The organism is Tamilnaduibacter salinus, assembly GCF_003096655.1.
GTDB lineage: Bacteria > Pseudomonadota > Gammaproteobacteria > Pseudomonadales > Oleiphilaceae > Tamilnaduibacter > Tamilnaduibacter salinus.
In genome coordinates this window covers 277,038-334,708 of record NZ_QEKQ01000003.1, presented here as the reverse complement: position 1 = coordinate 334,708, position 57,671 = coordinate 277,038, and the positions used below count along the sequence as shown (strand labels likewise).

The 57,671-nt window shown below is 61.3% G+C and carries 49 protein-coding genes and 2 pseudogenes (1 of these 51 only partly in view); 31 read left to right on the top strand and 20 right to left on the bottom strand.

What is annotated here, in order from left to right; translation table 11 throughout:
• The 6 genes from C8D92_RS06570 to znuB form a co-directional block, all read left to right on the top strand.
• Positions 1 to 3,776: the 3' portion of an Hpt domain-containing protein gene (locus C8D92_RS06570; protein ID WP_116918801.1), read on the top strand. 3,484 nt of this gene lie to the left of the window's left edge; the window shows 3,776 of its 7,260 coding nt (coding positions 3,485-7,260); the start codon falls outside the window, past its left edge; its stop codon occupies positions 3,774 to 3,776.
• Entirely contained in the window at positions 3,773 to 4,825 is a 1,053-nt protein-coding gene (locus C8D92_RS06565; protein ID WP_116918800.1) for a chemotaxis protein CheB, read from the top strand. The genes C8D92_RS06570 and C8D92_RS06565 overlap by 4 nt, the downstream gene beginning before the upstream one ends.
• An 11-nt stretch (positions 4,826 to 4,836) precedes the next feature.
• The gene (locus C8D92_RS06560; RefSeq protein ID WP_095611625.1) at positions 4,837 to 5,301 is read left to right on the top strand and encodes a chemotaxis protein CheW; all 465 of its coding nucleotides are present in this window, start codon (positions 4,837 to 4,839) and stop codon (positions 5,299 to 5,301) included.
• 81 nt (positions 5,302 to 5,382) lie between these two features.
• Positions 5,383 to 5,874, top strand: a complete 492-nt coding sequence (locus C8D92_RS06555) for a Fur family transcriptional regulator (protein WP_116918851.1) — start codon at positions 5,383 to 5,385, stop codon at positions 5,872 to 5,874.
• Positions 5,864 to 6,619 (top strand): zinc ABC transporter ATP-binding protein ZnuC, encoded by a 756-nt coding sequence (gene znuC, locus C8D92_RS06550; protein ID WP_095611623.1) that lies wholly within the window; start codon positions 5,864 to 5,866, stop codon positions 6,617 to 6,619. The genes C8D92_RS06555 and znuC overlap by 11 nt, the downstream gene beginning before the upstream one ends.
• Entirely contained in the window at positions 6,609 to 7,421 is an 813-nt protein-coding gene (gene znuB / locus C8D92_RS06545) for a zinc ABC transporter permease subunit ZnuB (RefSeq protein WP_207775130.1), read from the top strand. The genes znuC and znuB overlap by 11 nt, the downstream gene beginning before the upstream one ends.
• Here the strand turns inward: znuB and C8D92_RS06540 are convergent, their stop codons facing one another.
• On the bottom strand, positions 7,422 to 7,673 hold the full coding sequence (locus C8D92_RS06540) for a CDGSH iron-sulfur domain-containing protein (RefSeq protein ID WP_095611622.1): 252 nt from the start codon (positions 7,671 to 7,673) through the stop codon (positions 7,422 to 7,424).
• A 129-nt stretch (positions 7,674 to 7,802) separates the two neighbouring features.
• Between C8D92_RS06540 and C8D92_RS06535 the strand changes: the two genes are divergently transcribed.
• The 4 genes from C8D92_RS06535 (at position 7,803) to arsJ (ending at position 12,106) form a co-directional block, all read left to right on the top strand.
• Positions 7,803 to 8,564, top strand: a complete 762-nt coding sequence (locus C8D92_RS06535; protein ID WP_116918799.1) for a metalloregulator ArsR/SmtB family transcription factor — start codon at positions 7,803 to 7,805, stop codon at positions 8,562 to 8,564.
• A gap of 1 nt (position 8,565) precedes the next feature.
• The gene (arsB, locus tag C8D92_RS06530) at positions 8,566 to 9,627 is read left to right on the top strand and encodes an ACR3 family arsenite efflux transporter (RefSeq protein ID WP_116918798.1); all 1,062 of its coding nucleotides are present in this window, start codon (positions 8,566 to 8,568) and stop codon (positions 9,625 to 9,627) included.
• A 64-nt stretch (positions 9,628 to 9,691) separates the two neighbouring features.
• A complete protein-coding gene (locus C8D92_RS06525; protein ID WP_116918797.1) occupies positions 9,692 to 10,699 on the top strand; it encodes an ArsJ-associated glyceraldehyde-3-phosphate dehydrogenase in 1,008 nt (335 codons plus the stop codon).
• 156 nt (positions 10,700 to 10,855) lie between these two features.
• Positions 10,856 to 12,106: an organoarsenical effux MFS transporter ArsJ gene (gene arsJ / locus C8D92_RS06520; RefSeq protein ID WP_116918796.1), complete on the top strand. Its 1,251-nt coding sequence runs from the start codon at positions 10,856 to 10,858 to the stop codon at positions 12,104 to 12,106.
• Positions 12,107 to 12,256: 150 nt separating this feature from the next.
• Here the strand turns inward: arsJ and C8D92_RS06515 are convergent, their stop codons facing one another.
• On the bottom strand, positions 12,257 to 13,315 hold the full coding sequence (locus tag C8D92_RS06515; RefSeq protein WP_095609920.1) for a patatin-like phospholipase domain-containing protein: 1,059 nt from the start codon (positions 13,313 to 13,315) through the stop codon (positions 12,257 to 12,259).
• 102 nt (positions 13,316 to 13,417) lie between these two features.
• Here C8D92_RS06515 and C8D92_RS06510 point away from each other — a divergent pair, with 102 nt between their 5' ends.
• The 4 genes from C8D92_RS06510 to C8D92_RS06495 all read left to right on the top strand — a co-directional run bounded on the left by C8D92_RS06510 (position 13,418) and on the right by C8D92_RS06495 (position 16,692).
• On the top strand, positions 13,418 to 14,056 hold the full coding sequence (locus C8D92_RS06510) for a TetR/AcrR family transcriptional regulator (RefSeq protein WP_116918795.1): 639 nt from the start codon (positions 13,418 to 13,420) through the stop codon (positions 14,054 to 14,056).
• An 81-nt stretch (positions 14,057 to 14,137) separates the two neighbouring features.
• Positions 14,138 to 15,196 (top strand): GGDEF domain-containing protein, encoded by a 1,059-nt coding sequence (locus tag C8D92_RS06505; protein WP_116918794.1) that lies wholly within the window; start codon positions 14,138 to 14,140, stop codon positions 15,194 to 15,196.
• Between the two features lie 184 nt (positions 15,197 to 15,380).
• Positions 15,381 to 15,950 carry a GTP cyclohydrolase I FolE gene (folE, locus tag C8D92_RS06500; protein ID WP_116918793.1) on the top strand — a complete coding sequence of 190 codons (570 nt, stop codon included), beginning with the start codon at positions 15,381 to 15,383 and terminating at the stop codon, positions 15,948 to 15,950.
• Between the two features lie 19 nt (positions 15,951 to 15,969).
• Entirely contained in the window at positions 15,970 to 16,692 is a 723-nt protein-coding gene (locus C8D92_RS06495; RefSeq protein WP_095609924.1) for an SDR family NAD(P)-dependent oxidoreductase, read from the top strand.
• On the opposite strand, the gene C8D92_RS06490 is transcribed toward C8D92_RS06495, so the two are convergent.
• Complete coding sequence (locus tag C8D92_RS06490; RefSeq protein ID WP_116918792.1) at positions 16,576 to 17,100, bottom strand: 2-amino-4-hydroxy-6-hydroxymethyldihydropteridine diphosphokinase; 525 nt, start codon at positions 17,098 to 17,100, stop codon at positions 16,576 to 16,578. The two genes, C8D92_RS06495 and C8D92_RS06490, sit on opposite strands and share 117 nt — an antisense overlap.
• Positions 17,101 to 17,156: 56 nt before the next feature.
• Positions 17,157 to 17,945, bottom strand: coding sequence for an MBL fold metallo-hydrolase (locus C8D92_RS06485; RefSeq protein ID WP_116918791.1), 789 nt, complete (start codon positions 17,943 to 17,945; stop codon positions 17,157 to 17,159).
• Between the two features lie 92 nt (positions 17,946 to 18,037).
• On the opposite strand from C8D92_RS06485, the gene C8D92_RS06480 reads away from it, so the two are divergent.
• The 10 genes from C8D92_RS06480 to C8D92_RS06440 all read left to right on the top strand — a co-directional run bounded on the left by C8D92_RS06480 (position 18,038) and on the right by C8D92_RS06440 (position 28,341).
• Complete coding sequence (locus tag C8D92_RS06480; protein WP_116918790.1) at positions 18,038 to 18,475, top strand: CoA-binding protein; 438 nt, start codon at positions 18,038 to 18,040, stop codon at positions 18,473 to 18,475.
• A 2-nt stretch (positions 18,476 to 18,477) separates the two neighbouring features.
• The gene (locus tag C8D92_RS06475) at positions 18,478 to 19,410 is read left to right on the top strand and encodes an AEC family transporter (protein ID WP_207775129.1); all 933 of its coding nucleotides are present in this window, start codon (positions 18,478 to 18,480) and stop codon (positions 19,408 to 19,410) included.
• A 122-nt stretch (positions 19,411 to 19,532) separates the two neighbouring features.
• Positions 19,533 to 21,812, top strand: coding sequence for a putative bifunctional diguanylate cyclase/phosphodiesterase (locus tag C8D92_RS06470; RefSeq protein ID WP_165819243.1), 2,280 nt, complete (start codon positions 19,533 to 19,535; stop codon positions 21,810 to 21,812).
• 67 nt (positions 21,813 to 21,879) lie between these two features.
• A complete protein-coding gene (locus tag C8D92_RS06465; protein ID WP_095609929.1) occupies positions 21,880 to 22,206 on the top strand; it encodes a hypothetical protein in 327 nt (108 codons plus the stop codon).
• Positions 22,207 to 22,291: 85 nt separating this feature from the next.
• A complete protein-coding gene (locus tag C8D92_RS06460; RefSeq protein ID WP_116918788.1) occupies positions 22,292 to 22,714 on the top strand; it encodes a MerR family transcriptional regulator in 423 nt (140 codons plus the stop codon).
• Positions 22,711 to 25,431, top strand: a complete 2,721-nt coding sequence (locus C8D92_RS06455; RefSeq protein WP_243402378.1) for a heavy metal translocating P-type ATPase — start codon at positions 22,711 to 22,713, stop codon at positions 25,429 to 25,431. The genes C8D92_RS06460 and C8D92_RS06455 overlap by 4 nt, the downstream gene beginning before the upstream one ends.
• Positions 25,428 to 25,550 (top strand): hypothetical protein, encoded by a 123-nt coding sequence (locus C8D92_RS15930; protein WP_265734390.1) that lies wholly within the window; start codon positions 25,428 to 25,430, stop codon positions 25,548 to 25,550. The genes C8D92_RS06455 and C8D92_RS15930 overlap by 4 nt, the downstream gene beginning before the upstream one ends.
• 9 nt (positions 25,551 to 25,559) lie before the next feature.
• Positions 25,560 to 25,997 carry a DUF411 domain-containing protein gene (locus C8D92_RS06450; RefSeq protein ID WP_207775128.1) on the top strand — a complete coding sequence of 146 codons (438 nt, stop codon included), beginning with the start codon at positions 25,560 to 25,562 and terminating at the stop codon, positions 25,995 to 25,997.
• Positions 25,998 to 26,093: 96 nt separating this feature from the next.
• The gene (locus C8D92_RS06445) at positions 26,094 to 28,076 is read left to right on the top strand and encodes a ribonuclease R family protein (RefSeq protein ID WP_116918787.1); all 1,983 of its coding nucleotides are present in this window, start codon (positions 26,094 to 26,096) and stop codon (positions 28,074 to 28,076) included.
• Between the two features lie 70 nt (positions 28,077 to 28,146).
• A complete protein-coding gene (locus tag C8D92_RS06440; protein WP_095609932.1) occupies positions 28,147 to 28,341 on the top strand; it encodes a hypothetical protein in 195 nt (64 codons plus the stop codon).
• Positions 28,342 to 28,513: 172 nt separating this feature from the next.
• Here C8D92_RS06440 and C8D92_RS06435 read toward each other — a convergent pair.
• The 6 genes and pseudogenes from C8D92_RS06435 to C8D92_RS06410 all read right to left on the bottom strand — a co-directional run bounded on the left by C8D92_RS06435 (position 28,514) and on the right by C8D92_RS06410 (position 34,055).
• Positions 28,514 to 28,831: pseudogene (locus C8D92_RS06435) on the bottom strand (CcdB family protein).
• A complete protein-coding gene (locus tag C8D92_RS06430) occupies positions 28,831 to 29,076 on the bottom strand; it encodes a type II toxin-antitoxin system CcdA family antitoxin (RefSeq protein WP_095609934.1) in 246 nt (81 codons plus the stop codon). Before C8D92_RS06430 ends, C8D92_RS06435 begins: the two are co-directional and overlap by 1 nt.
• A gap of 75 nt (positions 29,077 to 29,151) precedes the next feature.
• Positions 29,152 to 30,312, bottom strand: a complete 1,161-nt coding sequence (locus C8D92_RS06425) for a WD40 repeat domain-containing protein (RefSeq protein WP_116918786.1) — start codon at positions 30,310 to 30,312, stop codon at positions 29,152 to 29,154.
• Position 30,313: 1 nt separating this feature from the next.
• Entirely contained in the window at positions 30,314 to 32,221 is a 1,908-nt protein-coding gene (locus C8D92_RS06420) for an alpha/beta hydrolase (protein ID WP_165819242.1), read from the bottom strand.
• Positions 32,218 to 33,054 (bottom strand): DUF4123 domain-containing protein, encoded by an 837-nt coding sequence (locus C8D92_RS06415; protein ID WP_165819241.1) that lies wholly within the window; start codon positions 33,052 to 33,054, stop codon positions 32,218 to 32,220. Before C8D92_RS06415 ends, C8D92_RS06420 begins: the two co-directional genes overlap by 4 nt.
• Before the next feature lie 92 nt (positions 33,055 to 33,146).
• Complete coding sequence (locus C8D92_RS06410) at positions 33,147 to 34,055, bottom strand: acyltransferase (RefSeq protein ID WP_116918783.1); 909 nt, start codon at positions 34,053 to 34,055, stop codon at positions 33,147 to 33,149.
• Positions 34,056 to 34,383: 328 nt separating this feature from the next.
• Between C8D92_RS06410 and C8D92_RS06405 the strand changes: the two genes are divergently transcribed.
• Entirely contained in the window at positions 34,384 to 35,538 is a 1,155-nt protein-coding gene (locus C8D92_RS06405; RefSeq protein WP_243402377.1) for an alpha/beta fold hydrolase, read from the top strand.
• Between the two features lie 233 nt (positions 35,539 to 35,771).
• Complete coding sequence (locus C8D92_RS06400; RefSeq protein WP_116918782.1) at positions 35,772 to 36,011, top strand: ATP-binding domain-containing protein; 240 nt, start codon at positions 35,772 to 35,774, stop codon at positions 36,009 to 36,011.
• 224 nt (positions 36,012 to 36,235) lie between these two features.
• On the opposite strand, the gene C8D92_RS06395 is transcribed toward C8D92_RS06400, so the two are convergent.
• The 7 genes from C8D92_RS06395 to C8D92_RS06365 form a co-directional block, all read right to left on the bottom strand.
• On the bottom strand, positions 36,236 to 37,849 hold the full coding sequence (locus tag C8D92_RS06395) for a TIGR02391 family protein (RefSeq protein ID WP_116918781.1): 1,614 nt from the start codon (positions 37,847 to 37,849) through the stop codon (positions 36,236 to 36,238).
• Between the two features lie 8 nt (positions 37,850 to 37,857).
• Positions 37,858 to 38,898, bottom strand: a complete 1,041-nt coding sequence (locus C8D92_RS06390) for a DNA cytosine methyltransferase (RefSeq protein ID WP_116918780.1) — start codon at positions 38,896 to 38,898, stop codon at positions 37,858 to 37,860.
• 300 nt (positions 38,899 to 39,198) lie between these two features.
• Positions 39,199 to 39,993, bottom strand: a complete 795-nt coding sequence (locus tag C8D92_RS06385; RefSeq protein ID WP_116918779.1) for an endonuclease — start codon at positions 39,991 to 39,993, stop codon at positions 39,199 to 39,201.
• 3 nt (positions 39,994 to 39,996) lie between these two features.
• Positions 39,997 to 41,340: a DNA cytosine methyltransferase gene (locus tag C8D92_RS06380; protein ID WP_116918778.1), complete on the bottom strand. Its 1,344-nt coding sequence runs from the start codon at positions 41,338 to 41,340 to the stop codon at positions 39,997 to 39,999.
• A gap of 18 nt (positions 41,341 to 41,358) precedes the next feature.
• Complete coding sequence (locus tag C8D92_RS06375) at positions 41,359 to 41,775, bottom strand: very short patch repair endonuclease (protein WP_116918777.1); 417 nt, start codon at positions 41,773 to 41,775, stop codon at positions 41,359 to 41,361.
• A 355-nt stretch (positions 41,776 to 42,130) separates the two neighbouring features.
• Positions 42,131 to 42,469, bottom strand: a complete 339-nt coding sequence (locus tag C8D92_RS06370) for a DUF2834 domain-containing protein (RefSeq protein ID WP_116918776.1) — start codon at positions 42,467 to 42,469, stop codon at positions 42,131 to 42,133.
• Positions 42,470 to 42,537: 68 nt separating this feature from the next.
• On the bottom strand, positions 42,538 to 43,137 hold the full coding sequence (locus C8D92_RS06365; protein ID WP_116918775.1) for a class I SAM-dependent methyltransferase: 600 nt from the start codon (positions 43,135 to 43,137) through the stop codon (positions 42,538 to 42,540).
• 227 nt (positions 43,138 to 43,364) lie between these two features.
• Here C8D92_RS06365 and C8D92_RS06360 point away from each other — a divergent pair, with 227 nt between their 5' ends.
• From C8D92_RS06360 to C8D92_RS06345, 4 genes and pseudogenes are all read left to right on the top strand, one after another.
• The gene (locus C8D92_RS06360; RefSeq protein ID WP_133243112.1) at positions 43,365 to 44,939 is read left to right on the top strand and encodes a hypothetical protein; all 1,575 of its coding nucleotides are present in this window, start codon (positions 43,365 to 43,367) and stop codon (positions 44,937 to 44,939) included.
• A 247-nt stretch (positions 44,940 to 45,186) separates the two neighbouring features.
• Positions 45,187 to 46,008, top strand: a complete 822-nt coding sequence (locus C8D92_RS06355; protein WP_207775126.1) for an enoyl-CoA hydratase — start codon at positions 45,187 to 45,189, stop codon at positions 46,006 to 46,008.
• 13 nt (positions 46,009 to 46,021) lie between these two features.
• Positions 46,022 to 47,647: pseudogene (locus tag C8D92_RS06350) on the top strand (acyl-CoA synthetase).
• A gap of 672 nt (positions 47,648 to 48,319) precedes the next feature.
• The gene (locus C8D92_RS06345; protein WP_116918773.1) at positions 48,320 to 49,120 is read left to right on the top strand and encodes a substrate-binding periplasmic protein; all 801 of its coding nucleotides are present in this window, start codon (positions 48,320 to 48,322) and stop codon (positions 49,118 to 49,120) included.
• A 148-nt stretch (positions 49,121 to 49,268) separates the two neighbouring features.
• Here C8D92_RS06345 and C8D92_RS06340 read toward each other — a convergent pair whose 3' ends face one another.
• Complete coding sequence (locus tag C8D92_RS06340) at positions 49,269 to 50,117, bottom strand: substrate-binding periplasmic protein (protein WP_095609947.1); 849 nt, start codon at positions 50,115 to 50,117, stop codon at positions 49,269 to 49,271.
• Between the two features lie 324 nt (positions 50,118 to 50,441).
• On the opposite strand from C8D92_RS06340, the gene C8D92_RS06335 reads away from it, so the two are divergent.
• Positions 50,442 to 53,285, top strand: coding sequence for an ImpA family metalloprotease (locus C8D92_RS06335; protein WP_116918772.1), 2,844 nt, complete (start codon positions 50,442 to 50,444; stop codon positions 53,283 to 53,285).
• A 66-nt stretch (positions 53,286 to 53,351) separates the two neighbouring features.
• Here the strand turns inward: C8D92_RS06335 and mrtJ are convergent, their stop codons facing one another.
• Entirely contained in the window at positions 53,352 to 53,741 is a 390-nt protein-coding gene (gene mrtJ / locus C8D92_RS06330; protein WP_165819240.1) for a JDVT-CTERM system glutamic-type intramembrane protease MrtJ, read from the bottom strand.
• 32 nt (positions 53,742 to 53,773) lie between these two features.
• On the bottom strand, positions 53,774 to 57,671 hold a 3,898-nt coding region (locus tag C8D92_RS06325), incomplete at its 5' end, for a PKD domain-containing protein (protein ID WP_243402376.1).

Here is a 57,671-nt window from a genome sequence, read left to right as displayed (position 1 = left end):
CCGCCATCCAGTCCAGTGACATCACGCCTGACGATGATTTCTTTGACGTCGCCAGGGCCGGCCATGAATCCCTGATCAACATCATGGATCAGGTCGCCGCCGGTCTGGCCCCCCGACCGGACACAGAGCTGCTTGATCGGCTGAAAGACTCGCTGGACGGCCTCCACCAGAATGCCGACGCGGCCTTCTCGGCCGACCTCGCCGCCATCGACAGCAGTTTCGAGGACGACTTGCCGCCGGTTCCGGAAACCGACGAGACCGATGGTGAAGCGGACGACACGACAACAGACGCGGATGCCAGCGAAGCAGGACACACCGGCGACACCACCACCGATAAGGACGAACACATCCCTGAGCCGCCGCGGGTCGACGATGACCAGGCCGTTGAAGAATCCGCCGCCGCGACCGAAACGCCCTCAGCGGAGCCGGAAGCCGGAACCACCAGCGAAGGGGCGCTGACGGACCTCGACCCCGAGCTGGTGGAAATCTTCCTGGAAGAAGCCTACGACCTGATCAACAGCACCGGCAGCGCACTGCACAGCTGGAGCGAGAACCCGGACGACCGTGCCATTGCGGCCGAGTTACAGCGCGATGTCCACACGCTCAAGGGCGGCGCCCGTATGGCCGGCGTGGATGCCATCAGCGATCTGTCCCATGTGCTGGAAGACCTGTTTGAAAAAGTCTCCGAAGGCAGCCTCTCCGGCGACGATCGCCTGCACGATCTGCTGTTCGCCTGCCATGACCGGCTCGCGGAAATGGTCGATCAGGTCGCCGCCTCCCAAAACTGCCCACCAGCCCATGAGTTGGTGACACAGGTGCAGTCGTGGATGACGGGCGAATCCCCGGCCACCGAAGCACCAGCGCCAGAACCAGAGCCCATGGCGGAACCCGACGAGAGCGACAGCCCGCCGGAACCGACCGATGACACGGCGACGGAGCCGTCACCGACCGACACGGGCGAGCCCGAACCCGCGGATCGCGACGAAGACCTGATCGGCATCTTCCTCGACGAGGCGGTGGAGATCCGCGACGCCATCCGTGAATGCCTCGACCAGTGGCGGGAGGATGCCGAGGGGCTGACCGGCGTCACCGACCTTCAGCAGGAACTGCACACACTCAAGGGCGGCGCCCGACTGGCCGACATGGACGCCGTCGCCGATCTGGCGGAAGTCTGGCATGACCGCCTCGAGGACCTGGTCGCCGGCCAGGCCGACGGTCCGACAATGCTGTCGCTCAGCGATCAGGCACTGTCGCACTTCAACCAGATGATCACCGCCCTGGAAGACGGCGGCACGCCCGATCCGGTCCCCGAGCTGCTGGCCGCCTTTGGTGGTGAGGAGCCCCCCGCAGGGGCTACAGACGACGCATCGGCCGGCGCCACCGACGAGGGTACCGTGGATCAGCCCGAGACGGTTGATGCCGAAGTGCTGGAGATCTTCCTTGAGGAAGCCGGGGAGATTCTCGACGACCTGGAGAACCGGCTGGCCGAGTGGCGCCAGAACCCGAAAAACAGTCAGCTGAACCAGGACATTCAGCGGTCGCTGCACACGCTCAAAGGCGGCGCGCGATTGGCCCAGCTGACCGAACTGGGTGACCGCTCCCACGCGTTCGAGACCCGCCTGATTGATCTGGGCGGCAACGAGCCGGACGCCGAGGCCTGGAAGGCGATCACGGCCGACCACGACGCCATTACCGGCATGGTGGAGACGATCCGCCAGCGTTACGAAGCCGCGGGCGACGGTCCGGTGACCGTGCCACACGCCCCGGATTCGGCGGAAGCGGAAGCGCCATCAGAGCCGGCCTCGGCGCCGGAGAAAGCCAGCGAACCGCCGGCCACGGACCAGGCACCGGAGGCCGCACCGCAACAGGAAGCCGCCAAACCCACAGCGAAAGATCAGCAGAAAGCGCCGGCGAACCGTCGTCAGGAGGCGGGCCGGTCGCAGGAAACGGTCCGCGTCTCCGCGCCACTGCTGGACGATCTGGTGAACCTGGCCGGCGAAACCAGTATTACCCGGAGTCGTCTCGAGCAGCAGTCCAGCGATTTCGGGCACACGCTGGACGAAATGGCCGCCACCATCGAACGTCTTCGCGAGCAGCTGCGCCGGATGGACATTGAGACCGAGGCGCAGATCCTGTTCCGCGCCGAGCAGGAACATGGCCCGGACTACACCGAGGACTTCGACCCGCTGGAGATGGACCGCTACTCCTCCATCCAGCAGCTGTCCCGGGCACTGAGCGAGTCCACCTCGGACCTGGCGGACCTGCGCGAAACCCTGTCCGACCGGGTACGGGACAGCGAGACGCTGCTGGTCCAGCAGTCGCGGATCAACACCGAGTTGCAGGAAGGGCTGATGAAGACACGGATGATTCCGTTCTCATCCATGATGCCCCGCCTGCGCCGGATCGTTCGTCAGATCTCCGGCGAACTGGACAAACAGGTCACCTTCGACGTCCGCAACGCCGAAGGCGAGATGGACCGCAGCATTCTCGAGCGCATGATCGCGCCGCTGGAACACATGCTGCGCAACGCCGTCGACCACGGCATTGAGGAACCGGACGAACGCCGCACCGCCGGCAAGCCCGAAACCGGTGAGATCACCCTGTCGCTGACCCGCGAGGGCGGCGAGGTGGTCCTGCGCCTGATTGACGACGGCGGCGGTATAGACAGCCGCAAGGTCCGCGAAAAAGCAGTCCGGCAGGGCCTGATGGAGGATCACGAAGACCTCTCGGACCGGGAAATCCTCCAGTTCATCCTGCAGCCCGGCTTCTCGACCGCCGCCAAGGTGACGCAGATTTCCGGCCGTGGCGTCGGCATGGACGTGGTCGCCAGCGAGATCAAACAGCTCGGCGGCAGTCTCGACATCGATTCGGCACTCGGCAAGGGCACCACCTTCACCGTTCGGCTGCCATTCACGGTATCGGTCAACCGGGCGCTGATGGTCTCCACCGGCGAGGACTACTACGCCATCCCGCTCAACACCATCGAAGGCATTGTGCGGGTCAGCACCTACGAGCTGGAGGAGTATTACAAGCCCAACGCGCCCCTGTACGAGTACGCCGGTCAGGAATACCGGCTCCAGTACCTGGGCAGCCTGCTACACAGTGATCACCATCCCAAGCTCCAGGGCCAGGCATTGCCTCTGCCGGTGATTCTGGTGCGTGGCGCCGAGCAGCCGATGGCACTCCAGGTCGACAGCATCATGGGCAGTCGCGAAATCGTGGTGAAATCCCTCGGGCCGCAGTTTACCTCGGTCCGGGGCGTGTCCGGCGCGACCCTGCTGGGTGACGGCAACGTGGTCGTGATTCTTGATCTACCGGCCATGATCCGTTCCGACATTCTGTCAGAGCGCCAGCGCGCTGCCGCCGTCCCCGATACGCTCGAGAGTCATTCCCGCGAAGACCAGCCGACACTGGTCATGGTGGTGGACGACTCGGTTACGGTCCGGAAGGTCACGGGGCGTCTGCTGGAGCGTAACGGCATGGATGTCATGACGGCGAAAGACGGTCTGGATGCGGTTGCCCAGCTCCAGGATCATCGCCCGGACATCGTGCTGCTGGACATCGAAATGCCACGTATGGATGGCTTCGAAGTGGCGAGCTTCATCCGCCACGACGAGGCGCTGAGCGACACGCCCATCTGCATGATCACCTCCCGGACCGGTCAGAAACACCGGGAGCGGGCCGAGGGCATCGGGGTCAACGAGTACCTCGGCAAACCGTTCCAGGAAACGGAGCTGCTCAACACCATCGAGCGGCTGACCGGACCCGGAGAATGACCGGCAAAGACCGCCAGGGAGTGGCAATCCTCTCAGACTGCCCGCTGCAACGCGGGCGGTTGCAGGAGGCCACGGGGAAGTTCGGTCTGACGACCACCTTCATCGGGGACAGCGAGCGGCTCATGGGCTGGCCCACCATGCCCGAGCCGGCTCTCTGGCTGCTGAGCCTGAAGGACGAAGCCGACCATCCGGCGCTGTTCGACTACCTGCTGGAGCGGACCGACGCGCCCATCCTGTTTGGTCTCGACCCGGCTCCGGACTCCGGTTCCACCGAGTACTTCCGCTGGGAGCGCCGCCTACTGGCCAAACTCGAAAAACAGCTCGGCCCACTGGAACAGCTGGACGACTCCGGCAGCCTCGAGGCATTGGATGAGCCGGAGGGAAGTGCCGCGCCACAGCGCCTGCAGCGCCCCCACTGGATACCGTCTGTGGATCGCAGCCAGCCGGCGGAGGAAGTCTGGATGCTGGGCGCCTCTCTGGGGGGACCGGCTGCCATCAAGGCGTTTCTCGACCAGCTCCCGGAGGATCTCCCGGTGGGCTTTGTCTACGCCCAGCACATCGACGATCACTTCACCGATGTACTGGGACGGGTCTTGGGGCGTCATGCCCACTACTCGCTGAAGTCACCGGAGCCGGGTGACCGGATCTATCCGGGGGATGTGGTCCTGATGCCGGTGGAGAATGAGTGGATGGTCGACCGCGAGGGCCGGCTACAGCCGAAGGACAATGACTGGCCAGGTCCTTACGGCCCGTCCATCGATCAGGTACTGTTGAATATGGCCGACTACTACGGCGCCCGCTGCCACGCTATCCTGTTTTCCGGGATGGGCAATGACGGCGCCATCGCCGCACCCCTGCTCCGCGCCTTTGGCAGCCGGATCTGGGTGCAGGAAAGCGCCAGCTGCGGCAACAGTTCCATGCCGGACTCGGTGGCGGCTACCGGCTGCGCGTCGTTTGCCGGCACCCCTGGGGAGCTGGCACGACAGCTGGTTCAGACCATCGAGGAATCCTGCCTGCTGCGGGGCAGGCCACCGCAAACGTCTGCGTGAGGTAAGGCACCATGGCCGAAGAAGCAAACCTGCTGGGTTGCGTCCTGATTCCCGTTCATGACCGGGAGCTGCTGCTGCCCAACGTCTCGATCGCCGAGATCGTCGACTATGCGCAGCCGGAAGCCGCCGATGCCGGCCCCGAATGGCTGAGCGGCTATCTGGACTGGCGCGGGCTCAAACTCCCGATCATCTCCTATGACGCCGCCAACGGAGGTCCGGCGGTGCCGCCCGGCAGCGGCCGTGGCCGCATCGCCGTGCTCAACACCATCGGCCCGCATCACAGTGAACGCCCCTTCCTGGCCATGGTGACCCAGGGTATTCCGAGCCAGACCCGGCTGAGCGAGGACCAGATCCAGCGTCTCGATCTCGAACCCGGCCCGGCGGATCTCATGGCCGTCGACGTGGAAGGCCAGACCGCTATGATCCCCAATCTGGAGCATCTGGAAGAACTCGCCCGACAGGCGCCACTCGCCTGACGGGACGACCTTCCACATAGGGCCCATTGTCGAATTGCGATGTTATACTGTCGCAAATTCGACGATGTGACCGGTGCTGCCATGTCTGCCAGAGCACTCCCTTACCGCCCCCACAACCACGATGCCTGCGTCGCCCGGGCCCTGAATGATGCCCGGGAACGTTGCCAGGAACATGGCGCCCGTCTGACGCCAATCCGGGAACGGGTGCTGGAGCTGATCTGGCAGTCCCACCGGCCACTGGGTGCCTACGAGCTGCTTGGCGCGCTCACCACGGACGGCCACAGCGCCGCACCACCGACCGTGTACCGGGCCCTCGACTTTCTCCAGCAGCATGGACTCGTCCACCGCATCGCGTCACTGAACGCATTCATCGGCTGCAGCCACCCGGGCGACCGGCACACGGGCTGCTTCCTGATCTGCCAGACCTGCCGGAACGTGCTGGAGCTGTCGGAACCGGCCATTGACGAGGCGATCGGTGGCGCTGCGCAGGCCCAGGGGTTTGCCATGCGCGAGAGCACACTGGAAATTGCCGGCCTTTGCCCAGCCTGCCAGGAGGCGCCGGATGGCGGATGAACTGGTCCGGCTCGACGATGCCAGCATCCACCTGGGCGGGCAGGCGATCGTTGATCGCGTGAACCTGACCATCCGCCGGGGCGATGTGATCACCATCATCGGCCCCAACGGCGCCGGCAAAACCACGCTGATCAAGGCCATACTGGGCATCCATCGGCTGACCGCCGGCACCATCACGCGGGAACCCGGGCTGACGACCGGCTACGTCCCCCAGCACACCCATTTCCAGCCCACGCTCCCGCTCACCGTCAAGCGCTTCATGGCTCTGACCGGCGCCTCGGAAGCCGACTGCCGTCGGGCGCTGGAGCAGACGTCAGTGGGGCATCTCTACCACAGTACCGTGCACCACCTGTCCGGCGGTGAAACCCAGCGCCTGCTGATCGCCCGGGCCCTGGTGCGCGAGCCGGACCTGCTGGTGCTGGACGAACCTGCCCAGGGTGTCGACGTCAATGGCCAGGCCGCGCTTTACGAGCTGATCCGCGAGCTTCGCGACCGGCTCCACTGCGGCGTCATCATGATTTCCCACGATCTCCATCTGGTCATGTCGGCCACCGACCGGGTCATCTGTCTGAACCAGCACATATGCTGCAGCGGCTATCCCGAGCAGGTGTCCCACGACCCAGCGTTTGTCGAGTTGTTCGGCCAGCACGTTGCCCGCTCTGTTGCGGTCTATCACCACCACCACAACCACGATCACGACCTCCATGGCGACGTGGTGCCACCAACGGATTCCCATGCTGTTTGATGCCATTCTGAATGACTTCTTCTGGCGGGCGCTGCTCGGCGGCCTTGGGGTCGTGCTGGTGGCAGGACCTCTGGGCTGCTTTATGGTCTGGCGCCGGATGGCCTATTTCGGGGCCACGCTCTCCCATTCCGCTCTGCTGGGCGTGGCCCTTGGAACGCTGTTCCAGATCCAGCTCAACCTCAGCATTGCCGTTGTGTCGATTCTTATCTCCATTGTGCTCATGGGGCTGACTCGTATCCAGTCGCTGGCCACCGATACGCTCCTGGGCATCCTCGCCCACAGCGCGTTGGCGATCGGCCTGATCACACTGGCCTTCATGCCCGATGTGCGTGTCGACCTGACCGCCTACCTGTTCGGCGACCTGCTGGCAATGACCCGTGAGGACCTGCTCTGGATATACGGCGGTGCCGCCATTGTTCTGGCGCTACTGGCCTGGCTCTGGCGTGGCCTGCTGATGAGCACGGTGCATGAGGAACTGGCAAGGGTGGAAGGGCTGCCGGTCGAACGCCTGCGACTCGCCCTGATGCTGATGTTCTCGCTGGTCATTGCCGTGGCGATGAAAATCGTCGGCGTCCTGCTGATCACCGCCCTGCTGATCATTCCCGCGGCGACGGCCCGGCGGCTGGCCAAAACGCCGGAACAGATGGTGGGTCTGGCCGTGGTGGCGGGCATGCTGTCCGTCGGCGGCGGTCTGTCCATGTCCTGGAATCTGGACTCCCCGGCCGGCCCATCCATTGTCGTGGCCGCGTTCCTGCTCTTCCTGCTGACCTACGGGCTGGCCATTCCCCGTCGTCAGAACTGATCAAAGCGTCTTATGGGTCCCGTCGCACAGCGGCGGATCGCCCGTGCGCTTGCAGCCGCAGAACCAGATCCATTCGGTCCGTTCCGCCTGGAACGGCACCGGTGCGAAGGACGTGCCCTTATGGGACCCGTCGCAGAATGGCTGGGATTCGCTGCGACCACACGCACACCAGACATAGCGCTGACCGGCCTCGACAGCGACCGCACAGGGTGTCTTACGTGGCATCTCCGGCTGAACCTCTTCGGTCGTCATCCTGAACCTCCCGCAATCAACATCCGTCATGGTCAGTGTAGATGACAGCAAATCCTTTGTTTGAATATTGCTTTTTTGGCATATATCATAAACTGCATATCATGACTCATAGATGCACCGGAGATCGCCATGAAACGCGTTCTGTTTCTGTGTACCGCAAACAGCGCCCGGTCCCTGATGGCAGAGGCCGTGCTCAGGGACATGGCCGGCGATCGTTTCGAGGTCGCCAGTGCCGGGACCCAACCCACAGAGCCTCATCCCATGGCACTGCGGGCCCTGGAAGAAGCCGGACTGTCGACGCAAGAGCTGAGCAGCCAGCCCGTGGAGGCAGCACTGGAGCAGCCCTGGGACTACGTCATCACGCTGTGCGATCGGGCCTCCCGGGAGTGCAAGTCGCTGCCGGTCAACGCCCAGCACATCGCATGGGACTTCCCTGATCCCGTCGAAACCGGCCGTCAGGCGAGTTTCAACCTCACGCTGACAGAACTCCGCGAACGAATCGAGCTGTTTGTGCAGGTCCACAATCGGCCCAGCCATTCGGTCTCCGAACCCACCCCGGAGCGTCTCTTTAAAGCCCTCGGCGAGTCGACCCGTCTCGACATCTTGCTGCTGCTGACGCGCACCGAAGAACTCTGCGTCTGCGAATTCACCCACGCGCTTGAACTGTCACAGCCCCGTATCAGCCGCCAGCTCGGCCAGCTCCGGGAACAGGGCCTGCTGATCGATGAACGTCGGGGGCAGTGGGTGTACTATCGGCTCCACCCGATGATTCCCGGCTGGCTCCGGTCGGTGCTGAAAATCACCGCCGACGCGCACGGGAAGCACCTCGACGAACGCGAACAGCGGCTCGCGACCATGCCCGGTCGCCCGACCGGCGAGGTATGCCGCTGATATGGGACGGTTCGAGCGTTATCTCAGTGTCTGGGTCGCCCTCGCCATGGCCGGCGGCCTGCTGGTCGGGCAGGCCCTCCCCGGACTGGTCGAATGGACCGCCTCCGCCACCGTCGCGCACGTGAATCTGGTGGTGGCAGTCTTCATCTGGGCCATGATTTACCCGGTGATGGTGCAGGTCGATTTCACCGCCATCCGTCACGTTGGCCAGCGCCCCCGGGGCCTCGTCCTGACCCTGATCATCAACTGGCTGGTAAAGCCATTCACCATGGCGGCGCTGGGCTGGCTCTTCTTCCGGGTGGTGTTTGCCGAGCTCGTCGATCCGGCCACCGCTCACGAATACATTGCCGGCATGATCCTGCTGGGCGTCGCCCCCTGCACCGCCATGGTGTTCGTATGGAGCCGGCTGACAGAGGGGAATGCGGCCTACACCCTCGTCCAGGTGTCCATCAACGATGTGATCATGATCGTGGCCTTCGCCCCGCTCGCCGCCTTCCTGCTGGGCCTTTCCGACATCACCGTGCCCTGGGAGACACTACTGCTCTCCGTTGTGCTCTACGTGATCCTGCCGCTGGTTGCCGGTGTCCTCACCCGCCGGCACCTCCTGCGACAGGGCCGGGCACGACTCGATCAATGGCTGGCCCACAGCAAGCCGGGCACGATCATCGGCCTGCTCTGCACAGTGGCACTGTTGTTCGGCCTGCAGGCGGATCGCATTCTGGCCCAACCTCAGGCCATCGCGCTGATCGCCATTCCGCTGTTAATACAGAGCTACGGCATTTTCGTGATCGCCTATCTGGCCGCCCGACGACTGCGCTTGCCGCACAACATTGCCGCGCCCGCCAGCCTGATCGGCACCTCCAATTTCTTCGAGCTGGCCGTCGCGGTGGCCATCAGCCTCTTCGGCCTGACCTCGGGTGCCGCCTTGGCCACGGTGGTCGGGGTTCTGGTGGAAGTGCCGGTGATGCTCTCGCTGGTGGCAATTGCGAACCGGACCCGACACTGGTTCGGCGCCGAGCCGTCGCTGCCCCACGCACAAGCGGGCGTTTCCGGTCCACAATAATGGGAAGAGGGCCTGAACGGGAGACACATTCGTTGTGGGCCCCATCCACAAGGGAGGTTCTGTCATGAGCACCAAGCACATTGGCATCAATGGTTTTGGACGAATCGGACGGCTGGCATTGCGCGTGGGCTTCGATCAGCCGGACCTGGCGTTCGCGGCAATCAACGACCCCGGCGCTGATGTGCAGACAATGGCGCATCTGCTGCAGTTCGACAGCGTTCATGGCACCTGGGACCGCGCGATCGGCGTGGACGGCGACGCGCTGGTCATCGACGGCCATCGCATTCCGGTGACACACAACCAGGCAATCGGCGAGACCGACTGGTCCGGCTGCGATGTGGTCATCGAGGCCAGTGGCGCCATGACCCGCAGTGATGTGCTTCAGGCCTATCTCGATCAGGGTGTGGGGCATGTCGTCGTGACCGCACCGGTGAAGGATGGCGGGGCCAAAAATATCGTCATGGGCGTCAACGATCACGAACTGGATCCGCAGCGCGACCGGATCGTCACGGCCGCCTCCTGCACCACCAACTGCCTGGCGCCGGTTGTGAAGGTCCTGCACGAATCGCTGGGGCTGAAACACGGGTCGATCACCACCGTACACAGCCTGACCAACACACAGACCATTGTGGACGCACCCCACAAGGACCTGCGCCGCGCCCGCTCCTGCGGCAGTTCGCTGATCCCCACGACCACCGGGTCGGCGACCGCGATCGTGGAGATTTTCCCCGAGTTGAAGGGCCGGATCGACGGCCATGCCATCCGCGTGCCGCTCACCAATGCGTCCCTGACCGACTGCGTGTTCGAGGTGGAAACGCCCACTGACCGGGACACTGTCAACCGGCTGCTCCGGGAGGCGGCGGAGGGGCCTCTGGCCGGGATTCTCGGCTACGAGGAACGCCCGCTGGTCTCCATCGACTACCGCACCGACCCGCGCTCGTCGATCGTCGATGCGCTGTCGACGCTGGTGGTGAATGGCACCCAGGTGAAGGTCTATGCCTGGTATGACAATGAATGGGGCTACGCGAACCGGACCGTCGATCTGACCCGGTTGATTGCCTCTGCTCCGTAAGAAGACGGTCAATGCCGTGCCAGTCGTCGATCCGGGGTGTCATCCCGAGACTCGCTGTACATACGTCCCTGTACGCTGCACCGCAGCATCCCTGCTGCGGAGCGTCTCGGGATGACACCCCGGACCAACGACGTTAAGGATTGAGGAAAACGCGGAATGTCGTCGTTCCTGAAACAGTATTTCATCATCACCGGCAACTACTGGGCCTTCACGCTCACCGATGGCGCCCTGCGGATGCTGGTGGTGCTGCACTTCCACCAGCTCGGTTACTCGCCGCTGGCCATTGCCATGCTGTTCCTGTTCTACGAGTTTTTCGGCGTGGTGACCAATCTCGTGGGCGGCTGGCTCGGCGCCCGTATGGGGCTGAACCGCACCATGAACGTCGGGCTCTTTCTCCAGATCATCGCCCTCGGCATGCTGGCCGTGCCCGCGGTGTGGTTGACCGTGCCCTGGGTGATGGCGGCCCAGGCGCTCTCGGGCATTGCCAAAGACCTGAACAAGATGAGCGCCAAGAGCGGCATCAAGCTGTTGGTTCCCGACGGCGAGCAGGGCCGTCTCTATCGCTGGGTGGCGATCCTCACCGGCTCGAAGAACACCCTCAAGGGCGTGGGTTTCTTCCTGGGCGGGGCCCTGCTGATGCTGGCTGGCTTCCGGGGCGCCGTGCTGGGCATGGGCATGGCGCTGCTGCTGGTGTGGTTGTCCAGCCTGATGCTACTGAAAGCCGAACTGGGCCGCAGCCAGTCCAAACCCAAGTTCCGCGACATCCTCTCCAAGAGCCCGGCCATCAACCGCCTCTCCGCGGCCAGACTGTTTCTGTTCGCCGCCCGCGACGTCTGGTTCGTGGTGGCCCTGCCGGTCTTCCTTTATACGGAACTCAACTGGTCGTTCTGGCAGGTGGGCGGGTTCATGGCCATCTGGGTGATTGGCTACGGGTTCGTCCAGACCATCGCGCCCCGGCTGACCGGGCAGGGGGCTGACGGGCTGCCGGCCCGATCCCGGGTGCTGGGCTGGGCCGTCACCCTGGCCTTCCTACCGGCGCTCATCGCGCTGGGACTCGGCACAGCGGTTCCCGCGACGCTGGTGATCGTGGGCGGCCTGCTGCTCTTCGGGGTGCTGTTCGCCGTCAATTCCTCGCTCCACAGCTACCTGATCGTCCGTTTTGCGCGCGGCGATGGCGTGTCACTGGACGTGGGTTTCTACTACATGTCCAACGCCGCCGGTCGACTGCTGGGCACGGTGCTGTCCGGCTGGGTCTTCCAGGTCTGGGGGCTGACGGCCTGCCTGTGGGTGTCGGCGGCCATGGTGCTCATGGCGGCGCTGTTAGCGGGGACGATTGATGAATTGGCCACGGAAGAACACGGACGAACACGGAAAGCGCCCTGCCGGCGCGAAAAAACAACACATTGATTGGGCTGACGAAGGAAGCCCAACACAGCAACCGATGCCCGGCCCGGCGTGATTTGTTGGGCTTCCTTCGTCAGCCCAACCTACACGTCGTCTTTATCGCGCCCGCAGGGCGCTTTCCGTGCTTTCTGTGTTTTTCCGTGGCGCCAACAATCACAACGGCTGGACCACGTCCCGGATACGCCCGGAATCCACCAGGTCCAGGAACTCATCCCCCAGCTTGCGGCTCTCGGCCGTGGCCTCGCGCCAGTGTGCCTGTCGTGTCTCGTCGTCACCCATGTAGCGCTTGAAGTCCTTCCGGTCCGGGATCTTCCGGTCCGGCAGTGCGTCGATGTATTCCTCCGACGGTGCCACCAGCACCACATCCTGCATATGCTCGGGGTTGGGTTTACGCCAGGACAGCGCCTTGTCGAACCAGCCGGGTACCACCCGGTCCGTGAAATGCGGGTAAAGCACGATCCCCGGCTGGCGCCAGGGCAGGTCCAGGTGGTAGTCCAGCAGGCCGCCGTCGCGGTAAAGCCCCTCCGGCGCGCCGGGAATACCCGAGACGCCAGACATGACCATGGGAATGGAGGCGGAGGCCAGCAACGAGGGCAGCAGGTTCTCCTCGGTCAGTGGAATGTGATGGGTCCGGAAATCGGTCAGTTCCTCAGTCGGCGGTGCCAGGCGCTCATCCTGCACAATGCCGCGTTCCATCAACGGGCGCAGGAACCGCCGGCCGGCGAGGTTGGCGCCCACCGTGGTCATCAGACCCAGTGACAGCCCACGGGGTGTGTCCCGCTCAAGCAGCCCCAGACTGCGGACAATCAGGATGTTGAGCCGGTAGTCCGGATGGTTCAGCACGTCCCGCGCGCCCTCACCCAACAGGGTCTCCAGAAACCGGATGGACTTCTCGGTCACCTCGGCCGCCGTCTCGTTCGGGCCGAAACTCTGGACCGTGTAGAGTTCCGCCAGTCGCTCCAGCTGACGCACCGGATCGCCCGACATCAAGGCCGCAAACCGCCAGCTCCCGATGGACGAGCCGATCAGCGAGCGCACCTGCGGGGCACGTGGCAGCCACTCCCCGAAGATGGCCTGATCCAGTCCGGTGATGCCCAGCGCCTTGGGACCACCGGCGGCTCCGGGAATCACGTGCACATCGGACGGGGACAGCCCCCGTTCGCGAATCCGATCCAGCGCCCGTTGCCCCGCCCGGATAGTGAGTGCCGCCATACTGCGCTCCTGAGCTCTGACAATGAGCGGGCGAGTTTATCATTGCCCGGGGCCGCACTGAACGGCACTATACTCACACCGGACGGTTTCCACGGACTGGCTATGGCACGCGCGCATCAGGGTGAAACCACCCGACAGAAAATCCTCCTGACCGCCCTCGAGCTCTATGCCGAACAAGGGCTTGAAGGCGTCTCCCTGCGCGCCATCAGCGCGGCCTCGGGGACCCGTAATTCCGCAGCCGCCCACTATCACTTTGGCAATCGCCTGGGTGTCCTGGAGTCGGTCATCGGACTGATCACGGACACGACCCGGCCGCGTTTCGAGAGCGCTTTCCAGGCACTGGAGTCCGGGCCGCCACCGAGCCTGCGGGACGTGGTCCGGGCGGTCTCGACCCCCTATCTGATGCTCACCCGCACTCCGGAATGGGGCCCGTCCGCACTGCGATTCATGGCACACCTGCATGCCGACAACACGCCGGAGATCGTGCAGCTGCTCAATCGCCATTTCCGCACCGATATCGAACGGATCGAAAATCAACTTCACCGCGCCCTGCCCGGGCTGGAACGGGAGACGCTGCGGGTCCGGCTGGCGTTTACTCTGGTCAACCTGATCCACGGCGCCGCTGAGGTGGACCTGTTGTCGAACACGCCGTTCGGGGACATCCGGCCAGACGACGACACCCTCTTCGAGCACTTTCTCGACTTCATTGAGGGTGGTCTGGGATTTCCCCCGCAGCACTGATCCAACGCCCTTTCCAGACCGCCGGATCATGCTACACTCTGGCTTTGGTACAGGGGAGTTCCAGCCTGGCAGGAGCGCAGTGTGGTCAATCAGTCGGGTCGTGGTGTTCTGACCGCTAACCCCACCGAGACGGTGAGTGGGTACCAGCGTCGCATCGTATTCCATATCCATTTCTGGGCACTGATTGCGGTGGCCCCGCTCATCCCCATCCAGTGGGATCAGGACCACGCGATGCTAAGCCTGCTGCTGGGCGTTTTCTGCCTTGGTATGGTGCTGGTCCTGCTGTTTCTCCGGCTGCGTGATTATTATCTCTTCAACGGCTGGCTGTTTGCCGTCTTCGCCATCGCCTCCGTGCTCTACTCCACACTGATCAACGGCTACATCGGCCTGTTCTGGGCCTATCCGGCCATCGCCGCCATTTTCTTCCTGATGGCGTTGCGCCGTGCGATCGGTATCAACGCGGTGTTCGTGGTCGCGGTCGCCACCGTCTCCTATTACCGTTTTCCGGAAGCCGAGTTCTGGCGAATCACCTTTTCCCTCGCGCTCAGTGTGGTGTTTGTGACGATTTTCGCCTGGTTGGTGGGACGCATGCAGGCGGAACTGACCAAGCTGGCGACCACCGATCCGCTGACCGGCTGCCTGAACCGATCCCAACTGGCCGATGTCCTCAACCGTCACATCCAGCTGCGCGAGCGCTATGAGCGGGTGGCCAGTCTGGTGCTGATTGACCTGGATCACTTCAAGTCGATCAACGACCGTTGGGGGCACACCACCGGCGACCGGGTCCTGCAGGAAGCCGCCCGGCGTCTGGACCGGCGCTTGCGCGAGTGCGATCAGCTATTCCGCGTCGGCGGCGAGGAGTTCATGGTCATTCTCCCGGAAACCCGCCAGAAAACCGCTGAGGATCTGGCGCGGGAACTGCTGATCACCCTCAGCTCCGCGCCCTTCCTCGAGGATGTCCCCATTACCGCCAGCGCCGGTGTCACCGAGGTGGTGCGTGGGGAAACCTGGTCCACCTGGCTCAATCGCGCCGATCAGGCGCTTTACACTGCCAAACACACCGGCCGCGGCCGGGTCATCGGCGTTCGCGGACAGGACGCGGCCATGCCCGCCGCCGGCGACACCCGGATCGCCGGCTGATCATAGCCATAGCGCATCCATGCGATGACACCTCGAAATTTGCGACGCCTTCTTTTACGCTTGTGCGCAATCCAGCGGGTCGTCCGGGCGATCTGCCTGGTCCGGGCGCCCATCGCTCACGTATAACACGCCTGAACGGTCGCCATCAGGGCGGCTTCCATCACGACAGTTTAGAGACGGCTCGATGAAGGACTCCACTGACGAGATTGCCAGCCACTACGACAGCATCATCACCCAACTGGGCGAAGACACCGACCGAGAGGGGCTGCGGGAAACGCCGAGACGGGCCGCCCGTGCCATGCAGTTCCTGACCCAGGGCTATCACCAGAGCCTTGAGGAGCTGGTCAACGGGGCGGTGTTCCAGTCCGATATGGACGAGATGGTGCTGGTGCAGGACATCGAACTCTACAGCCTCTGTGAGCATCACATGCTGCCGTTTATCGGCAAGTGCCATATTGCCTACATTCCGGACGGCAACGTGCTGGGCCTGTCCAAGTTCGCCCGCATTGTCGACATGTACGCCCGTCGCCTTCAAATCCAGGAAAGCCTGACCCGCAATATTGCAGAAGCTGTGCAGCAGGTCACCGGTGCGAAGGGTGTGGGCGTCGTCGTCGAAGCGCAGCACATGTGCATGATGATGCGCGGCGTTGAAAAGCAGAACTCCCACATGACCAGCTCGGTGATGCTTGGTCAGTTCCGCAAATCCCAGGCCACGCGGACCGAGTTCCTTCAGCTGATATCCGGGCGGAAGTAAACCGACAGGAGCGCCAACGATGGCAACACAGCAGGTTGCGGTAGTCACTGGCGGGGGCCGACGCCTCGGCCACGACACATCACAGGCTCTGATCGACCGGGGCTATCACGTGATCGTTGTCTACCGGACGCGAACCGCTGAACTGGAGCAGCTCGAAGCCCAGGGCGCGCGGAGCTTTCAGGCCGATCTCGCCAACCCCGCCGACGTGGACGCCCTGATCGGCACGCTGTCCCGGGAGGAGCGGATCGACCTGCTGGTGAACAACGCGTCGGAGTTCACGCCCGATCCGGAGGGACACGAGGCGCTGGCCGAGGCGACCATGCGCCTCTACCAGATCAATGCGGCCGCCCCGATCCTCTTGATGGCCGGGCTGTCGGACGCACTGCTGCGAGCCGGCACCGACCTGGCGCCCTCGCTGATCGTCAATATCACGGACATCTTCACGGAAAAACCCAACCCGCGCTTTGCCAGCTACTGCGCCAGCAAGGCGGCTCTGAGCAACGCCACGCTGAGCTACGCCCGGAGCCTCGCCCCGCGCGTTCGCGTCAACGCCATCATGCCGGGGCCGATCCGCTTTCTGCCGGACCATACCGACGAACAGCGCGACTCGGTAATCAGCGAAACCCTACTGGCCCGGGAAGGCGGCTTTGAAGCCGTAGTCACCCAGCTTCTGGCGATGGTGGATAACCACTTCATGACCGGCGCCCTGGTCCCGGTGGATGGTGGCCGGCGCCTCGCCTAGCACCTGGCGGTCCAGATGAAGGGGCGTCGCGCCGACCGGATTATCGCTGAGCAGCGGCTGGAAGTAGGGTTCGTCGATGCCATTGCCGGTGAAGCGCCCACTCTGGCGGTGTTCCAGGATGTCCACATCCAATGGCCGGTCCTTGACGCTGCTCAGCGGATCCGACCGGTCCCGGCCGAGCGACTCCTCCAGCGAGTTGAGCCACTCCTTGAGCGCCTGCGGCGATTCATCGGATTCGAAGGTCACGAGCGCGTTGAGAAAGTGCCGGGGCGTGGCGATGCCATCCGGCCGGGTGCGGATCACACAGGAGACATGCAGGGTTCCAAAACGGTCCGCCATGGCGCCAAACGCGGCGGGAATATTGTCTTCCGGCCGGATATTGCTGCCCACACCGCACAGATAGCGCATTCATCACCTCACTGATCGTCGCACCCTTCGCCCTATCATACGGACTTCGGCCCGGATCAGGTCACGAGCTCGTGCCGTTGTGCCTCCGACCCACCGGCGGATCGGGACGCGGCAGGCCTCAGCATAAACGCCTGACCCTGCCTGGCAAACCCGGCAAACCGGGACTCGACGACCGGTCGCACGGTCTCAAAATGATCCTCGTAACTCATCAGGTACATGCGCCGGCGCAGGTCGGACGAATACGCGGTCTCCAGCTCGCCCAGTGAGGCGTGCACCGGATTCCAGTCCGCCAGCGTGCAGTCGTGCAGGATCACCGAGGGGTTCAGCGGCCCGATGATGTCCGGAATGGCCCGCGTATCACCGCTGAACAGAAGATGGTCATTGATAAACAGACCGTAGGAGGGTTTGGCGGGGGTATGCCGGTTCTGGAAACAGCGCAGATCCACGCCTTCGAACGTGAACCGGTCGCCCCGGAGAATCTCCACGTCGAAAAAATCGTCCAGCGTCGCAGGCCCCTCCCCCACCTGACCCATCACGCCCCGCAGCGTCTGATGCCACAGCTCCTCGTAGACGCCCGGCGGCAGGATCAGACGTGGCTTGAAGCCGTACCGGAACCGGCATTCGTAGGCCATCCGCTCGAGTCCGAAGCAGTGGTCCGCATGGGTATGGGTGATAAACACCGCATCAATGTCTGCCAGCGTCAGGCCCTGATCATTCAACGCATACTTGATGGTATAGCCGGCATCAATGAGAAGATGGCGACCGTTCGACGTGATCATGGCATTATTGTTCCAGTGGGCCATCGCTTCGGAATGCCCCACGCCCAGCATGGTCAGTCGGGCCATGGTCTGACTCCTCTCACGGTCAAAAAAGCGCCAGACTAAGGTAACCAGCGCCCGTGTCAATCGGATAACAGCCGCAAGACGGATTCCCCTTTATGCCCACGACAGATGCCGCCACCATTCGTGACCTCCTTTGCCGCGTCCGGACCATCGCCCTGGTGGGCGCCAGCGACAAGCCGAACCGCCCCAGCCATGACGTCATGGCCTACCTGCAGGGCCGTGGTTACCGGGTGATCCCCGTCAGCCCCCGCCTGGCCGGTGGCGAACTGCTCGGCGAACGCGTCTATCGGTCCCTGGCGGACATCCCGGAAGCGGTCGACATGGCCGATCTGTTTCTCGCACCGGGCCGGGTCCCGCCCGTCGTCGGGGAGGCCATCGAGCGGCACATTCCGGTGGTGTGGATGCAGATCGGCGTTATCCATCCCGACGCCGCAGAGCAGGCGGAACAGGCGGGCCTCACCGTGGTGATGGACCGCTGCCCCAGACAGGAGATTCCCCGCCTGGGCGTGCCGCCGGTACAGACAGGAAATTGATCGTGCCCCATCTGACGTTTGCCCTGTCGGCCATCCTGCCGATCTTTCTGGTGCTCGTCGTGGGCTGGTGGCTGCGCCGGATTGGCTGGCTGGACGACCAGTTCACCGAAACCGGCTCCCGGCTGGTGTTCAACCTCGCCCTGCCGGCACTCATCTTCACCAACCTCATTGACCTGGAGCTGTCGCACCTGATCAACCTGACTCAGGTTGGTTTCGCGCTCGGGGCCACCGTCGTCGCATTTCTTGTCCTGTGGGCCGGGAGCCGTTTCTGGCCAGGTCCGGGAGCGGACCGGGGTGTGTTCGTTCAGGGCGCGTTCCGGGGGAATCTCGGTATCATCGGCATCGCCGTGTGCGCCAGCCTCTACGGGCAACAGGGGCTGGCGCTGGGTTCGGTCCTGCTGGCAATGCTGACCCTGCTCTACAACTTCCTGTCCGTGTTCGCGCTGACTGCCGGCGGCGCCAGCCGGTGGCGGGATGTGCTGCTGACCATTGCCCGGAATCCGCTGATACTGAGCATTTTCGCGGGCCTGTTAGTCGCGGCACTGGATCTGCCCATCCCGGCGTTGTTCGTGACCAGCGCCGAGTACTTCGCCCGGATGACGCTACCACTGGCGCTGTTGTGCGTGGGCGCCGGTCTGTCACTAGACGATCTGCGCCACGGCTCGCCGGTGGCCTTCGCCGCCGTCGCACTCAAGCTCGTCGTATTACCTGTGATGCTGATGCTCGCGGCGCTGCCCCTGGAACTGGCACCGGTCGCGCTTGGCACATTGTTCGCCATGTTCGCCGCTCCCACCGCCACGGTCAGTTACGTCATGGTAAGGAGTCTGGGCGGCAATCACCGGCTGGCCGCCAGCATCGTGGCCCTCTCCACGCTGCTCGCGCCGTTCAGCCTGGCGGCAGGGCTGTCCCTTCTGCGGGGTCAGGGAATGATTTGACCGGCAAACTGGGACAAACGTCATAATTCCATCGGGGAACTCCCAGGTCGCCAGTCGCATCAGCGCCCTATTCGCGGTACGCTTGAATCACTCTACTTTTTCCAAAGCATCCTAAGCCCATCATGCAGAAGGCCGACCAACGCCGATCAATGTCGCGTTTCTCCCGGATTCTCCTCCATCCGGCATTGCCCGCTTTGATGCTTCTGGCCTTCGTGGTTCTGGCCGGCTTTCTGTGGCACGGTATCCAGTCCCAGAGCCGCGAACAGGTTCGCCTGTTGCTCGATTCGGAAGTCTCTTCCCTGTTGCGCGAGCTTGAAGGGGACCTCGTTCAGAATCTGGACGCGCTCCGGCGGATGGCGGAACGGCGCGAGACCACCCCCAGTCTCTCACGGGAGACCTGGCGAGCGGACGCCCGCCAGTACATCGAAGACTTCAACCACTACCGGGCCATCGAGTGGATCGACACCGATTACGCGATCCGCTGGGTTGAGCCCCGCGAAGGGAATTATTCGGTGATCGGCTGGAACGTGGCGTTCAACGACCAACGCGCACGGGCGCTCAGCGAGTCGGCCCGGACGGGCCAGACGGATTTCTCGGGCATCATTGAACTGGAACAGGGCGGCCGCGGCCTGGTGGCCTACGTACCAATCGGGGCCGGTGACAGCCATCTCGGTTTCATTGCCGGTGTGTTCGAGCTGGAAGGATTGGTGGAGGCCCTGATCGCCTCCCGACTGAAGGGCAACTTCCGCGTCAACATTCTCGAACACGGCCAAACCGAGTTCAGTGTCCCCTCGGACTCAGCAACCGACGAAAAGCTCACGCGAACCGCCGATGTCAACATCCCCGGTCTCGACTGGCAGCTGCAGGTCACCCCGTCCCAACGCTGGGTGAGCGCCAAGCAGGGCCTCTGGCCAATGATCACCCTGCTCAGCCTGACGGGCCTGGGCCTGCTGATCAGCGCCCTGGCCTGGTCCACCCAACTGCTGCTGCATCGCAACCGCAGCCTGCTGAAGACCCGCGCCGCGCTGGAAGAGGAAACCCGTGAACGTGAATCCATCCAGCAGGATCTGGTTCGCCTGGCCTCCACCGACACCCTCACCGGCCTGGCGAATCGGCGTTTCTTCATGGAAGACCTGAGCCACACGCTGTCGATTGCCGACCGGCAGCTGCATCAGGTCGCACTGATCACGATCGATCTGGACCGCTTCCAGATTCTCAACGACACGCTCGGCCACCAGTTCGGTGACGAACTGCTGATCCGCGTCGCCGAACGTCTCAACGACATCAACGACGAACGGGTCCTGACCGCCTACTCCAGCGGCGACGAATTCCTTGTCTGCCAGCAGCACGTCGAAGACATCGACGAGGTCATCCACCTGCTCGGCCAGATCCGCCAGTGCTTCCGTCAGCCGTTCACCGTGCATGGCGAAGACTACGCGGTCACCGCCACCATGGGCGTTGCAGTCTACCCGCAGAGCGGCCTGGACGCGGACACCCTGATGCGCAATGCCGATGTGGCACTGTACCGCGCCAAGGAAAAAGGGCGGGATCTCTACCAGTTCTACACCGAAGGCATGCAAGACCGGGAGGTCCACCGCCTGGAGCTCGACCGGGATCTGGATCAGGCCCTCGCCGGGGACCAGCTTGCGCTCCATTTCCAGCCCCAGCTGGACCTGGCCACCGGGCAGGTCGGCAGCGTCGAGGCACTGATTCGCTGGCATCACCCGACCCGCGGACTGGTCTCACCCGGCGAATTCATTCCTCTGGCCGAAGAAAGTGGACGGATCGCAGACATCGGCCGCTGGGTTGCCATTGCCGCCTGCCGCCAGCTTGCGAAATGGTCTGACGGCCCTCTGTCGCACCTGCGCATTGCCATCAACCTGTCCGGGCGCGAGCTGGAAACCGGCACACTGGCCGGTCAGATCCGGGACTGCCTGACCCGCTGGGATGTGGACCCGTCGCGCCTGGAACTGGAGCTGACCGAAGAAGTCTTCATCGCCAGTCGGCCCGAGAACCTGGAACAGCTGCGCGAACTGCACGACGTTGGCGTGCACCTGGCCATCGACGATTTCGGTGTGGGCTACTCCTCCCTGGCGTACCTGCGCGACTTCCCGGTCAACCTGCTCAAGATTGACCGGTCGTTTATCACCCGCGTGACGGACCGCCATGACGACGCGGTGATCACCGGCGCGGTCATCCAGCTCTCCCACAGCCTGGGCATTCAGGTCGCCGCCGAAGGCGTGGAAACCGAGGCCCAGCTCAGCTTCCTGCGCAATCACCACTGCGACCTGGCCCAGGGGTTCCTCATCAGTCACCCGGTCCCCGCTGACCAGCTCGAACGGGAAATCCGGCAGGGTCACTTTGAAACCGGGTCACTCAGGCTCTCTCCACTCAATCCATAGGAGACCCGAAAACCCAAGCCGGGGTTGTTGACGTATAATCCCCCGCGAATCTGGGAGGAGAATGGCGATGAGCCACGACACGCGCTATCTGACACCGGAACAGGACCAACAGGTCCGGCGCTGGGAGCGCTGGAACTTCCGTTATTTTCTGTTTGCCTTCGCGGCCCTGCTGACGCTACTGGTCTTCAGCAGCATGCTGGGCCTGTCGAGCGGCCGGGAGTGGGGGCCACTGGGGCTGCTGCTGGCTCTGGTCATTGTGCCCATCATCATCCTCCAGTACCGGCTGGTCTGCCCGGCCTGCGAGCAGCGGATCGGCTGGCAGGCCAAGCTGATGGCGCCCCAGCAGTGCCGCCAGTGCGGCGTTTTCCTGCGAGCCAAAGCCCACTCGAAATGACCGCTTGACCTGTGAGCCACTCACAGGTTTTACGCTATCCTCATCGTGCAAAACGCCCATCGCGTTTCCGCTGGAGGATGGCACCATGAAAGTCAGCGAACTCGCCAGACAGGCGGATGTCCACCCGGACACCGTCCGCTACTACACCCGCGAAGGGCTCCTGTGCCCGGACCGCGACCCGGACAACGGCTACCACCACTACAACGACGAGGACCTGCGCCGCCTGCGGTTTGCCCGCAAGGCACGACAGCTTGGTTTCTCCCTGTCGCAGATCGGCGCGATTCTCGGCGAGGCGGACGAACATCAGTCGCCCTGCCCGCTCGTACGGGAGCTGTTCGAGCAGCGCCTGGCCGCCGTTGAACAGGAACTGGCCGAGCTGACCCGGCTGCGCGAACGCATGCGCCAGGCCCTGTCCGCGTGGCAGTCCATGCCCGACGGCTCACCGGACGGGCACACCATCTGCCGGCTGATTGAACACTGGGACGATGCCCAGGGAGGTGCCGCGTGAGTGATCCCGTTGTACTGACCATTGCCGGCGCCACCTGCGAGGGCTGCGCCCGCAAAATCCGCAATGCGGTGGCCGATCTGACCGGCGACCCGGAGTTCGCCCGGGTCGACCTCGCCGCTCAGACCGTCACCCTGCCCGCCGGAGTCGACGCCGACCAGGCGGCCCGCCTCATCACGGACGCGGGCTACCCGGCAGAACCGGCATCGGATTCGGTGGTGCTGACCATCGAAGGCGCCACCTGTCAGGGCTGTGCCCGCAAGATCCGGGCGGCCGTGGCGGAGGAGGTGGACGATTTCGATGTGACGGTGGATCTGGACGCCCAGACGGTCACCCTGCCCGCTCATGTGGACGGAAACGACGCCGCCCGCCGGATCACAGAGGCAGGCTATCCCGCTCAGATCCGGGGCGTCGACGCATCGGTCTCACCTGCCAGGGCCCCGGAACCGACAGACACCGGGGACCCTGACACCGCCCTCCAGGCCAACGGATCGGACGTCGTGCTGTCGGTCTCCGGCGCTACCTGCGCCTCCTGCGTGGCCACCATCGAGAAAGCGCTGATGGGCGTGGACGGCGTCACCTCCGCCCACATGAACCTCGCCGACAACACTGCCACGGCGTTCGGTAACGCCGATGCCAGAGCGCTGGCCGAGGCCGTGCAGAGCGCCGGCTATGGCGCAGAACCGCTGGCCGACCCGGACGCCGCCGACGAGGAAAAAGAGCAGACGGACCGGCGCGCCTACCGGGTTCTGCTCGCCAAGATGGCCGTCAGCCTCGGGCTGGGCGCCGGTTTGATGGGATGGGGGCTGTTCTTCGGGTCCATGAACGTCACCGACGCCAACCAGGGGCAATGGCAGATTCTGGGTCTGATCACGCTGGTCGTGATGCTGGGTACCGGCGGGCATTTCTACACCGGGGCCTGGAAGGCCTTCCGCCACCACAACGCCAACATGGACACCCTGATCGCCCTCGGCACCGGCACCGCCTGGCTCTACTCCATGGCCGTATCGCTGATGCCCGGCGCCTTGCCGGAAATGGCCCGGCACGTCTACTTCGAGGCCTCGGCCATGATCATCGGCCTGATCAATCTGGGTCAGGCGCTGGAAATGCGCGCCAAGGGCAAAACCTCCGAAGCGGTGCGCCGGCTGCTGGACCTGAAGGCGAAAACCGCCCGGGTCATCCGCGATGGTCAGGAGCAGGACCTGCCCGTGGAAGACGTTCAGGTGGGGGACCGACTCCGCGTGCGCCCCGGCGAGAAGATCCCTGTCGACGGCACGGTGACCGAGGGCGAAACCCGCGTCGATGAAAGCATGCTCACCGGCGAACCCATGCCCGTGCAGCGGTCGGTCGGCGACGCGCTGTCGGCCGGCACCGTCAACGGCCAGGGGTCGGTGATCTATGAGGCCACGCGCGTCGGCAAGGACACCGCGTTGGCCCAGATCATCCGGCTCGTCAAAAAAGCCCAGGGTGCCAAACCCGCCATTGGCCGCCTGGCCGACCGCATCTCGGCGGTGTTCGTGCCCAGCGTGATGCTGGTCGCCGTGCTGACCGCGCTGGTGTGGTTCAACGTCGGACCGCAACCGGCGGCCGTGCACATGATGGTGGCCGCCACCACCGTCCTGATCATCGCCTGCCCCTGCGCCCTGGGGCTGGCCACGCCCATGTCCGTGATGGTCGGCGTCGGTAAGGCCGCCGAGTACGGCATCCTGATCCGTCAGGGCGATGCGCTGCAGCAGGCCGGCCGACTGGACCGGGTGATCCTGGACAAGACCGGCACCATCACCGAGGGCCGACCGACGGTCACGCACGTCGAGGGTGACGACCACCTGCTGGCGCTCGCGGCGGGGCTCGAACAGCACTCCGAGCACCCGCTGGCGGAAGCCATCGTGGCCCATGCCCGGGATCAGGGCGTCGCGCTGGCCGACGTCACCGGGTTTGAAGCGCTCAATGGCAAGGGCGTTCAGGGCCAGCACGAGGGCCAGACACTGCGGCTGGGCAACCGGCGCTGGCTCGAATCCGAAGGCCTCGATCCATCGCCGCTGGAGAACGCCGCAACCGCCATTACCGACAACGCCGGAACGCCGCTGTTCCTGGCGCGGGACAACCAACTGCTGGGCGTGATCGGCGTCGCCGACGCCATCAAGCCGGACTCAGAGGCGGCCATCCGGCGTCTGCACGAAGCGGGCCTCCGCGTCACCATGGTGACTGGCGACATCGAATCCACGGCGCAGGCCATCGCCCGGGCGACGGGCATCGATGAGGTGCGCGCGCAGGTGCTGCCCGAGGACAAGGCCCGCATCGTGCGGGAATACCATGACGCTGACGAACAGGTCGCCATGGTGGGCGACGGCATCAACGATGCGCCTGCTCTGGCCTCCGCCGACGTCGGCTTCGCCATCGGCACCGGCACGGACGTGGCCATCGAAAGCGCCGCCATCACGCTGATGCGGGGGTCGCTGCACGGTGTAGCGGACGCCATCGAAATCTCACGGGCCACCGTCCGGAACATCCACCAGAACCTGTTCGGCGCGTTCGTTTACAACACGCTGGGCATTCCCGTCGCCGCCGGTGTGCTCTACCCGCTCTGGGGCGTACTGCTGAGCCCGATCATCGCGGGCGGGGCCATGTCCCTGTCGTCCGTGACCGTGGTCTCCAACGCCAACCGGCTGCGGCTGCTGCGCACCACCCGGCCCGATACCAACGAGGAGGTGAACCAATGACGGCCATACTGGTCAATGTGGCAGGTATCGCGCTCATGGGCGCCATCGTCTGGTGGTTCTGGCTGGCCCCGTCGGACAGCGACGGATCAGCCGACGACCATTCCCATCACCATCACTGAGGACACGCCATGACACACACCCTGAAAGCCCTCAGCCTCGGCATCGGGCTGATGACCGCCCTGCCCGCCGCCGCCAGTGGCATCACGGTGCACAAATCCCCGACCTGCGGCTGCTGCACCGAATGGGTGGAACACCTGCGGGAGAACGGCTTCGAGGTCACCGTCAACGACACGCGCAACCTCAACGCCGTCAAGATTGAGGCCGGACTGACGCGCGCACTGGCCAGTTGCCACACGGCATTCGTCGGCGATTATGTTATTGAAGGCCATGTGCCGGCCGCCGACATCCGACGACTGCTGGACGAGGCCCCCGAGGCGCACGGGCTTGCCGTACCCGGTATGCCGATTGGCTCCCCGGGCATGGAAGTGGGCGACCGGCAGGACGCCTATGCGGTCCTGCTGTTCAACGAATCCGGGCAAAGCCGCGTCTTCACTCAGTATCCCTAAAAGGCATCCCAAACCACCGGTCCGCCCTGTAGTCAGGCGGGCCGGTCCGGTATACTGGGCCCTTTCAAATTTTCTTCCCCCGCTGGATGCCCTTGCATGCTCAACTCTGACGCTCTCTCGCAGTTGCGCCAACTCAAATCCGACATCCACTCAGAACGCCTCCTGCACACCGGCACCGTCAAGGCCACTGGCGGCAAGTTCGGTTTTGTCGCGCTCGACAGCGGCAAGGACCTGTTCCTGCCACCGGATCAGATGCAGCGTGTTCTGCCGGGTGACCGGATCGAAGTCGAGGAGCTGGAGGGCGATAAGGGCAAGACCCAGGGTCAGGTGGAGCGGCTGCTCGAATCGCCGCTCAGCACGTTCGTCGGGCGCTATGTGGTGCGCGGCAAAGGGCATTTCGTGGCGCCGGAAACCCCGGGCCTCAACCACTGGCTGTTCATTCCGCCCAAGGCCCGGGCGGACGCCGAAGCGGGCGATTTCATCTACTGCCGCATCAGCCGTCATCCGGTGAAGGATGGCAAGGGCCAGGCCGAGATCCTCAAGGTACTGGGCAAACCGGACCAGCCGGGCATTGAGCGGGCGTTCACCCTGGCGCAGTTCGACCTGCACGAGGAATGGCCGGCCGCCGCCGAGCAGGAGCTTGAGGCGCTGAACGAGGACCGCGTGCAGGCACTGGCCGGCGAACGGGACGATCGCACCGCCGATCCGTTCGTGACCATCGACAGCCCCTCGACTCAGGACATGGACGACGCCCTGTGCGCCGTACCCAATGCCACCGGCTGGACACTGTCCGTGGCCATCGCCGACCCGAGCGCCCTGCTGGCCGTGGATGGCGCCATGGAACAGGAAGCCCGCCGCCGGGCTACCGCGATCTACTTCCCGGGCGAGCCGCGCCCAATGCTGCCCGAAGCGCTGAGCACGCAGCTCTGTTCGCTGGTGGCGGACAAACCGCGTCTGGCCATGGTCTGCGACCTGCAGGTGAACAACGACGGCAGTCTGGGCGAGTTCAAGCTTAGCGAGGCGGTCATCCAGTCCCACGGCAAGCTCAGCTATGAGCTGGTGGACGGCGTGATCGAGGGCCGGACCGATGCCGACATCCAGGCCCTGCCGGATGCGGTCACCACTAGCCTCGACCAGCTACACCAGGTCGCTCAGGTGCTGCGGCGCTGGCGTGAGAGCAATGCGCTGCTGAGCCCGGACCGGGCGGATTTCCGGCTGCGGCTGGACGAGAATCGCCGCATCCGCCAGATCGATCCGGCCACCTCACACGAATCCCACCGCGTGGTGGAAGAGTGCATGGTCGCCGCCAACCGCTGCGCGGCGGAGGCGCTGGCGACCAGCCAGAGTCAGGGGCTGTTCATCACCCACAGCGGCGTTCGGGACGACCGCGCGGACAACATCCGCGAGCTGCTGAACCAGTACGGCGGCGACCTGTCCGGCGTCGACCCGGAGACGCCGGACGGCTTCCGCCAGCTCATGCGCGAAGCCGGTGACCTGGAGGCGGAGGTGCCGGTCAAAGCCATCATCTCCCGCCAACTGGCTCGGGCCGAGCTGTCATTCAGCAGCGCACCGCACCAGGGCATGGGGCTGGGTGCCTACACTACCTTCACCTCACCGCTGCGCAAGTACACGGACTTCTTCGTGCATCGCCTGCTGCGCGCTGCGCTCTGGAACGGCCCGGCGCCGGCCATGACCGACGATCAGCTCGCCGAACTCCAGCAGGCCCAGTTCGCCGCTCGCCAGGCCGCGAACACCCTGGAGCAGTGGCTCAAGAGCCAATACGCGCCGCAGCTGGGCGCCGAGCCGAAAACCGGCCACATCAGCCGAACCACGCCCGCCGGCTTCTATGTCCGGCTGGACGACAACGGGCTGGAAGGCTTCGTCAGCACCCGCGAGATGGAAGGCAAGTTCCGGTTCGACCCGATCACGCTGCGGCTGGTGGGCAACGAGCGCACCTTCCAGCTGGAGGAACCGGTCACCGTCGTTTTCGACGGGGTCGATGAGGAGCGTCGCCAGATCAAATTCAAACTGGTCCCCGCCGCCAGCGATCCAGTGAGCGACAACAAACAAACTGGTTGAAAATCGTTCAGCGCGATTCCATCGTAAGCATTAGAGACATGGGAAAAGCCGCTCAATCAGGAGGTGGCTTATGCGCGCTGACGAGTTCATGAAGAAGTACGGCTTCGACAAAGCCGAGGAAGAACGGGACCACACACTCCGGGAAAACGCCCTGGAGCACGCGATGCACCTGAAACGCCCCAACGCCGGCACCCCGCACGACTGGGAAGACTGGGAACGCTTCAAGCGCGAGCATCCGGATCAGGTGGAGGACGACGGGGAGTGAGGGCGTCCCCCCTGCTCAGCCTGTCACCCGTAGGTTGGGCTGACGCAGGAAGCCCAACAACCGGCGAGGCCGTGAACACCTGGGAATGGACGGCTCGGTTAACCCGCCAGAATGATTGATGACGGCAGACCGTGGGGTGTTGGGCTTCCTCTGTCAGCCCAACCGACGGTTCTCAGATACCGGTTATCGCGAAATCAAACGCATTGAGGATCTGGTCTCTACAGTGAACCAAGGTGCCAACCGGGGTCTTCAGCATGCTGGTCGGAACCGAAGCGATTTGCGGTGTCATCAACAGAAGTTCCTGATCTTCAAAGGTAATCACGGGGGTGAGGCCCTATAACAGGTGACTGCCTATGACGGAACGGTCGCTGAGGGGCACCACAATGCGCGTCGACAGTTCCGTCAAAACCTCACTTTGAATATCAACAAGATAGGGGTAGGCACCGCGACTCTTTTTGCTGGGATTCGCATACACATCAAATTGCGCCATCAAAAATCCCGGAACTCATCACTAAAGCATCCATGCTGCTCAACAAACTCGTTGTAACGTCGGATCGCCGGCCGGTTTTCGTCTGCCCATCTTTCTGCTTCCCGTTTCGCCAGTTCACGTTCAAGCGCTTTCTCAAACGTTGCAGAAAGGTTGATATTCAGAGCCCGGGTTTTCGATAGCAGGTCGCTGTTGATCGAGAGGTTGGCGGCTTTCTTCGGGGCCGTTTGGTCGTATAGCGCATTCATTGGAACCTCCAACAAGGTTCGTGAGACATAGCAACAGATTATGCGCACGTACATGCGCATGCAAATGCGCCCTGACTACTCCACCACCCAGGTCCGCTCCAACGTCTGCTGGTCCGCATCGTACTGATACACGCTGATCCCACCGCCCTCATCATGTCCCATCACCAGCACACCGGCCTCCGGCGAGGTGGCAATGGCGGTGTTGCGGGAGTAGTGGGAGCCGTAGGTGACCAGACGCGGGTCGGTGCCCAGATCGAAGTACTTCTGGGGCCAGGGGTTGCCGGCTTTGTATAGGGCGGCGATGTGGCTCTGGTTGCCGAAGCGCAGGAAGTAGTCGCTGTTGTCGATGAAGGCGTTTGCAAGTGTCCGGCCAGAGGCGCCTTTGGGGGGATCGATAAGCTGACTTTTGTCCCAATTCCTTGGATCCTCTGCTTCGTATCGATCATCATCCAGATAAAGACCACTGAAGTAGCTTGCTAAGTAGTTCCGAGAATCGGGCTTCTCAGTATTCCAAAAAAGCCCTCCGTAGCTTTCGTCACCGCTAACAACCCAACGACCATCCGGACTAAGTATTGCGTGAGTTTTTGCCGAGTTGCCTTTCAAGCGGGCAATTGGCTTTTTTGTCTGTAGATTCCAAAGCGTAACGCCACCGTATCGGGAAAACCGGCGATTCCGATCGACAGGCGGATACTCTTCTATTGTTCCCACATCGGATCCAACACCTGCCGTGAGGAAAAACCCTTTCTTCTCAGACAGTGAGATATTGAGTAGTTTGTGACTGCCTTTAAAACTGGGGCTAATACCGTCTTTCAGAACAGGCGCCCGACTCGCACCAGATCCAGAGTAAACATTCCATTCAGCGTCAACAGAAAGATAGGTTTTAAGACCTGCGGTCATTATGTGGCCATAGGTTGGAAAATGCTCGAAAGAACGCAGCTCTTTCCCCGACACAGTCTCAACGTGGACGACATTCTCCAAGTCCTGCCACAAGAAGGCGGATCGCCCTTGGAGAAACCTTGCGCTGTAGATATTGGCATTCTCGGCAAGAACGTGGCTCTCGCGATCTTGCAGGTCCCAGAGAACAAGTGCGTTGTCGCGGTGGGAACTAATCGCGTAATCACCGCTACTGGCGACGCTGACCGCCATTACCGGGCCATGAGTCAGTGGCAGCACACTGCAGCCCGCTGCCATTACCTGAGCGGTGATGATCAACGTGGCAAATAGAGTTCTTACCATTTTATGTGTAGCTCCCAAAGCCAGTTCCCTCTACCTGAATTCGTCGCATGACCCCATCACGATAAGATCTTTCAAAAATTTCCGAATTTGGAATTCTCATACCGGAGTGACTGAACAGCCAGTCACTTTGGTCGAACATTGATAGGTAATCACCTTTAAACTGTCTTTCGAGGAATTGATCCCGGTTTTCACCCGCTTTTTGACCGATCAAAGCATCAACCCCGTCATACCCCAACGCCGGCCGCGGCGCCTGCCGAGGATACCAGTTGCGCTCGGCCAGGGCGCGGAGGTCGTCCGCGTATTGCTCGGCCCGTGCCTTGGTGACGATGGGCAGATGGTTCAGGGGGGACAGCAGGTCGTAGCGGGGCAGCGGTTTGCTGTTCTGCAGGCAGTCCTTGCAGGCGTCGAAGCGGTTCCGGGCTTCGGCGATGATGTCCGCTTTCAGGCGTTCCCAGTTGGCGTTGACCGTTTCCGGGTCGGGGCCCTCACGCCAGGACTGCCCGCGGCGAGTCACCATGCGACCGGGCTGAAGCGGCATGTAATCCGCATACAGGCGCTCCAGCGGTGCGCCCAACCCATTGTCGAGAAAGCTCGGGAAGGTCCACCACTTCTTGGTGTAGACACCGCCAAACGTCCCGAGCAGATCGTCCATGAAGCGGCCGGTCATCACGCTTTCGGCGGCATCGGCGATCCAGCCGGCGGGCGTGACGGAAATCAGCTCTTCCCACATCGACTGCTCTTCCTCATCGTCCGTCGGCCCCAGCACGCCATCGCCCCGGGAGTGCAGCACCACGATGCGCCGCGCGGCCTTGTGGGCGTTCACGAACACACCCATGCCGAGCGGGTGGACGTCCCGGGCGGTGTCGTTGGTGAGGGCGTTGTCCGCCACCGCCGGTTCCCAGAGGAACAGATGGTCGATGGCCGCTTGTGAGCGGATGGCCCCGAGGATGTTGAGGGCGGTCAGCCCGACCCGGGCGCCCAGCGAATGGGTGATGATGTTGATCCCGACACCGGCATCGGCCAGTTGTTCCAGCAACCGCACCAGGCGCCGTCCGGCGGCGTTGGCGTTGAATTCGGACTGCATGAAGTCGGTCTGGCCGGTATCGCCGGGCCAGGAGACGGTGATGATGCGGCTGTAGGGCATCCAGTCGTCGTCGCTGAACCCGGCGGCGCGGTTGAGCTGGTATTCCATCGACACGGCCCAGTTGTGGGCCCCTTCGTTGTTCAGATCGGTCTCGGCCAGATCCAGGCCGTGTTCGTCGTTGATCGTGTCGGCATCGCGGTAGACCGTCAGCGGTTCGTCCGTCCACTTGGGCGCTTTGCCGTTCCAGTGGTCCGCCACGCCCTCCAGCACCTTGCCCCATTCGCCGTGGCCCACGTTGTAGCCGTGGATGAAAAGGAGCGCGTTATTGCCGTTGCGCTGGAAGTACGCCAGCTGCTCGGACGTGAGCCGGTCGCTGTCGATGTCCTCGTCCCGCAGGCTGATGAGCACGGGCGGCGGCAGATGGGTTGCAGTGACGTCACGCCCCTCCGGCGGGGCATTGATGACCGGCGCCTCCGCCAGCGCCTCGCCGGGTCGATAATCGCGTTTCTCCGGCCCCGCTTCCAGCGCGATCAGGTGGGCCCCGGCCGGTTGCGGACGCCAGCGCCATTCGTGGTCGCCCGGGGGCAGCTCCGTATAGAGCGCCACATCCGGCTGTTCGCCCGTCTCCGGGGTGGCCGAATGGGCGCGGGTGCGGTGCGCCATGCGGCCCGAGTCTTGCGGCGCCAGCGGGTGGCCGGTGTTGTCCACCCGCCTCAGGCGGATGGTGGCGGTCGGTTCCTGGCATTGCGGTGTGGTGCCGTCGTCATCCAGCGGCGTGACACTGGGTTCAAACGGCAGTCCTTCCTTGGACTGGTTCGGTGTCATGCGGTTTCCCTCGCTCCCTGAGGCCATTCATTCAGTGCGGCGAGCCGGGCGGACCAGTCCCGGCCCTGTCCGGCGATCCGGTCGAGCTGATCCGGGGTCAGCGGCCCGTCGAGTCCCTGACGGGCGAGCGCGCGGCTGCCCTCCACCAGTGCCTGCTCGTGGGGTGCCCCTAGCGCATGGCACTGATCAAACCACGTACTCACCGTCATCTGCGGCAGTTCGTAGTGCCGGGCCAGCGAATCGGCCAGCCGCTGACGACGCACATGCGCGACGTGCCGCAGGTTGTTCTCGGTGAGCGTAAACGGCTCGTCGGTCTCAGGCTCATGGGGCGCCGGCTGATGACACTGCCAGGCCTGCCCGTCCAGCGTGCCGGTGAGTGCGGTCAGCGGACCCAGCAACTGTCGGCACTGGGTGTGGGTGAAGGACTCGCCCATGCTGCCCAGCACATCCGGCGCCGCAAACCGGAACAGCACCGGGCCTTCCGGCGCATCCACTTCCGCCAGTTGCCGGAAATGGGCATCGGCATCGTCCAGCGTCAGGGACGGACCGGCGGCCGCCACGGCCCAGCCTTCCTGCAGGCCCTCGCGGAACAGCGTCTGGGCATCGGCAGAGACCGGCTCCACCAGCAACGGCCCCGCCTCCCGGGCGCCTTCGTGGGGCGTGCCGTTGTAGATCAGGCGGCAACGGGGGTTCGGGTCCTGCTCGTAGAGCCGGCGCAGGGCGTCCGGCCGGGCGGCCAGATCCACGAGATAGAAGGGGGATTCCAGGTCAGGAAGCGTCGGCAGGGATACAAACGACGCTTCCCACACCCCACTGTGTCCTTGTGGGTTCATCGGACGCTCTCCTTGCATCACAACGGGTTGGGTTCTTCCATGATGTGCCGGGAAAGCTTACCGAATCCCCCGGCGAGTGTCATCCGAGGCCATCACGACTCGGCGCGGGCCTCCGTGAGCAGCGTATCCACCTGTTCGTCCTTCTCACGCCAGAGGTCAGCGACCCATTCCTTCACATTGCGACGATGCTCGGCATCGCTGGCGTAGTCCCGCCCCTTGAGATAGGCCGGCACCGGCTTGACCGCAATGCGCATGCGGATTGACGGCAGGCGCCCGCAGAGAAACTCCCAGAACGTCGGCGCCCCATCGGGATAGGCAATGGTCACGTCCACCAGCTTCTGGATCGAGTCGCCCATGGCATCCAGCACGAACGCCACGCCACCGGCCTTCGGGGTCAGCAGATGGGTGTACGATGATTTCTGCTTGTCATGCTTGGCTTGGGTAAAGCGCGTGCCCTCGACGAAGTTCATCACGCTCACCGGCGTGTAGCGGAATTTTTCACAAGCCCGGCGGGTGGCCTTCAGGTCCTCGCCGCGTTTCTCAGGGTGCTTGACCAGATACTCCCGGGAGTAGCGCTTCATGAAGGGGAAATCCAGCCCCCACCACGCCAGCCCGATCACCGGTACCCAGATCAGTTGCTGCTTGAGGAAGAACTTGAGGAACGGCGCGCGTTTGTTGAACACCCGCTGCATCGCAAAGATGTCGACCCAGCTCTGGTGGTTGCTGAGCACCAGATACCAGCTCTCGCGCTGGAGCTGATCGTCGCCCTCCACGTCCCAGCGGGTCTTGTGGGTCAGCGCCATCCAGCCCGTGTTACAGGCCACCCACGCTTCGGAAATGGCGATGATCACCCGGGTACACAGCACCTGGAACCCGTGAATGGGAATGATCAGTTTGAGAATCGTGGGGATGTAGAGCAGCAGACACCAGAACAGGGTGTTGATCCCCAGCAGAACGGCATTGAGAACACCGATCACCGGCGCGGGCAGGAAACTCAGCATGGTTTTCGCTTACAGTTGTTGGCTGACGAGCGACATGCTAGCACGGACTGGCCCCATTGCCGCACCCCCGCGCCGGCCTCGCCAGTGACCGTTTGGTGACAGCCAGTATACTAGTGCCCCGTCTAGCCGGTTCGTTAACCGACTGCGTGATGCTGAGGCCTCACGCCCTTCGGGAGCCGCTGAGAACTCTGATAGCGGTGTTGCGCTGTCTCGATTTGGAACCACCAAACCTTCGACACCGCGCCTTGCTCTCAGAGTTCTCAGCGGCTCAGTCGATCAACGCACCGACCAGACGGGGCACAACCCTCAATGCTATGAGCCTTTGTGAATGATGAAACAGCTGATTCAGTCCGCCGTTGAACAGACCAGCGCGCTGGGTGCCCAGGCCGGCGCCTACGCCAGCAACGCCTTCGACCGGGTGTTCCGCGCCGCCAGCCTCGTGAAGGCCGGCCAGACGCCGTTCGAGACGCTGGAAAGCGACGGACTCGTCAGCCTGCGGTACTACCCGCCGCTCGAAGAGTCCTACATCGAGTTGGGTGACACGGTCGTGCCGGTGGAGAAAGCCGCCCACCGCACACCAATCGTGATCGTGCCGCCGCTGGCCGTTAACATGCTCATCTACGACCTGTTCCCCAACCGCAGCCTGGTGCGCTACCTGCGGGCCCGGGGCTTTGAGGTGTACCTGATCGACTGGGGCATGCCGACCCGCGCCCACAGCCACTACAACCTGCACACCTATGTGGCGGAGTTCCTGCCCTACTATCTGAACAAGGTGCGCGAGCACAGCGGCGAGCAGGAACTGTCCCTGCACGGCTGGAGCCTGGGCGGCATGTTCACCCTGTTCTACGCCGGGCTGAGCAACGACCAGCACATCCGCAACGCCATCATCCTTGGCTCACCCATCGACAGCCACGCCTCCGGCTTCATGGGCACCTTCTTCCGCGCCATCAGCGGCACCGCCGAGTTCGTGCGCGAACACACGCCGTTCCGCCTGCACAACGTCAAACCCCACTGGCTGCACACCCCCGGCTGGGCCAACACCATCGGCTTCAAGATGACCAACCCGGTCGGCAGCGTGATGGGCTACTGGGAGCTGCTCGCCAAACTCGGCGACCGAGAGTTCGTCACCAACCACGCCACCACGTCCGCGTTTCTGGACCGCATGGTCGCCTACCCCGGCGGCGTGATTCAGGACACGGTCGTGCGCGTGTGGATCGACAACCAGCTCTCCACCGGCGAAATCCAGATCGGCGACGACTGGGCCCGGCTGGAAAACGTCACCGCCAACCTCTACGCCGTCGCCGGCCAGAGCGACACCATGGTCACCCCCGGCGCCGCCAAGCGCGTGATGGACCACGTCCGCTCAACCGACAAAACCTTCCGGGTGTCGCCCGGTGGGCACATGGGGATTCTGGCGGGGAGCCGGGCGCCAGAGGCGACGTGGGTTGAGATGGCGGATTGGTTGGGGGAGCGGTCGGGTTAAAGGTTCGCTCATATTGGTAAAACCAGCGGGCAACACTCAACGAGATGTTATGCGTCTTTCGGCGTGGCCGGGTCGAAGGAGGCCATCGAACAACACCTGCGGAGCACCGGCCTGATGAACGGCGACGGCAACGTCGGCATCGCCCTGCCCGAAGCTGAGAGGCGGTAAGGGTCTTCTCCCCCTGCCGGACGACACTCTCAAACGCGTCCTCCCCCACCCGCCTGAGCGACGTCATGACCACCTTCACTATGACTGTCCACAAGAGCCAGGACTCCGAGTTTGGGCATACCTGTCTGGTGTTGCCGGATACCGTTTCGCCGGTGCTGACGAAAGAGCTGCTCTACACTGGGGTGACCCGGGCCAAGAAGTGGTTGAGTTCGGTGGTGCCAAGGGAGAAGGTTTTGGAGTTGGCTGTTGAGAGGCGGGTTTTTCGGGCTTCGGGGCTTGGGGGAGCGCATCCAGGTAGTCTATAGAGCTCAACGAACGTGCCGCTCTCTAGCGGCGAAGGGCTCAGGTTCGAACCCTGACGGGCGGGCCATGATTCTCATAGGCATGCGTAACATCTCAGACTTTCTGGTTTGCATGTACCCGGCTTGTGCCCACAAGGTGCCTTACGTTTTTTCTGAATCCTTCAAATAGGTGGCTAGATCCACTATGCCACTACAAACATCCCTATTTCTAAGTAATAATCAGCAACTCAATCATCTCCAACATAATCTAGTCGAGTGATCAAATAAGAAAACAAACTGAGAACATTTAAACAGTCCAGCTCAGAAAAAGTAGAAGGAACGACGCTATCGATCGGGGCGTGATTAATCGGGTTCCTAAACCCCCTCATAACCCCCCTTGTCATATGCTGCTGCCCCTCTTGGATATTCTTCCCTGATTCCGTTTCTAAATCTGCCACTTTAATCAAGGGCTCTTCGTCACCCTTTAAGGCAAAAACTTCTGCGATTTGAGTTCCATCTTTTGGCGATCCGGACATTTCCCTCAGAATTTCGGCGTATACCTTTGCACCTTGGTCCGCAGCCTCACCATACTGAGAATTCTTGTAGTAACTATCAACGCGAGTCTTTAGTCGATCATGCAAATGACGCCAATGAAGGTGAGGATATTCCGGTATGATTTCGTGCAATGCTTGGAAAACTGGCGCATAGCTCTCATCTATGCCCTCTTCGCCTTCGAGTGCAGTTACAATTCTCTGGGCAGGTTGCCTAATTTCGTTCGGTAGGGTCGAAAACCATTCGTCACGATTAATTCCCGTTTCCTTAGACAAACTTTTTTCTTTATTCTTCCGCCGCTCCGATCGCCATCTAGAATTCAACTTAGAGACAACTTCAGCCAAAAACTTCCTGAATTCTTCCATCTCCGGATTAGCCCAATTTATCGACTGCCGGTTAGTTGAAATAACGTCTTCGTCGAGCAAGTCAATAAAATCAGCTTTTATCCATCCAGTAAGATACTGAAAGAAATGGCTAGATGTGCTATTCGAGAAAAACTCGGGGGCATTCACAAGCTTTCCTCGCGAAAAAATCGTCAATCCTCGCAAACCTGACGACGGGGGGATAGGTGTCTTAGCAGTTATAAAAACACCTTCGACTTCATTCCCGAACTCTCCAAGGTCCATATTCAGATCATCCAAACTCCAGGTGAATTCTCTCTCAATTTGAGAATACCTGCGTTCATTCGTCACATAAGCCTGCTTCCCGTTCGTGTGATTTAGGATTATATTAAAGCTATCATCCACAATAAATATTCTTGACAAATTATCAGCCAAAGCCTCAATATTAAAAGGCGTTTTTCGTTTTAATGATGAAAGCTTAATTATGGTCTGATTCTTCCTTTCGGTATCCTCGTCCACAATATCAGTATCTGGATGATATTCGCCATCAGTATTGATTAGTGAGTTCCAGCTCAGAGTAAACCGATTTCTCTTACCATCCTTACATGCATCTATTGTAATAAGATCAGCAAGACCGAACAAAGCAAGTTTACCTAGCCCTTTCTTTCCAGTAGGCAACCTGCCATATTTTGGCGACGGAATATCGCCTTCTTTCTTTCTTCTATCACGTCCGATAACCAAGAATTTATTCTGTATGTCATCAGCATTCATTCCGGAACCGTTATCTTGCACTTGAATAGATACTGGCTCTCCATTCTGCTCATGAAACGTTATTTTGACTGATCCAGCATCGGCATCATAAGCGTTCGATATCAACTCAGAAAGAGCGGGAGGAAGTGTTGAGTACATTTTGACGCCTAGATGCTCAATAGTTCTAGGATCAAACTTCAATGAGAAATCGTAAGACATAAAAAGACCTAAAGATAAGAAATTAAATGGTTATAGCATTCTTCTGCATGAATACTGATAAAGGCAGGAGGTAGCGCATTGCCTATCATTAACGCGACATCACTCTTTCCTCGGTCCATGCAAAATCTGTAACTGGAAGGAAAGCTTTGCAAAAGCGCAGCCTCTCTTAAGCTTATTGGTCTATTCTCTTCTGGGTGTAGAAACCGACCCTTCGACGGGTTATAACACCCGCTAGTTATTGTGGGAGAGACATCATCCCATTTCATTCTTCCATATACATCATTATAGCCATCTGGCCTCCTGATATGACACTGAAGCCAGTACTTTTTCGGCAAGCTTTTTCTCGACCCACCGTCTTTAGGTATCATTTCTATTATTTCTTGAATCCTCTCGCTCCTGTTCGAGGGAATATCATGAAGAGCGTCTCCACTTAAACCAACCGGTTGCATATGGGATATGGTTTCTCGAACTGTCTTTTTATCTTTAATCTTTTTGGGGTCCTCAATAACCCCAAGCCTAGACGCAACCAAGATCAATCTACGCCTTCTCTGCGGAACCCCATAATCTGCAACATTTTTTATTTGCAAACTATTCTCGTGGAGAATATACCCGAGGCGCGAAATCTCTTTCATTACCGAAAACATTCTATAATCTTTTGCTAACCCTGGAACATTTTCCAGCATTATCGCCTTGGGAAGAAACCTCCTTATGTATTCAACAAACACAAATATAAGGTCATTCCTTTCATCTTCCACAGAGCTACTTCTATTTCTTGTCTTGTGCGTGGAAAAACCTTGACATGGAGGACAACCAGCCAACAAGTCAAGCTCACCCTTTTCTATTCCCAAGTCTGACATTATAGTTTCAGGATCTAAACTTTTTATATCATTATTATATATATTACAGTTAGAGTGATTCATTTTATAAGTTTTTGCAGCTGTTTCACTCACCTCGACTGCGGCCATCACATCAAACCCTGATCGCCCAAGCCCTACTGACAGGCCTCCAGCGCCACAAAAAAGGTCAATAGCCTTAAGTCTAAATTTCACCCAACTTCCCCTAAAACCTTGTTAATGGTTAGAAAACATAAAAAACCAATTTTAACCAAGCTAGCCTAGAGCATCGGCAAACACAAATCCTTTTATGATCTAGAGGTCTGTATCATGTTAGCAATACACTCAATTACAACGCAGGGGGTCGGTCTTGCGCCGTTTGCCCCGATTTGCAGACCTAGCCGAATCACTGCAGTTTTTCTCGCCGCAACTGACACTACGGAATAAGCCAAGGAATAGCCAGACCGGTGAAAACTGGGCGAGAGCCAGAAAATAGGTCTGTCCCAGTTTTAAAATTCACGGTGCACGCGAAGCATAAGTTTGAAGGTCGTCCGCATCTATAGCGTCACTCGGGACCAATCGATAGTGTCTTTCGTCTACGACTTTTATTTCTTGATCATCAACCGTGATCTCAAACAATGCAATTAGGTCATCTTCCATGAATTGTGCGGAGATCGCCCTACAAATCAGATTCGGGTATTTCTCGGCACAACAATCGATGTCCTGCTTTGATTGAACTACCGATAATTGGTCGCTTCCCCCCTTAGCCTGAACTGGTAGGACAAACTGGCGGCCGTGGCGATCAACAGCCACGTAGATTTCATCAATCTCGACCTGACCTGTACCTATAACGGCTGTCCGAAGGTGGTTTTGTAGCGAATATGCATTCGCACCAATAAAAAGATCTATAAGCCGGTTATACCTCACCTTCGCTAAAAGCGCTTGCTCATCGGACAGAGCGTATGCATTAACGATTTCTGGTGTGGAATCGGGTATTTTTATCGCCACAAGGCTAGGATTCGGGCAAATACGGTTGATCTTGACAAGCCGAAACAAATACTTAGATCTACCTGCCCCTTCGATGATCCACTCCATCCCCGGTGGCTGTAGATCCAGGATCTTTTCCGGCAATGGGTTGCGGTAACGGAAGGAATAAACGGCATCCCCAAGGTTTTTTGGCAAACTAACGTTGAGCTGTTCAGCCGCACGTTCAAGGTCTTCACGCTCGAAGGCTACTTCAGTATCCCCTTTCTGGTAGTAATCAAAAAAAACAGCTTCTATCAACCTTGAATATCTATTGGCTTTTGGCATGAGTTAACCGTGCTCCAAAATCGCTTCTTGTTTCGCTAGTGCGGCTTCGACTTCCTCTTGCTTGCGCTTTTTTGCTCCGCTCTTGCGATTTCTTTTGGCGATAGCGACCTCTACGCCAAAGAAGTCTGCAGCCGAAGACATATCCAGTGCCAGCAACCTTGTATCGCCAAGTTCTAAAATCGCCTCGGGCTGTCGCGGATTAATATTCATCGCGCGAACAAACTCTTGCGCCAATGCTCGAGCTAGGGGAGGAGGAACCGCATTTCCGATTTGCCTCGCGCCGTGCCATTTGGTCTTATGGAATCGGAACCAATCCGGAAACCCATGAAGGCGCGCCATTTCGCGAACGGTGATACACCGGCGCTTTTTGTAGTGAATGGGACGTGGGCTGGTAAACGCACCTCTGGCGGAGTCTGTTCCTGCTCTTAAAGTGTTGGACACGCCCCACGGGGCCAATTTAAAGAAACGGGATATAGGTTCCACTTTTCCGGGTTCAGTCTCGGCAAACCGACCCCTCGAAATCTCAGTGTGATTGGTTCTCCCGCTGGACGTGAGCTCTCCTTTGTTCCAGTCGCGTTTGTAGCCTAAATGCCAGTCCTCTTCTGTTTCGCACCTGATACGTTTGGCGTATTCGGAGAGTTCTCCCCAGGCTTCAACCTCTACACAGTCGTCGTACTTGAGCTCTTCGAAACTTTCGGCATCCGGCAAGTCCGCAAGAGCCTCCTCACAAGTAGGCGCTACGGGAAGCAAATCCCCAATCTTATTCTTTACTGGTGAAATGGTAGTAGGTTGAGGATAACAGGGTGGTGGCTGATCCTTTCTCCTCCCCAACAAAAAGAGTCTCTCCCGTTCCTGGGGTACGCAGTAATTCACGGCATTGAGCACGCGCCATGGGGTGCGTACCTCGTAGCCGACTTTTCCAAATTCAGCGACTATCTCATTGAGAACTTGCTTATGCTTTCCGACGGTCAGCCCTTTTACATTTTCGAATAGAAAATAACGCGGCGACAGCTCGGCAATAATCCGCACGAAGTCCTTAACCAAAGAGTTACGGGGATCGTCAATCGCTCTTTGCCCGATAAGGGAGAACCCCTGGCATGGAGGTCCACCAAAAACGATATCGACCTCTTCACCTCCTATTCCAGACAATTCACGCAACTGATTACCCGAAACATCGGTCACCGATTTCGGAACTACCGTGCAGTGAGGAAAATTATATTTATGGACAGCAGCATGAATCGGATCGATTTCAACGGCGGCGATTACGTCGAAGCCGGCTTGTTCGAACCCTAAACTTAAGCCTCCAGCTCCACAGAACAAATCCACAGCAATTGGACGTTCTTTCATTTCAAACAATTACCTCGCCTAAATTCTAGTAGGCCCCAGAAAACCCACAAGTTTCTCCAGAACCGCTTCTGTGTCTTTCAACTCGCATTGCCAAACAATCAATACGGCCCAGCCTTCTTCTTTTAATGAGCGCGCATTTCTTAGATCGCGTTCAATGTTCCGTTCAATCTTTTCGGCCCAAAAGGTTAGGTTGCTTTTCGGTAGCTTCCCTATTTTGCAACCATGGCCATGCCAATAGCAGCCATGCACGAACACGACCTTTTTACGCCTCCGAAATACGATGTCCGGCACGCCCGGCAAAGACCTATCGTGCAGCCGGAATCTATAACCTGCCCGAAACAAGATCTTTCTAACCAGAACTTCAGGTCCTGTGTTCCTACTGCGAACACGAGACATTATCCGGCTGCGTTGGTCAGCTGTCACTCGGTCAGCCATAAGAACAAGGTTTACGCGGCGCCAAGGTCCCTCGCTAGTATACGAATAGAGCTCATTCTAGACACGCCCTAACCCTCAGAACACACGCCAGCAAAAGCACTGTGCGAAAAACCGCAAGGGTTCTACCCCGTTTCCACGGACGGTTTTAAAACGGCTGACAGCTTCCGATCCTGATCAGCGACTACTACGTCGCATCCTGGGGAGAAAGGGGTCATCAGGTCTTGAATCTTGCATAGTGAAGAGAGGGGTCAGATCGATTTATTTATCGACAACGGCTCCTGACGGTCCGAAGGTCCGGGCTTCCGATGAAAGGACGACATCCCAATGCAGAACTGATCAGGCGGTGGACACGAGGCTATCCCTCACGCCGGATCTCCCGCATCTGCTTTTCCCGAAGCAGCAGATACAGAGCAAACCCGACGGCAACACCCGGGACAATACCGAGAAGCAGGCAGATCCAACCTTTGCGAATCGAGTATTGTCTGGCTTCGTAAACCACCCAGGTCGCCAGGATGGCCCAGCAAACAAGGATGTCCATTGAATAGCCGCTCGCAAAGGGGTTCACAAACCCGGCCGCGAACGCGCCAAGCACATCGGGGTTTTCGATGAGTGGCGGGACGACAACCACCGCAAAGAAACCGGTAAAGAAAACGGCAGCGACAACCAGTATCGCCCTGTAGACGGATTCAGGCATTCGCAATTCCCTCTGTTTCAATCGTTGGCGCCTGCGGCCCAGGCCGGAGTCGACGGTCCTGAGAGCGGTCAGGCATCGGCCCCTGCGTTGGCGGCATTCAGCGTGTAGGCCCACCGCCAGCCCAGTTTTTGCAACGGCACAAAGCCGTGTTGCCGAAGGCACTCCGACACTGCTTCGGAAGATTCGAAATCCGGGTCCGGGTGGTGCTCGGTGATTGAGAGCACTCCGTCGTCCTTCAGCACTCGCGAGGCTTCCTTCAAGAATGACTCCCGGGCCTCAATCTCGCCGAAGACGGTGACAAGGAACAAAGCATCGAAGGCTCCGTCTTCAAACGGGAGCGATTGGCCATCGGACTGCTGGGTGGAAAAGTGGGTGATCCCGGCCGCCCTGAGCTTGTTCGCGCTTTTGTCGAGCATTTGCTGCTGAACATCAACCAGTGTCAGCCCGCCCTCCGGAACGCGTCTGGCCACCTCCACGCTGTAGTAGCCAGAGCCGGGCCCGATCTCCAATACCTGGGCATCCGGCTTGACCGGCAAACGCCCGGCGACGGTTGCCGCCGACATGATCACACCACGGCCTGGAAGGTCGAGAACCCAGCTCATCTGGTGCGGATAGACGCCCCGGCCAAATGCCCGGGACCAGATACCAGGTTGATCGCGTAACGTCATAACCCCTCGTGACAGCTTACTGTTTGGTTTGGCCCCGCCTCGGCAGGACGGTGCGCTGGAGGCCGTAAAAACGACACCACGTCTTCAGGCGTCGGTCGCGCCTTGGGATCAGCTCCCCAGATTAGTAATACAACTGCGACGGTGGGCGTAATGGCCGCACTGATCAGCAACAGCGTCACAACGGCCTCTGCCAGAGTTCCAGCGCTCGCCCCCGACCCTGCGAACGTTTGTTCAGGGGCACCCGTGTCATCGAGAAGTTGCCGAGAGGGCCAAGTGCGGGCAAAGTCGACTTGTCGCGTCCAATTACAGGGAATGTTGTCATGCTTGCTCAGCTTGTTCGCAACCACTGCTTGGTCCCGCTTCTCACCGCCCTGTTTCTGGTGGGGTGCGCGAGCAATGACGTCCGTCGCGGCTTCGCCGATGTGGAGCAAGCACTCGGCACGGATACCAAGACGACTGTGCAACTTCATGAGGCAGGCTATTTTCCGTGGTCCGTGCGACTGAACCATCCGGGTCTCATTGTCGGGATCGAGAAGAGTCCCCGGGAAACGGTTGCGCCCGAGAACGGCATACAGACCCATTATGACGGTAGCGCTGGTGAGGGGTTGCGGGAAAAAGTCGATCTGCTCCACGACAACCCGAAGATGCTGTTCCTGTCCCAACTCTATGAATATGGCGGGCGATACGAAGACCCGGCCTGCGCGCATTACAGTGTCTATGAGGCGAACTCGAATCAGTCGTTCATGGGCCCATGCAACGGCGAGCATCGGGGCGCTCACATCGACGACGCGGGTCGCATGCCGGGTGCTTTCCAGGGCGGTGTGGAAGCCGTTCAGGTCCTTCGGCAACGGGTGCAGGAGTGGATCGACATCGAAGAGGAGGCAGACGATCCCTTCACGCATGTCCTGATGATCGTCATGGGCTGGAATACATCACAGCTTGAAGCCTACCGCAATTTCAACTCCATTGTTGGCAACATGAAGGCCACCCATCAGGGCGACCAATTCAAGCCACTGGTCATCGGTGTGACCTGGCCGAGCTTTTGGGAAAACGATTGGCTGGACCCCCTTGTCAGAGGGCTGAGCTACCGAAATAAAGCCAACGACGCCGATGAACTGGGTCTCAGTTGGGTGGGCTTGATCGCCCGAGAGGTCTTGGCCGATGTCGACACGGAGGACATCGAGACGGTGTTGATCGGCCATAGCTTCGGCGCCCGCGCAGTCGCGACAGCCACGTGCGCGGGGCCGGTGATCGCAGGCAACGGCGTCGGTGATCCCGGTCAACAGGACGCCTGGTTGATCGACACCGTGGTGGCCTTGCAGCCAGCGTTTTCGATCAATCGCTTCTATTCTCGAGATGATGGGGACTGGTTCAATGAAGAGATCCATTTCCCGGCGGGCTGCAGGCATGCGCGGAATGTGGTCATGACGGCATCACGCCATGACACGGCGGTCGACATGCAGATCATTGCGGACATGATCGGAGACGTGGATCAATACAAAGACCACTGCCTGCACACAGACCATCCCGCTTTCCACTGTGGAACGATGCTGGCGGACGACCTGGTCGGGCGAAGGGCTGGCAAGCGGTTCGACAATATTCTCTATGTGAACGCCTCGGACAGTATTCGTCTCAATTCACCACAAACGAGTGGTGGCGGCCATAGCGATATCTACCGCGAGGCATCCGGGCGGATGATATGGTCTTTTCTGCGCGCGGTCGACGAGGATCACCTCGGCATGGAGTGTCGCCCTGTCGGGGCGGGCACGCGAGCTGAACGCGAGCGGCAGGGTGGCGCCTGATGCGCGGACCTGAGGGGATCGAATCGATTTCGTCCTGATCCTCTGTTTCCCCGCCTTCTTTAGCCTGACGTCACGAGTCAATCCGCCATCGCCCGGATCAATGCTGCGCGTCACCAAATTCGTTGACGCTGCTCCCGTGACGGTCAACACTCAGGTTAGGTGAATGAACGGGTCGGTTCAGGCTCTGCAGACGACCCGCCACCCCACGGCAGCTTCTGCCCCTGCCCACATCGCCGGAGGAGAACCCATGCGTCATACCGAAGAGGCTCTGGAATCCGGCGATCTTCTGCTGGTCGAACAGGTCGAAGACGGCGTCCTGCGTCTCACCCTCAATGATCAGACGCGGCGCAATGCGCTGTCGGATGACATGATGCGTTGCCTTCGCGAGGCACTGGATCAGGCGGCGTCTGACACGGACGTGCGAGTGATTGTGCTTGCGGCGAATGGCCCGGCCTTCTGTTCCGGCCACGACCTGAAAGAGATCACCCGGGCGCGGCAGTCGCCGGATCGCGGTCGGGCCTTTTTCGAGAACACCATGGCCAGTTGCTCCGGGCTCATGCAGGCCATCGTCAACAATCCGAAACCGGTCATCGCCGAGGTGGGCGGCGTCGCAACGGCGGCCGGCTGTCAGCTGGTCGCCAGCTGCGACCTTGCCTACGCCTCGCCGGCGGCGCGTTTTGCCACGCCCGGCGTTCACATCGGGTTATTCTGTTCCACGCCCATGGTTGCCCTCTCCCGCAACGTTTCCAACAAGGCCGCGATGGAAATGCTGCTGACGGGGGAGTTGATTGATGCCGAGCAGGCCGCCGGGATCGGCTTGATCAACCGAGTCGTGTCCGAAGAGGAGCTTGCGGCCTATACCGCCGGAATCGCCCTGACGGTGGCCTCAAAATCCAGCATGACCCTGGAGACCGGCAAGAAGGCGTTTTACCGTCAGCGGGAGATGCCGCTGGCTGAGGCCTACGAGTACACCTCAACCATCATGGTCGAGAACCTGCTGAAGCGTGACGCCGAGGAAGGGATCAATGCCTTCATCGAAAAGCGCCCGCCCCAGTGGTCAGACGACTAGAGGGAACGACAGTATGGCCAATCCCTTCAATACCGATCTGGCCCCCAATCCGGCGAACTTCCAGCCACTGACACCGCTGACGTTTCTCGATCGCGCCGCCAGCGTGATGCCGGAACAGGTGGCGATCATCCACGGGGCACGGCGGTCCACCTATCGCGAGTTTTACCGTCGGTCGCGGCGACTGGCTTCAGCGCTGGCGAATCGGGGTATGGGACGCGGCGACACGGTGTCGGTATTGCTGCCCAACGTCCCCTCGATGCTGGAAGCGCACTACGGCGTCCCGATGTGCGGGGCCGTTCTGCATGCGATCAACACCCGACTGGATGCGAAGACCATTGCCTTTCAGCTGGACCATGCCGGCGCGCGCATTCTGATCGTCGACAGTGAGTGGCTGTCGTTGGCGAGCGAAGCGCTTGATCTGACGGAGGTGGCGCCACTTCTGATTGTGTACAACGACCCCGAACAGCCCGATGGCGGGAGGGACACGTCGAGCGGGGTGGATTACGAGTCGTTCCTGGCGCAGGGCAATCCGGACTACGCATGGCTGATGCCCGAGGATGAATGGGATGCCATCTCGATCAGCTACACGTCTGGCACCACAGGCAACCCCAAAGGCGTAGTGTCCCATCATCGCTGAGCCTACCTCCTAGCCCAGGGCAATGCTCTGATCGCCAGCCTGCCGCGGTATGCCGTCTATCTGTGGACACTGCCGATGTTCCACTGCAACGGCTGGTGTTTCCCGTGGACGATGTCGCTGGTTTTCGGCACCCACGTCTGTCTTCGTCAGGTTCGCCCGGAGCCGATCTGGCAGGCGCTTGGCGACCATGGCGTCACCCATCTCTGCGGCGCGCCGCCGGTGATGTCCCTGCTGGTTTCGGCGGCCCCTGAGGTTCGTCGGGCGCTGGATCACAGGGTCGATTTTTTCACCGCGGCCGCGCCGCCGCCGGAGAAGGTACTGGCCGGGATGGAGGCCGCCGGTTTCAATGTCACGCAGCTCTATGGCCTGACGGAAACCTATGGTCCTGCGGTGGTCAACGAATGGCATGCCGAATGGGATTCACTGGCGCCCGAACCCCGAACCCGCCTGAAAGCGCGGCAGGGCGTACGATACACGCCCCTTGAGCAGCTCGAAGTAATGAACCCGGACACCATGGAACCGGTACCCCGGAATGGCGAGACGCTCGGCGAGGTGATGTTCCGCGGCAACGTTGTGATGAAGGGGTATTTCCGAAACCCGGAGGCCACGGCGAAGGCCTTTGCCGGGGGCTGGTTCCATTCGGGGGATCTGGGTGTGATGCACCCCGATGGCTACATCCAGCTGAAGGATCGCTCCAAGGACATCATCATCTCCGGGGGTGAAAACATCTCGTCGATTGAAGTCGAGGATGCGCTGTACAAACACCCCGCCGTCGCCATCGCCGCCGTCGTGGCCATGGCCCATGACACGTGGGGGGAGACGCCCTGTGCGTTCATTGAACTGGCGGAAGGCCAGACGGCCACCGAAGAGGAACTGGAACAGCATTGCCGGAGCAACCTCGCCGCCTACAAGGTGCCACGCCGGTTCGTCTTCGAGTCGATCCCGCGAACGGCGACCGGCAAAATCCAGAAGAACGAACTCCGGAAACGCTTGGGCGGCTGACGCCGCCTTCCTTCACAAATTCCATCTCAGAAAAGAATGCCGGGTGACACACAATCACCATGAAACGGAGGGCGGATGCTCACGCACCAGGTCAATGAAATGAGCCATATGCGCCGGCAGTTCCTGCTTTAACGTCACGGCGTTCCACGTTCGCTTGGTCCAGGCCCGATCGAGGGGAACGGCGACCAGTTCGCCGCTATGAGCCGGCGGACCAGGCAATCGGGAGGCGGGCGCCAGTAAATCCTCACCGCCCCGGGCACCTTTACCCCCCCATAACGGATGCCCCTATCTGAAAAGACGGTGGATCACCGCAGCCACGCCCCAGGGCAAGACCACCAGCCACAGCAACGTCATGGAGTTGGCCACCCAGCCGGACGCCCCGGTGAGGACCTGGCCTGGCCACAGGAATATGGCACTCAGCACCCGCACCACCCAGCCCGGCTGGTAGGCACTTCAGCCACCGCCAAACTGGGACAGGAGATACCCACCAAGCAGCACAACCATCAGCAGCTCGATGCCATAAAGAATCCAGAGGCGTTTTTTGAAGGTCATGGGATAAAGGTTAGCAGCGTGGAGGGTCCTTTGATCTGGCCTCAAACGATACGGGCTTTGTTCGAAGGATGGCGGCAGGCTACGCTGGAACGAGGAACACCTGAATGGTTGGGATGGGTAATGATCACGTTCGCCAGGCAACTCCCAGCGTTATCTTGCCTACTGTTTTTGCTGGGGGTCATCACCCCGGCTTCGGAAGCGGACACGGCTTTCCGGGTTGCCTACGAGAACAAAACCCAGTTCCCCTACTATATGGGCAACACGAGCAAGGTCCTGGACCAACCTGGTGCGGCGGTTGAACTGGTCGGGTTGCTGGAGGAAGAGGTGCCCGGTCTTCAGGTCCGGTTCAGTCGCTACCCCTGGAAGCGATGTCTGGCGCTACTGGAGGCCGGTGCCGTGGACGCGATTTTCAATGCCTCCTTCAACGAGGCGCGAATGGCAATCGGTGCCTACCCCTGGAAGGACGGAGCGGTGGACCCGTCCCGCCGCCTGACGACGATTGGTTATTACCTCTACACCAAGGAGGGGGCCGATGTCGGCTGGGATGGCGAAGCCTTTGCGGACACCAGTCTCAAGGTCGGCGCGCCGCTGGGGTATTCCATTGTCCGGGATCTTGAGAAACTGGGGCTGAGCGTCACCAAAGCCGAAAGCTCCCTACAGAACCTGTTCATGCTGGCTGCCGACCGGGTGGAGGCCGTTGCCCTGCAGTCGGTGACCGGTGACTTCCTGCTGACCAAGTATGGCGAACAACTGAACAACATTGCCCGAATCGAACCACCGATAGAAACCAAGCCCTACTACCTGATGCTCTCCCATCGTTTCCAGGACCGCCACCCGGCTCTTTCGGAGCAGATCTGGGATGCGGTGGCGGAGCTTCGCAAGACCCGACTCCAATCACTGGCCCAACAGTATATGGAATAGCCCGGGCCCGCTTCCCAAAACCCGGCAGGCTGCTCTCAAGACGCCGGATTATCGGGCACAGCCATACACATCAAGCCTCCGGCGCGGACATCGGCAACGTGGCCTTTACCGGGGCGTCGCCGCCGCATTGTTCTCGATCCGGAACGACCTAAAAACCAGGTCCGTTTCGGTTGGCTGGGCGTTTCGGTGAATAGTACTTGTCGTACAAGTCAGGAAGTGACGCCCGACGCAGCTCGCCCAGTGTCCGCCATATTGCCGCCGACAACTCCGGATGGTCCCGGTAAAACTTGTGACTGAGAATGAGGTAGGCCCGTTTGTGGCGCAGCGTCGTATCAGCCTGCTCAATCGACTCGAACCGGTCAGGGAATCGCCGCAGTAATTGGTTACCATGGCTTTCGAGCGCCACGACGGCTCCCATCCGGCCCCGCTCGAGCCGACCAAACAGCGTGGACAGACGAGCACTACTGGTGACCACGGGATTACCTGACGCTCTCAGGTCCTCTGTAATAGAAGAGCCAAGCAATGTACCAAGGGGGCGTCCGTCCAGATTGACGATTTTTCCGGTCTCAGCGTTGTAATGGACACCGCTGCCCCGCCTGACGTACAGGACATAGTCTTCCGAGTAGACAGAGGCTTTCTGGTTCCGCGTGCCATCGGCCCGGCGCGGGTAAACGCCTAGAGACTCCCGGGAGGAGCGATACGAGCCGATCACGGCCGACACCTCGTTCCTGCCGAGTTGATGAAGGCATCGTTTCCAGGGCTGGGAGCGGTAGGTTACGGACACGGGCAGCCGCTTCTGAAGCCGGCTCAACAACTCGATGTCGATACCCGGGTAAGGGGCCTGCTCGTTTGGCTCGGCGGGCGGGTTATAGGGAAACATGGCCCGGTCACTAAAGCAGTAGATCAATTCCGGCGAGGCCGCGGCGAATGGGCTTCGCAGGACGATCAAAAGCCCGACAATGAACGTCAATGGCCAGTGTCTCGCTTGTTGAGCCATATTCCTCGTGAACGACAGACCTCTGGAATGGCCACTTTATCAGTCCCGGCGGAGGACCTTAACCCGAATCTGGAATCCTTTGAGATCCCATTGTCTCCGCCACCGCCGCCCAAGCGTCAGCAAACCGTTTCATTTTGTATCGTCGTGACAATCATTCCATAAACCAACTGTGGCGCTACCCTCCCGCACCAATGCCATCTATCCTGAGGCGCAATTCGCGGTGGCCCCACCCGAATCAGACCATTTTGTGCCTCCTCCGGGACAGTGAAAGGCATTCCGGGAGTGGACCGGCATTGATGCGACGGACCAATAAGGATCATTGATATGGGAAAGAGCGTCGTCCCCGCCCTTTGGATCAGTACACTCGCAGCCGCCTGTCTGCTCCTCTCCGGATGCGGGGGAGGCGAGGATGGTTCAACGGAGACCACGGACAATGCCGGCAACCGTCCGGCAGCCGACACCCCCTCCCCGAATGAGGTCCCGACGTCACCCAAAGAAGCCGGTCCCATCGAACAGGCCGTTCACAGCGGCAATGCCCTGGCGGTGCCCCTGTCCCAACGCGGCGACCTCCTGCAGGCCACCCTCGACGAGATTGACGCCGCCAAGTCCCGCTACCGATCCGCCAGGGTGGCGCTTTTCAACCTGGCCGATGACGGAACGGCCCGGGCAGACGGCGCCAGCCTGACGGGCATCGACTGGTATCCCAGTCACGATGCGGCGCTGCTGGAGGCCACCTTCGGCGTCAATGCCAGCGTTCTGACCGCCAATGCGGTGTATGAAAGCGGGTACACCCCCAAGGAACGAGGCCTCGCCGTCGCCGGACAGGGGCCCGACGCTGAGGCAGGTCGTTATCTGGTCATGGGCGGCAACCCCATGCGGAACGATGATCGTGGCGTCACGGTCAGTGAGTCGATGCACCAATTCATGGACAACGCGCTGGGCTGGCTGACCCGGGAGAAGGACCTGGGCCAGCAGCCTTTTGACGTGGTGATCACCCACCTGGATGACAGCTACTACTTCCCGGATGAATCGGCAACCCGGGCCTGGCTGACGCAGCGATACGGCGATCAGGTCCGCTTCAACCCAGCCAACGCCTGTGATAACGCCCAGTTGGGCGACTGCCTTGCCAATCGGCCCGATCTCGTCATCGTGTCCCAACACGCCAACGAACAGACGGACCCGGAGCTGATCGCGTCGCAGCTTCAGGTTGCCCGGAAAAACGGCATCCCCCTGCTCTACATGCACCTGAACGGCGATCTCAAACCACTGGGCAAAGCGATCCTGTCGCGCCTGCAGGTCCGCCACATCGGCGATAACTACTGGCACCGGCTGGGACTGCGCGACTTCGATGCCCGGGACGTTCTCGACCAGCTCCCCGGCGACATCGCCGCCATTCAACGGATGCTGAGGCATTTTCAGGCCAGGGACTATGCGTTTGATCTGAGCCTCTGTGAGGGCGATTGCAGCAACCTCGCCGGCTATCAGGCAGAATTTCAGCGCGGCGCGGAGACAGTTCGACGGATGATGCGCCACTTCGACCGGCAGCAACTGAACCTGTTTGACCGCAGCGGATTCCGTTTTCAGAAACTGCTGGCGCTGTATGCCGACCACCTCCGCCAAACCATCCAATACCCCATGGACCGGATCAACACCGATACCACGGCGTTCCTTGAGTCCCTCTTTGCCGATCACGCGGTCTACAACACGAGAACAGTCAATCCCGCCCAATCCGATATGGGTAACTTCAGTCGCAGCGACTTCAGCCATGTGACGCCGACCTCCGAAACCGTGACCCGGACCAGCAAGCGCTCCTTTCGAGCGGCGGGGGTCTATGCGCTGCCCGGTGAAACCGTCAGCGTCACGCGCAAGGACGACGCGCCGGTGGCCACCACCATATTCGTCAACACCCAACGCCCCGGCGCCACTCACCTGTTTCAGGAGGACGGCTACAATCGGCCCAAGTACCTCCGGACCCCCGAGTTCCCACTGGCACCCGGCGACACCATCACCTTTACCTCGCCCTATGGTGGCCCCATACAGATCGGTTTCGACCGCAACGGGGAAACGGTGGAACTGGCCTTTGAGCGGGTGGGCAAGCACCCCTTCTGGGACGGACCCGACGACGATCAGAGCTTCCGAGAGGCCCTGATCGCCGGAGACTACGACTGGGCCGAGATCGCCACGGCCGGTTTTGAAGTGCACTCGACGCTGGAGAAGATGCGGGAGTCCATCAACAGCCCTGCCTGGAACAGCGCGAGCGACCTGGCCAATGCCACCGAGCGTTATGTCAGCAACCTGCCGCACGTTCTGGCCGGCTTCCAGGGACCGGGCATCGACAAAGCCGCCGAGGTACACGACTTTGCGCAGGCCAAAGACTGGGCGGTGCAGAACATTGATATCGTCAAACACATGAACGCGGACCAGGCCACGTGCGGCTACGGGTGCTCCGGCAATCCGTACGACGCCTACTGGGCGTTCGACCCGGTCAGCCACGGCGATCTGCATGAGCTGGGCCACGGCCTTGAGAAGGACCGCTTTCTGTTCCCCGGCTGGGATCATCACGCCAGCACCAACTATTACTCCTACTTTGCCAAGAGCCGCTACTTTCAGGACACAGGCCGGGACCCGGCCTGTCAGGCCCTGCCGTTCCGGGAGCACTTCGATCAACTCCAGACGAGCCAGACTGAGCCCGACCCACAGTCCGCCATGCAGCAGGCCAGCCTGACCGGCTGGTCCGACGGGGCCGCCATCTATCTGCAGATGATGATGCTGGCCCAGCACGAACAGGCACTGGACAATGGTTGGCTGCTCCTCGCCCGCCTGCATCTACTGGACCGGGCATTCGCCAGAGCCACCAACAACGACAGCAACTGGGCCGATAAGCGCCACAGCCTGGGATTCGATCAATACAGCCGTGACGAGGCCAGCGCCATCAGCCGGGAGAACTGGCTACTCATCGCCTTGTCCGTCGTTACCGAGCGGGACATGCGCGACTATCTCCAAATGTGGGGGTTCAAGTTCAGCCCGAAGGCGCTCAACCAGGTCGCCAGCCTCGGCCTTCAGGCCATGCCGCGGACGTACATCGCCAGCGGCTCCAAGGCCTACTGCAAGGGGTTCGACAACAAGCAGGCGGTGCCCGTGGATGGCGCCAGCCCGTGGCCTTTGTAGAGGGGGCGATTATCGGCGGTCCAACCCATACAAGTAGCCCGACACCGAAGATACGGGCCCCATCGATTAGGGCCATACCCAGAAGAGGGCGATGAGGTTGTACCAGACGTGCAGCCCAATCGCGATTGTCAGCCAGCGTGTCATTTCATAGCAGTAACCGAATATCAAAGACGGCAGGAACACGAGGAGCGCCAGGAGCACGTCATGGCTCCAGAAATGGATTCCCGTAAACAGCAGGCTGGTCAGCAGGTTGGCGATGGAAACGCCCGCCATCCCGCGACGCATGGGAGCCCAACCCAGGAGGGATCTTTGGATCACCCCCCGAAACACCACTTCCTCACACACGGGGTAAACGATGAGAAACCAGACCAACGGTTCACCATCGAAATCGAACGATGGCCGGTCACTCAGAATGCCGGTCGCCAACCCCGCCAGTAAAAAGACGGGAGCGACCACAAAGGCCGCTCCCGTGACAACAACCGCTGGTTTCATCGGAACAGTGACAACAACCGTTTGCGATAGAGCATGATCAGTGCGGCCAATGCCACGAGCGGCAAGGTTGGATCCGGGGCGCCGCCTCGGACGACACTGCATCCCCCGCTGCCGCTGTCACCGCCACTCGACTCAGCCGTATCGCCAGCAACGGCCCGACTGGCGCGCACCGTAATGACCACCTCATCGGAGGCGGACTGCCCTCCTTCATCGGTGACGGTGACCCGGAACACCAGCTCAACGGCATCAGTACCCGTTTCCGGAGCGGTAAAGGTCGGCCTGGACGCACCGGTACTGCTGAGTGTGACATCGGGGCCCGAGACTTGCTCCCACTCCAGAGCCAGGCCTGCAAACGGCGTTTCGGCATCGGAGGAGGCGGAGGCATCCAATGTGACAACCTCTTCCGAGCCGACCGTCTGGTCGAGACCGGCATCAGCCCCCGGAACGGTATTGCTGGGCGCGAAGACGGTCACCGCAACCTCATCGGTGTCACTCAGGTCGCCATCACTGACACTCACTTCGAAGGTCAGCGTCACACCACCATCCGGCGCATCCGGCGCAATAAAGGTCGGAGCCAAAGCACTCGGATCGCTCAGGGTTACCGCGGTGCCGCCTGTCTGCGTCCACTGATAGGTCACGGCATCGCCATCCGGATCCATCGAGCCGATCGCATTCAGCATGACCTGGGCACCGGTACTGGCATCGTCCTGATCGTCCCCGGCATCCGCCACCGGCGGACGGTTTACGTCAACGACGTTGATCGTCACCGTATCGCTGGCAACAACGCCCTTGTCGGACGTGCAGGTGACCTTGAAGGTCAGACTGGCACCAGCAGCCTCGACCTCAGGCACCGTAAACAGCGTGCTGACCATGCTGGGCGTGGACAGTGTGACACCCGGGCCGGCTTCCTGAGACCACTGATAACTGGCGATGGAGCCTGACACAATCGTGGAGCCGCTCGCATCCAGCGTGACTTCGGTCAGTGAACCGGAAGCGTATTCGTCAACCGTCTGGTTGTCTCCCGCCCGACAGACCGGGACCGGGTCCTTGGTCACGTTCACCACTGTCTTGTCGGTGTCCTTGAGTCCCTGACTGTCCGTCACTTCGAGCTCGAACTCCAACATGGTGGACACATCCGGCGCCGTAAAGCTGGGCGCAGGCGTATCGGCACCAGCCAGGCTGACGGCCTCACCATCGGTCTGGGTCCAGCCGTAGCCGGTGATATCACCGTCGGAGTCCGTCGAGTTGCTGCCATCAAGGCTCACGCTGGCACCCGCGTCAACTTCCTGATCCGGCCCGGCGTCGGCCACCGGCGGATCAAACGCCGAGACGTTGATCAGCACCGAGTCCGTATCGCTTTGCCCCGCCGTATCTTCGACGGTCAACTGGAACTCCAGTGTTCCGCCGCTCGCGCCAAGGTCAGGGGCGGTGAAGGTCGGCATCATGTCTGAGGAATCGCTCAGCGTCACGCCCGTACTCGTCACTTCCGTCCAGGCGAAAGTAAGATCGGCCAAATCGTCTGGAACATCACTGGAGTTGGAGCCATTCAGCGTGACCGTGTCGCCCGGCAAAATCTCCTCGCCCGCGGACGGCTGATCCGGTCCGGCGTCGGCAACCGGGGGCTCGTCAACAGCCTCGGGCGTCACCTCGACAACGACCGAGTCGGAGTCGCTGTTGCCGGTGTCATCGCTGACCACCAGGTTGAACTCCAGCTGCTCGGCTGCCGTCACTGTCGGTGCAGTGAACGTCGGCTGGGCATCGCTGGGATCCGAGAGCGTCACGGCGGTACCGGAAGTCTGACTCCAGCTGTAAGTCAACGGGGCGCTGCCCGAGGGATCGTCGTTCTGGGAAGACCCAGTGCCATCCAGCGTGACTTCAGCACCGCTGGTCACAGACCGGTCCTCACCGGCATCGGCCACCGGAGGTTCATCTCCCAGGACGGTGTCAGGCCCATCGAGAATGCCATCGCCATCGGTGTCCGCGAGGGTCGGAGAGGTACCCTCCTGGAACTCTTCCAGGTTTTGGGAGCCATCCATGTCGTCGTCGGTGGCGGCATCGCTGGCATCCAGGCGATCGTATTGATGACGAATCTCCCACCAATCCGGAATGCCGTCGTTGTCGCTGTCGTGGTTAGGGTCCACAACAAAGGCATCACCCACCCCCAGCGCAAAAAACAGCGCCGGTGCCCGCATGGGCGGAGTGCTATGCCCCAGGGCCGTGCCTCCAACCAGCAATTGGCCATCAACAACGGACGAGGCCAACTGACCGGTCAGGCTCCGGGTATCGGTATCGCCATTGTCGAGCACCCCGATGGCCCAGCTTCCCCACTCACCGGACTGGCAGGTGGTCAGACTACAGTCTGAAATGCCGGAGTCACCTTCCGGGGCGGAGGTATCAACCGGCACCGTTAGAAATGAAACAACGTCTGTGTACTGAACACCCGTCGAATTATTCGTGGTAACACTCATCACGAAGTCGGACCCGCTCACCAACGGGGTCTCCCCGGGGGTTACGCTTACCGAATAGTCCAGAGCAGTGGGTGTGACGACACTGGTGAGCATCGCCCGAGCCACTGACCCAAGGGCCGAATCATCGTTAAGCCGGCCTCGCAGGGCCAGTGTTTCCCCTTCCGCCAGCCCCGAATCGGCCGTCACGGTCAGGGTTTCCTTGCGCCAGGTACCGGCCGAGAGGTTACCCAGTGGCCAGTACACCGTATTGCCAACCACCTCCGAGGTTCCGCTCGCGGAAGAGACAGCATAGCCGTCGGGTAGCACCACCGAGAGTAGGAGGTTCTCCTCGGTATTGGCCCCCGGATTGCCGGCCCAGACCTCTACCGTCTGGTCACCGCCGCTCTCAACCGTGAAGGAGTCCGCAATCAGCGCCAGCTGAAGCGCCTCCTCGTTGGTCGCGATGACCGAGTGGCGGGTACCCAGCGTATAGGCACCGGACCCTTCGGTCACCAGTGCGTGACTGGTCAGCGGCTCACCGCTCAGGGGACTGTTGCGCTGGACCGGAACCGTGACCGTCCAGCTCTCACCCGCCGCCAGCTCGCCAATGGCGAAAGATCCCCACTCGCCCGGCTGGCAGGTGCTGATCGAACAGCTCGACGTCGTCACCGGGGCGGTACGAGCCTCCTGGAAGACGGTCCGCTCGGACACCATCATATCCAGCGTGACGTCCGCCAGGTCGGTCACCCCTTTGTTGGCCACAACGTAGCGGTAGTAAATCAGGTCGTCCGGCTGCGAGCGGTCGCCGATCGTGGTGACATCCAGGGTCAGGCCGACGCCATTGCGCACCACGACACTCTCGCTGGCCAGCGCCAGCGCCTCGCCACCAGTATCCAGCCGGGCCTCGCTGACCAGCACCTCACCCTGGGCCAGGCCACTGGGCGGTGACAGGGTGAACCACCGCTTGCCACCGGCTCCGGCGTTCACCGTGCCCAGATCCCATACCACCTGGCCATCGACCAACGTGCCGCCGTCACTGGCACTGTCCAGCGAGGCGCCGGTGGGCAGATCCACGGAGAGGGACAGGTTCTGGAAGGCGGCGGCGCTGACATTGCCGAAATCCACCTCGTAACGGTGCGATTCGGCGTCTCCAATCACCTGGCGGGACGACGACACCGCCAGCTGCAGGCTGGGCTCGTCCGCGGCAATCACCGTAGGTCGGGTGCCCAGCGTATAGGCACCGGACCCTTCGGTCACCAGTGCGTGGCTGGTCAGCGGCTCACCGCTCAGTGGACTGTTACGCTGGACCGGAACCGTGACCGTCCAGCTCTCACCCGCCGCCAGCTCGCCAATGGCGAAAGATCCCCACTCGCCCGGCTGGCAGGTGCTGATCGAACAACTCGACGTCGTCACCGGGGCGGTACGAGCCTCCTGGAAGACGGTCCGT

Coding starts and splice junctions, on each gene's coding strand:
- C8D92_RS06480 (WP_116918790.1), top strand. CDS start 18,038: ATGCCCACGACAGATGCCGCCACCATTCGTGACCTCCTTTGCCGCGTC.
- znuC (WP_095611623.1), top strand. CDS start 5,864: ATGGCGGATGAACTGGTCCGGCTCGACGATGCCAGCATCCACCTGGGC.
- C8D92_RS06430 (WP_095609934.1), bottom strand. CDS start 29,076: ATGAATGCGCTATACGACCAAACGGCCCCGAAGAAAGCCGCCAACCTC.
- C8D92_RS06485 (WP_116918791.1), bottom strand. CDS start 17,945: ATGGCCCGACTGACCATGCTGGGCGTGGGGCATTCCGAAGCGATGGCC.
- C8D92_RS06335 (WP_116918772.1), top strand. CDS start 50,442: ATGGGAAAGAGCGTCGTCCCCGCCCTTTGGATCAGTACACTCGCAGCC.
- C8D92_RS06405 (WP_243402377.1), top strand. CDS start 34,384: ATGATGAAACAGCTGATTCAGTCCGCCGTTGAACAGACCAGCGCGCTG.
- C8D92_RS06410 (WP_116918783.1), bottom strand. CDS start 34,055: ATGCTGAGTTTCCTGCCCGCGCCGGTGATCGGTGTTCTCAATGCCGTT.
- C8D92_RS15930 (WP_265734390.1), top strand. CDS start 25,428: ATGACGGCCATACTGGTCAATGTGGCAGGTATCGCGCTCATGGGCGCC.
- C8D92_RS06525 (WP_116918797.1), top strand. CDS start 9,692: ATGAGCACCAAGCACATTGGCATCAATGGTTTTGGACGAATCGGACGG.
- C8D92_RS06565 (WP_116918800.1), top strand. CDS start 3,773: ATGACCGGCAAAGACCGCCAGGGAGTGGCAATCCTCTCAGACTGCCCG.
- znuB (WP_207775130.1), top strand. CDS start 6,609: ATGCTGTTTGATGCCATTCTGAATGACTTCTTCTGGCGGGCGCTGCTC.
- C8D92_RS06465 (WP_095609929.1), top strand. CDS start 21,880: ATGAGCCACGACACGCGCTATCTGACACCGGAACAGGACCAACAGGTC.
- C8D92_RS06440 (WP_095609932.1), top strand. CDS start 28,147: ATGCGCGCTGACGAGTTCATGAAGAAGTACGGCTTCGACAAAGCCGAG.
- C8D92_RS06370 (WP_116918776.1), bottom strand. CDS start 42,469: ATGCCTGAATCCGTCTACAGGGCGATACTGGTTGTCGCTGCCGTTTTC.
- C8D92_RS06470 (WP_165819243.1), top strand. CDS start 19,533: ATGCAGAAGGCCGACCAACGCCGATCAATGTCGCGTTTCTCCCGGATT.
- arsB (WP_116918798.1), top strand. CDS start 8,566: ATGGGACGGTTCGAGCGTTATCTCAGTGTCTGGGTCGCCCTCGCCATG.
- C8D92_RS06385 (WP_116918779.1), bottom strand. CDS start 39,993: ATGCCAAAAGCCAATAGATATTCAAGGTTGATAGAAGCTGTTTTTTTT.
- arsJ (WP_116918796.1), top strand. CDS start 10,856: ATGTCGTCGTTCCTGAAACAGTATTTCATCATCACCGGCAACTACTGG.
- C8D92_RS06515 (WP_095609920.1), bottom strand. CDS start 13,315: ATGGCGGCACTCACTATCCGGGCGGGGCAACGGGCGCTGGATCGGATT.
- C8D92_RS06375 (WP_116918777.1), bottom strand. CDS start 41,775: ATGGCTGACCGAGTGACAGCTGACCAACGCAGCCGGATAATGTCTCGT.
- C8D92_RS06540 (WP_095611622.1), bottom strand. CDS start 7,673: ATGACGACCGAAGAGGTTCAGCCGGAGATGCCACGTAAGACACCCTGT.
- C8D92_RS06395 (WP_116918781.1), bottom strand. CDS start 37,849: ATGTCTTACGATTTCTCATTGAAGTTTGATCCTAGAACTATTGAGCAT.
- C8D92_RS06555 (WP_116918851.1), top strand. CDS start 5,383: ATGTCTGCCAGAGCACTCCCTTACCGCCCCCACAACCACGATGCCTGC.
- C8D92_RS06345 (WP_116918773.1), top strand. CDS start 48,320: ATGATCACGTTCGCCAGGCAACTCCCAGCGTTATCTTGCCTACTGTTT.
- C8D92_RS06400 (WP_116918782.1), top strand. CDS start 35,772: ATGACCACCTTCACTATGACTGTCCACAAGAGCCAGGACTCCGAGTTT.
- folE (WP_116918793.1), top strand. CDS start 15,381: ATGAAGGACTCCACTGACGAGATTGCCAGCCACTACGACAGCATCATC.
- C8D92_RS06510 (WP_116918795.1), top strand. CDS start 13,418: ATGGCACGCGCGCATCAGGGTGAAACCACCCGACAGAAAATCCTCCTG.
- C8D92_RS06450 (WP_207775128.1), top strand. CDS start 25,560: ATGACACACACCCTGAAAGCCCTCAGCCTCGGCATCGGGCTGATGACC.
- C8D92_RS06560 (WP_095611625.1), top strand. CDS start 4,837: ATGGCCGAAGAAGCAAACCTGCTGGGTTGCGTCCTGATTCCCGTTCAT.
- C8D92_RS06380 (WP_116918778.1), bottom strand. CDS start 41,340: ATGAAAGAACGTCCAATTGCTGTGGATTTGTTCTGTGGAGCTGGAGGC.
- C8D92_RS06355 (WP_207775126.1), top strand. CDS start 45,187: ATGCGTCATACCGAAGAGGCTCTGGAATCCGGCGATCTTCTGCTGGTC.
- C8D92_RS06495 (WP_095609924.1), top strand. CDS start 15,970: ATGGCAACACAGCAGGTTGCGGTAGTCACTGGCGGGGGCCGACGCCTC.
- C8D92_RS06535 (WP_116918799.1), top strand. CDS start 7,803: ATGAAACGCGTTCTGTTTCTGTGTACCGCAAACAGCGCCCGGTCCCTG.
- C8D92_RS06425 (WP_116918786.1), bottom strand. CDS start 30,312: ATGGTAAGAACTCTATTTGCCACGTTGATCATCACCGCTCAGGTAATG.
- C8D92_RS06460 (WP_116918788.1), top strand. CDS start 22,292: ATGAAAGTCAGCGAACTCGCCAGACAGGCGGATGTCCACCCGGACACC.
- C8D92_RS06420 (WP_165819242.1), bottom strand. CDS start 32,221: ATGACACCGAACCAGTCCAAGGAAGGACTGCCGTTTGAACCCAGTGTC.
- C8D92_RS06490 (WP_116918792.1), bottom strand. CDS start 17,100: ATGCGCTATCTGTGCGGTGTGGGCAGCAATATCCGGCCGGAAGACAAT.
- C8D92_RS06445 (WP_116918787.1), top strand. CDS start 26,094: ATGCTCAACTCTGACGCTCTCTCGCAGTTGCGCCAACTCAAATCCGAC.
- C8D92_RS06415 (WP_165819241.1), bottom strand. CDS start 33,054: ATGAACCCACAAGGACACAGTGGGGTGTGGGAAGCGTCGTTTGTATCC.
- C8D92_RS06365 (WP_116918775.1), bottom strand. CDS start 43,137: ATGACGTTACGCGATCAACCTGGTATCTGGTCCCGGGCATTTGGCCGG.
- C8D92_RS06340 (WP_095609947.1), bottom strand. CDS start 50,117: ATGGCTCAACAAGCGAGACACTGGCCATTGACGTTCATTGTCGGGCTT.